General features: G+C 61.1%; 55 protein-coding genes and 2 tRNA genes (1 of these 57 cut by a window edge). 32 read left to right on the forward strand and 25 right to left on the reverse strand.

Annotated features, from left to right (window positions below):
• From BM151_RS07525 to BM151_RS07560, 8 genes are all read right to left on the reverse strand, one after another.
• Positions 1 to 252 carry the beginning of an ABC transporter ATP-binding protein gene (locus tag BM151_RS07525; protein WP_090059627.1) on the reverse strand. 1,557 nt of this gene lie to the left of the window's left edge, so only the first 252 of its 1,809 coding nucleotides appear in the window; it begins with the start codon at positions 250 to 252; the stop codon falls past the left edge of the window.
• Positions 249 to 1,208 (reverse strand): acetamidase/formamidase family protein, encoded by a 960-nt coding sequence (locus BM151_RS07530; RefSeq protein WP_090059629.1) that lies wholly within the window; start codon positions 1,206 to 1,208, stop codon positions 249 to 251. The genes BM151_RS07525 and BM151_RS07530 overlap by 4 nt, the downstream gene beginning before the upstream one ends.
• Before the next feature lie 28 nt (positions 1,209 to 1,236).
• On the reverse strand, positions 1,237 to 2,877 hold the full coding sequence (locus tag BM151_RS07535; RefSeq protein WP_090059631.1) for an ABC transporter substrate-binding protein: 1,641 nt from the start codon (positions 2,875 to 2,877) through the stop codon (positions 1,237 to 1,239).
• A 73-nt stretch (positions 2,878 to 2,950) separates the two neighbouring features.
• Complete coding sequence (locus BM151_RS07540) at positions 2,951 to 3,871, reverse strand: ABC transporter permease (RefSeq protein WP_090059633.1); 921 nt, start codon at positions 3,869 to 3,871, stop codon at positions 2,951 to 2,953.
• Complete coding sequence (locus BM151_RS07545) at positions 3,871 to 4,764, reverse strand: ABC transporter permease (protein ID WP_090059636.1); 894 nt, start codon at positions 4,762 to 4,764, stop codon at positions 3,871 to 3,873. The genes BM151_RS07540 and BM151_RS07545 overlap by 1 nt, the downstream gene beginning before the upstream one ends.
• Positions 4,757 to 5,371: an ANTAR domain-containing response regulator gene (locus tag BM151_RS07550; protein WP_090059638.1), complete on the reverse strand. Its 615-nt coding sequence runs from the start codon at positions 5,369 to 5,371 to the stop codon at positions 4,757 to 4,759. The genes BM151_RS07545 and BM151_RS07550 overlap by 8 nt, the downstream gene beginning before the upstream one ends.
• Complete coding sequence (locus BM151_RS07555; RefSeq protein ID WP_090059640.1) at positions 5,368 to 6,474, reverse strand: transporter substrate-binding protein; 1,107 nt, start codon at positions 6,472 to 6,474, stop codon at positions 5,368 to 5,370. Before BM151_RS07555 ends, BM151_RS07550 begins: the two co-directional genes overlap by 4 nt.
• Positions 6,475 to 6,908: 434 nt before the next feature.
• On the reverse strand, positions 6,909 to 7,775 hold the full coding sequence (locus tag BM151_RS07560; protein ID WP_177213061.1) for a plasmid recombination protein: 867 nt from the start codon (positions 7,773 to 7,775) through the stop codon (positions 6,909 to 6,911).
• A 317-nt stretch (positions 7,776 to 8,092) separates the two neighbouring features.
• Here BM151_RS07560 and BM151_RS21425 point away from each other — a divergent pair, with 317 nt between their 5' ends.
• The gene (locus tag BM151_RS21425; RefSeq protein ID WP_143093065.1) at positions 8,093 to 9,190 is read left to right on the forward strand and encodes a hypothetical protein; all 1,098 of its coding nucleotides are present in this window, start codon (positions 8,093 to 8,095) and stop codon (positions 9,188 to 9,190) included.
• 84 nt (positions 9,191 to 9,274) lie between these two features.
• Here BM151_RS21425 and BM151_RS07575 read toward each other — a convergent pair whose 3' ends face one another.
• Positions 9,275 to 9,616: a hypothetical protein gene (locus BM151_RS07575; protein WP_090059649.1), complete on the reverse strand. Its 342-nt coding sequence runs from the start codon at positions 9,614 to 9,616 to the stop codon at positions 9,275 to 9,277.
• On the reverse strand, positions 9,606 to 10,136 hold the full coding sequence (locus BM151_RS07580) for a replication/maintenance protein RepL (RefSeq protein WP_090059651.1): 531 nt from the start codon (positions 10,134 to 10,136) through the stop codon (positions 9,606 to 9,608). Before BM151_RS07580 ends, BM151_RS07575 begins: the two co-directional genes overlap by 11 nt.
• A 294-nt stretch (positions 10,137 to 10,430) precedes the next feature.
• Between BM151_RS07580 and BM151_RS07585 the strand changes: the two genes are divergently transcribed.
• Positions 10,431 to 11,765: a hypothetical protein gene (locus BM151_RS07585; protein WP_090059653.1), complete on the forward strand. Its 1,335-nt coding sequence runs from the start codon at positions 10,431 to 10,433 to the stop codon at positions 11,763 to 11,765.
• Here the strand turns inward: BM151_RS07585 and BM151_RS07590 are convergent.
• Positions 11,762 to 13,048, reverse strand: a complete 1,287-nt coding sequence (locus BM151_RS07590; RefSeq protein ID WP_090059656.1) for a phage integrase central domain-containing protein — start codon at positions 13,046 to 13,048, stop codon at positions 11,762 to 11,764. The two genes, BM151_RS07585 and BM151_RS07590, sit on opposite strands and share 4 nt — an antisense overlap.
• 124 nt (positions 13,049 to 13,172) lie before the next feature.
• Positions 13,173 to 13,262 (reverse strand) — tRNA-Ser (locus BM151_RS07595).
• A 287-nt stretch (positions 13,263 to 13,549) separates the two neighbouring features.
• Here BM151_RS07595 and BM151_RS07600 point away from each other — a divergent pair.
• The 10 genes from BM151_RS07600 to BM151_RS07645 all read left to right on the forward strand — a co-directional run bounded on the left by BM151_RS07600 (position 13,550) and on the right by BM151_RS07645 (position 25,620).
• Positions 13,550 to 14,476, forward strand: a complete 927-nt coding sequence (locus BM151_RS07600; protein WP_090059657.1) for an SPOR domain-containing protein — start codon at positions 13,550 to 13,552, stop codon at positions 14,474 to 14,476.
• A 105-nt stretch (positions 14,477 to 14,581) separates the two neighbouring features.
• Entirely contained in the window at positions 14,582 to 15,751 is a 1,170-nt protein-coding gene (locus BM151_RS07605) for a D-alanyl-D-alanine carboxypeptidase family protein (RefSeq protein ID WP_090059659.1), read from the forward strand.
• 54 nt (positions 15,752 to 15,805) lie between these two features.
• Positions 15,806 to 16,417 carry a dTMP kinase gene (gene tmk / locus BM151_RS07610; protein WP_090059661.1) on the forward strand — a complete coding sequence of 204 codons (612 nt, stop codon included), beginning with the start codon at positions 15,806 to 15,808 and terminating at the stop codon, positions 16,415 to 16,417.
• Positions 16,414 to 17,559, forward strand: a complete 1,146-nt coding sequence (locus tag BM151_RS07615; RefSeq protein WP_090059663.1) for a DNA polymerase III subunit delta' — start codon at positions 16,414 to 16,416, stop codon at positions 17,557 to 17,559. The genes tmk and BM151_RS07615 overlap by 4 nt, the downstream gene beginning before the upstream one ends.
• A 55-nt stretch (positions 17,560 to 17,614) precedes the next feature.
• Positions 17,615 to 18,418, forward strand: coding sequence for a TatD family hydrolase (locus BM151_RS07620; RefSeq protein ID WP_090059665.1), 804 nt, complete (start codon positions 17,615 to 17,617; stop codon positions 18,416 to 18,418).
• On the forward strand, positions 18,415 to 19,215 hold the full coding sequence (locus BM151_RS07625; protein WP_090059667.1) for an MBL fold metallo-hydrolase: 801 nt from the start codon (positions 18,415 to 18,417) through the stop codon (positions 19,213 to 19,215). Before BM151_RS07620 ends, BM151_RS07625 begins: the two co-directional genes overlap by 4 nt.
• The gene (locus BM151_RS07630; RefSeq protein ID WP_090059669.1) at positions 19,216 to 20,154 is read left to right on the forward strand and encodes an AEC family transporter; all 939 of its coding nucleotides are present in this window, start codon (positions 19,216 to 19,218) and stop codon (positions 20,152 to 20,154) included. It abuts the gene before it with no gap.
• A gap of 258 nt (positions 20,155 to 20,412) precedes the next feature.
• Positions 20,413 to 23,106, forward strand: coding sequence for a Hint domain-containing protein (locus BM151_RS21945; protein ID WP_090059670.1), 2,694 nt, complete (start codon positions 20,413 to 20,415; stop codon positions 23,104 to 23,106).
• A 136-nt stretch (positions 23,107 to 23,242) separates the two neighbouring features.
• Positions 23,243 to 23,731: a MarR family winged helix-turn-helix transcriptional regulator gene (locus tag BM151_RS07640; protein WP_090059673.1), complete on the forward strand. Its 489-nt coding sequence runs from the start codon at positions 23,243 to 23,245 to the stop codon at positions 23,729 to 23,731.
• Positions 23,728 to 25,620, forward strand: a complete 1,893-nt coding sequence (locus tag BM151_RS07645) for an FUSC family protein (RefSeq protein WP_090059675.1) — start codon at positions 23,728 to 23,730, stop codon at positions 25,618 to 25,620. The genes BM151_RS07640 and BM151_RS07645 overlap by 4 nt, the downstream gene beginning before the upstream one ends.
• Before the next feature lie 48 nt (positions 25,621 to 25,668).
• Here BM151_RS07645 and BM151_RS07650 read toward each other — a convergent pair whose 3' ends face one another.
• From BM151_RS07650 to BM151_RS07660, 3 genes are all read right to left on the reverse strand, one after another.
• Positions 25,669 to 26,058, reverse strand: a complete 390-nt coding sequence (locus BM151_RS07650; protein ID WP_218151344.1) for an acyl-CoA thioesterase — start codon at positions 26,056 to 26,058, stop codon at positions 25,669 to 25,671.
• A 189-nt stretch (positions 26,059 to 26,247) separates the two neighbouring features.
• Positions 26,248 to 26,334 (reverse strand) — tRNA-Leu (locus BM151_RS07655).
• Positions 26,335 to 26,516: 182 nt separating this feature from the next.
• Entirely contained in the window at positions 26,517 to 27,086 is a 570-nt protein-coding gene (locus BM151_RS07660) for an ester cyclase (protein ID WP_090059680.1), read from the reverse strand.
• A gap of 158 nt (positions 27,087 to 27,244) precedes the next feature.
• Here BM151_RS07660 and BM151_RS07665 point away from each other — a divergent pair, with 158 nt between their 5' ends.
• The 3 genes from BM151_RS07665 (at position 27,245) to BM151_RS07675 (ending at position 29,566) form a co-directional block, all read left to right on the forward strand.
• Positions 27,245 to 28,126, forward strand: coding sequence for a LysR family transcriptional regulator (locus BM151_RS07665; RefSeq protein WP_090059683.1), 882 nt, complete (start codon positions 27,245 to 27,247; stop codon positions 28,124 to 28,126).
• Positions 28,127 to 28,264: 138 nt separating this feature from the next.
• Positions 28,265 to 28,966: a lipoyl(octanoyl) transferase LipB gene (lipB, locus tag BM151_RS07670; protein ID WP_090059685.1), complete on the forward strand. Its 702-nt coding sequence runs from the start codon at positions 28,265 to 28,267 to the stop codon at positions 28,964 to 28,966.
• 120 nt (positions 28,967 to 29,086) lie between these two features.
• Positions 29,087 to 29,566 carry a c-type cytochrome gene (locus tag BM151_RS07675; protein ID WP_090059687.1) on the forward strand — a complete coding sequence of 160 codons (480 nt, stop codon included), beginning with the start codon at positions 29,087 to 29,089 and terminating at the stop codon, positions 29,564 to 29,566.
• A gap of 52 nt (positions 29,567 to 29,618) precedes the next feature.
• Here the strand turns inward: BM151_RS07675 and BM151_RS07680 are convergent, their stop codons facing one another.
• Entirely contained in the window at positions 29,619 to 30,230 is a 612-nt protein-coding gene (locus BM151_RS07680) for a TetR/AcrR family transcriptional regulator (protein WP_177213063.1), read from the reverse strand.
• 301 nt (positions 30,231 to 30,531) lie between these two features.
• On the opposite strand from BM151_RS07680, the gene BM151_RS07685 reads away from it, so the two are divergent.
• The 5 genes from BM151_RS07685 to BM151_RS07705 all read left to right on the forward strand — a co-directional run bounded on the left by BM151_RS07685 (position 30,532) and on the right by BM151_RS07705 (position 35,564).
• On the forward strand, positions 30,532 to 31,515 hold the full coding sequence (locus BM151_RS07685) for a TauD/TfdA family dioxygenase (RefSeq protein ID WP_090059692.1): 984 nt from the start codon (positions 30,532 to 30,534) through the stop codon (positions 31,513 to 31,515).
• Positions 31,516 to 31,785: 270 nt separating this feature from the next.
• The gene (locus BM151_RS07690) at positions 31,786 to 33,477 is read left to right on the forward strand and encodes a cytochrome c oxidase subunit I (RefSeq protein ID WP_090059695.1); all 1,692 of its coding nucleotides are present in this window, start codon (positions 31,786 to 31,788) and stop codon (positions 33,475 to 33,477) included.
• A gap of 239 nt (positions 33,478 to 33,716) precedes the next feature.
• Positions 33,717 to 34,127 (forward strand): hypothetical protein, encoded by a 411-nt coding sequence (locus BM151_RS07695; RefSeq protein WP_143093067.1) that lies wholly within the window; start codon positions 33,717 to 33,719, stop codon positions 34,125 to 34,127.
• A gap of 351 nt (positions 34,128 to 34,478) precedes the next feature.
• On the forward strand, positions 34,479 to 34,925 hold the full coding sequence (locus tag BM151_RS07700; protein WP_090059701.1) for a bleomycin resistance protein: 447 nt from the start codon (positions 34,479 to 34,481) through the stop codon (positions 34,923 to 34,925).
• A 69-nt stretch (positions 34,926 to 34,994) separates the two neighbouring features.
• Positions 34,995 to 35,564, forward strand: a complete 570-nt coding sequence (locus BM151_RS07705; protein ID WP_090059704.1) for a DUF2244 domain-containing protein — start codon at positions 34,995 to 34,997, stop codon at positions 35,562 to 35,564.
• A gap of 65 nt (positions 35,565 to 35,629) precedes the next feature.
• Here BM151_RS07705 and BM151_RS07710 read toward each other — a convergent pair whose 3' ends face one another.
• Positions 35,630 to 36,091, reverse strand: coding sequence for a GatB/YqeY domain-containing protein (locus tag BM151_RS07710; protein WP_090059706.1), 462 nt, complete (start codon positions 36,089 to 36,091; stop codon positions 35,630 to 35,632).
• 199 nt (positions 36,092 to 36,290) lie between these two features.
• Here BM151_RS07710 and carA point away from each other — a divergent pair, with 199 nt between their 5' ends.
• Both carA and BM151_RS07720 read left to right on the forward strand, forming a co-directional pair.
• Positions 36,291 to 37,463, forward strand: a complete 1,173-nt coding sequence (gene carA / locus BM151_RS07715; protein ID WP_090059708.1) for a glutamine-hydrolyzing carbamoyl-phosphate synthase small subunit — start codon at positions 36,291 to 36,293, stop codon at positions 37,461 to 37,463.
• Positions 37,464 to 37,701: 238 nt separating this feature from the next.
• Complete coding sequence (locus BM151_RS07720) at positions 37,702 to 40,344, forward strand: glycosyltransferase family 2 protein (protein ID WP_090059711.1); 2,643 nt, start codon at positions 37,702 to 37,704, stop codon at positions 40,342 to 40,344.
• Between the two features lie 6 nt (positions 40,345 to 40,350).
• Here the strand turns inward: BM151_RS07720 and BM151_RS07725 are convergent, their stop codons facing one another.
• The gene (locus BM151_RS07725) at positions 40,351 to 40,995 is read right to left on the reverse strand and encodes a GntR family transcriptional regulator (protein WP_090060115.1); all 645 of its coding nucleotides are present in this window, start codon (positions 40,993 to 40,995) and stop codon (positions 40,351 to 40,353) included.
• A 423-nt stretch (positions 40,996 to 41,418) separates the two neighbouring features.
• Between BM151_RS07725 and BM151_RS07730 the strand changes: the two genes are divergently transcribed.
• The 3 genes from BM151_RS07730 (at position 41,419) to BM151_RS07740 (ending at position 43,898) form a co-directional block, all read left to right on the forward strand.
• Positions 41,419 to 42,072, forward strand: a complete 654-nt coding sequence (locus tag BM151_RS07730) for a pyrimidine 5'-nucleotidase (protein WP_090059714.1) — start codon at positions 41,419 to 41,421, stop codon at positions 42,070 to 42,072.
• Between the two features lie 145 nt (positions 42,073 to 42,217).
• Positions 42,218 to 42,448 carry a hypothetical protein gene (locus BM151_RS07735; protein WP_090059716.1) on the forward strand — a complete coding sequence of 77 codons (231 nt, stop codon included), beginning with the start codon at positions 42,218 to 42,220 and terminating at the stop codon, positions 42,446 to 42,448.
• A gap of 196 nt (positions 42,449 to 42,644) precedes the next feature.
• Positions 42,645 to 43,898 (forward strand): FAD-dependent monooxygenase, encoded by a 1,254-nt coding sequence (locus BM151_RS07740; RefSeq protein WP_245781139.1) that lies wholly within the window; start codon positions 42,645 to 42,647, stop codon positions 43,896 to 43,898.
• Positions 43,899 to 43,971: 73 nt separating this feature from the next.
• On the opposite strand, the gene BM151_RS07745 is transcribed toward BM151_RS07740, so the two are convergent.
• Both BM151_RS07745 and BM151_RS07750 read right to left on the reverse strand, forming a co-directional pair.
• On the reverse strand, positions 43,972 to 45,105 hold the full coding sequence (locus BM151_RS07745; protein ID WP_090059718.1) for an aminotransferase class V-fold PLP-dependent enzyme: 1,134 nt from the start codon (positions 45,103 to 45,105) through the stop codon (positions 43,972 to 43,974).
• A 327-nt stretch (positions 45,106 to 45,432) separates the two neighbouring features.
• Positions 45,433 to 46,314, reverse strand: coding sequence for a transglycosylase SLT domain-containing protein (locus BM151_RS07750; protein WP_245781140.1), 882 nt, complete (start codon positions 46,312 to 46,314; stop codon positions 45,433 to 45,435).
• 163 nt (positions 46,315 to 46,477) lie between these two features.
• Here BM151_RS07750 and gatB point away from each other — a divergent pair, with 163 nt between their 5' ends.
• The 4 genes from gatB (at position 46,478) to BM151_RS07770 (ending at position 49,455) form a co-directional block, all read left to right on the forward strand.
• Entirely contained in the window at positions 46,478 to 47,995 is a 1,518-nt protein-coding gene (gene gatB / locus BM151_RS07755) for an Asp-tRNA(Asn)/Glu-tRNA(Gln) amidotransferase subunit GatB (RefSeq protein ID WP_090059720.1), read from the forward strand.
• 53 nt (positions 47,996 to 48,048) lie between these two features.
• Positions 48,049 to 48,534: a thioesterase family protein gene (locus BM151_RS07760; RefSeq protein ID WP_090059722.1), complete on the forward strand. Its 486-nt coding sequence runs from the start codon at positions 48,049 to 48,051 to the stop codon at positions 48,532 to 48,534.
• Positions 48,535 to 48,637: 103 nt separating this feature from the next.
• Positions 48,638 to 48,919, forward strand: coding sequence for a hypothetical protein (locus BM151_RS07765; RefSeq protein ID WP_090059724.1), 282 nt, complete (start codon positions 48,638 to 48,640; stop codon positions 48,917 to 48,919).
• Between the two features lie 155 nt (positions 48,920 to 49,074).
• The gene (locus tag BM151_RS07770; RefSeq protein WP_090059727.1) at positions 49,075 to 49,455 is read left to right on the forward strand and encodes a DUF4177 domain-containing protein; all 381 of its coding nucleotides are present in this window, start codon (positions 49,075 to 49,077) and stop codon (positions 49,453 to 49,455) included.
• A 255-nt stretch (positions 49,456 to 49,710) separates the two neighbouring features.
• Here the strand turns inward: BM151_RS07770 and BM151_RS07775 are convergent, their stop codons facing one another.
• On the reverse strand, positions 49,711 to 49,983 hold the full coding sequence (locus BM151_RS07775; protein ID WP_090060118.1) for a BolA family protein: 273 nt from the start codon (positions 49,981 to 49,983) through the stop codon (positions 49,711 to 49,713).
• 89 nt (positions 49,984 to 50,072) lie between these two features.
• On the opposite strand from BM151_RS07775, the gene BM151_RS07780 reads away from it, so the two are divergent.
• The 3 genes from BM151_RS07780 (at position 50,073) to BM151_RS07790 (ending at position 52,268) form a co-directional block, all read left to right on the forward strand.
• Complete coding sequence (locus BM151_RS07780) at positions 50,073 to 50,708, forward strand: J domain-containing protein (RefSeq protein WP_090059729.1); 636 nt, start codon at positions 50,073 to 50,075, stop codon at positions 50,706 to 50,708.
• A 181-nt stretch (positions 50,709 to 50,889) separates the two neighbouring features.
• Positions 50,890 to 51,480: a hypothetical protein gene (locus tag BM151_RS07785; RefSeq protein WP_143093068.1), complete on the forward strand. Its 591-nt coding sequence runs from the start codon at positions 50,890 to 50,892 to the stop codon at positions 51,478 to 51,480.
• Between the two features lie 278 nt (positions 51,481 to 51,758).
• Complete coding sequence (locus BM151_RS07790; protein ID WP_143093069.1) at positions 51,759 to 52,268, forward strand: hypothetical protein; 510 nt, start codon at positions 51,759 to 51,761, stop codon at positions 52,266 to 52,268.
• A 24-nt stretch (positions 52,269 to 52,292) separates the two neighbouring features.
• On the opposite strand, the gene BM151_RS07795 is transcribed toward BM151_RS07790, so the two are convergent.
• The 4 genes from BM151_RS07795 to BM151_RS07810 form a co-directional block, all read right to left on the reverse strand.
• Positions 52,293 to 53,285 (reverse strand): DUF808 domain-containing protein, encoded by a 993-nt coding sequence (locus BM151_RS07795; RefSeq protein ID WP_090059736.1) that lies wholly within the window; start codon positions 53,283 to 53,285, stop codon positions 52,293 to 52,295.
• Positions 53,286 to 53,481: 196 nt separating this feature from the next.
• Positions 53,482 to 54,033: a fasciclin domain-containing protein gene (locus BM151_RS07800; protein ID WP_090059738.1), complete on the reverse strand. Its 552-nt coding sequence runs from the start codon at positions 54,031 to 54,033 to the stop codon at positions 53,482 to 53,484.
• 696 nt (positions 54,034 to 54,729) lie between these two features.
• Entirely contained in the window at positions 54,730 to 55,437 is a 708-nt protein-coding gene (locus BM151_RS07805; RefSeq protein WP_090059740.1) for an anti-sigma factor, read from the reverse strand.
• Entirely contained in the window at positions 55,434 to 56,000 is a 567-nt protein-coding gene (locus BM151_RS07810; protein WP_090059742.1) for a sigma-70 family RNA polymerase sigma factor, read from the reverse strand. The genes BM151_RS07805 and BM151_RS07810 overlap by 4 nt, the downstream gene beginning before the upstream one ends.
• Positions 56,001 to 56,145 lie beyond the last annotated feature (145 nt).

Genomic DNA, 56,145 nt, shown 5'->3' on the forward strand with positions numbered 1-56,145 from the left:
ACCGGGCGCCAGAAGCCCCATGATCGCAAGCGAGGTCAAGGACTTGCCAGAGCCGCTTTCGCCCGCGAGCGCGAGCGTCTCGCCGCGGCCCAGGGCAAAACTCAGATTGTCGACCAGTACCGCCTCGCCACCGTCCTGGCGCACCGAGATGGTCAGCCCGTCGACCGTCAGGACCGGCGCGCCCGCTTCAGGGCCGGTCGCAATGCCCGGAGCCGCGACGGCTCCGGGTGTTGTCTGTGCCTGGGCGCTCATTCGAAGACCGACCGGGGGAAGTAGAAGCTCACCACCCAGTTCGGCGCATCGACGATCTCGGAAATCCGCAGATCGCCACAGGTCGAAACCAGCATATAGGCGTCTTCCGGGCTCAGGCCCTGGGTGGCGCAGAGCAGATCGACCATGCCAGCGACGGCATCCCTGGCACCGCTCATCAGATCCGGCCCGATCCCGGTGGTCACCTCGTACCCCTTGGTATCGAGATGGCGGGTGACCGGCCCCGGCGTGGTGAACCGCGGCATCTTGCGCGGCGTGTCCTTGATCAGATCGAAGCTCAGGATCGTGTCCATCGGGCTCTCGATTGCGGTGCCGCAGACCTCTCCATCGCCCTGCGCGGCATGGGTGTCACCGACGGAGAACAGCGCACCAGTCACTTCGACCGGCAGGTAGAGCGTGGTGCCCGCCGCCAGATCGCGGATATCGAGATTGCCGCCGACGCGCCTAGGCGGCACGATGGACTGCAGCCCCATTTCTGCCGGCGCGACGCCGATGGTGCCGCAGAAGGGTTTGAGCGGCACTTTCCCGTTCTTGCCCCAGAGCGCCCGATCGGGCGAGGCGGCATCGAATTTCCAGATCGTCAGCGCCGGATCGGTGAACTGATCCGCCAGAAGACCGAAACCCGGGATATTCGCGGTCCAACCCCAGGCGCTTCCTTCCGCTTCCCGCGGCAGGAAACTGTCAATGGTCACCTTGAGGATGTCCCCCGGCTCGGCACCGTCGATATAGATCGGGCCGGACACGGGGTTGATCTTGCCAAAATCGAGGCTGGCGACGTCCTCGACCGTGGAGGACGGGCCAAGCTGGCCCGCCGAAGAATCCAGACACGCGAACCGGATCGTCGATCCGGGAGCCACCGTCTCGACCGGGGCAATGGAATTGTCCCAGCCGAAATGATGCTGCGCGCCATGGATTGTATAGTCGCAATATTTGCACATGGTCTTTCTCAGTGTCTTGCTTGCTGTCTTATTCGGTCACGTAGACGTAATCGTAATTGACCGGGATCGAGACCGGATCGACATAGAGCGCGTCATCGCCGCCCATGCGTTCGGACTTCATGGTGTAGCGGCTCTCATTGAACACCGGCACCCAGGGCGCATCTTCCATGACTTTCATGTAGACGTCGGACCATTTCTGCAGACGGGCCTCGATCATCGCAGGATCGGTGATCGAATCCGCTTCGGCCGCCATGGCGTCGAGCTCCGGATTGCAATACCAGCTCCAGTTCCAGCCGCCTTCGATGGCGCCGGCACAGCCGAGGATCGGGCCGTAGAAGTTCGACGGATCCGGGAAATCGGCGATCCAAGCCATGCCGCCGGACCAGATCATCGGCGCGCCGCCTTCGGTGCCGCCGGCCTCGATGACATTGGCCTGAGCCAGCGATTTGATCGCCACATCGACGCCGATCGCCTTGAGATCCTGCTGGATCGCCTGAGCGATCCGCGGGTTCGGATCGGTGTTCATGACGTAGAGTTCGGTGGCAAACCCGTCACCCAAGCCCGCCTCGGCGAGCATCGCCTTGGCCGCTTCAGGATCGAAAGCATAGCCCTCGTAATCCGTGGTGTAGCCCGGCATCGACGGCGGCAGCGGCTGGGTCGCCGGTTCTGCGCGGCCGTTGATGATCTGGGTGATCCGCTCCTTGTTGATCGCCATGTTCACAGCGCGGCGCACCTCGACATTGTCGAACGGCGGCATGGTCACGTTGAGCGTGATGTAACCGGTGTGCAGCTGGCCGCCCACGACGACGCGCTCGGCCTGGGCCGGGTCAGACATGACCTCCTGGAATTTCGCCGGCGGGATGCCGTCACCGGGCACATCCACCTCACCCTGCTGCAGCCGCAGAAGCGCGACGATCGGCTCCTGACCGACTTCAAAGGTGATGCTGTCGAGATAGGGCACGCCGTCACGCCAGTAATCGGCATTCTTCTCGAACACGAGCTTCTGACCGATGGTCCAGTCGGCGAGTTTGAAAGCGCCCGTGCCGACCGGGTGTTTGCCGAAATCGGCGCCATATTCGTCGACCGCTTCCTTCGGCACCACAGAGGAGAAGTTCAGCGCCATGACGTGCAGGAAGGTCGCATCCGGGCGCGAGAGTTTGATCTCGACCGTATAGGGATCGATGACGGTGACACCCGACAGGCTGTCGGCAGAGCCGTCGGCCATGGCATCATAGCCGGCGATCATGCCAAAGAAGCCGGCGCCCGGCGACATGGTTTCCGGATTGGTCACACGATCGAGCGAGTATTTCACATCCTCGGCGGTCATCTCGCGACCGTTGTGGAATTTCACACCCTGACGCAGCTTGAAGGTGAAGGTCATGCCGTCTTCGGAGATCTCATAGCTCTCCGCCAGCCCCGGACGCAGATCGGTGGTGCCGGGGATGTAATCCATCAGACCGTCGAACAACGATTTGATCATCGACCAGTTCTGCCAGTCATAGCCAATCGCCGGATCGAGAGTGGCCACGTCATCCTTGTAGGTGACGATGATGCCACCGCCGTCGACCGCGTTCGGATCGGGGGTGTAGTCCTGGGCCGCCGCGAGCTGCGGGGCTACGAGGGAAAGCGAAAGCGCCAATGCGCTTGCCGTGAGCTTGTGATGGAACATGAGGAAGCACTCCGTCTGTTGGTTGTTCGAATGTCGGTTCGGTCCCGGTTTGGCCGGTCCTGTTCGTGTTGGATCAGCGCAGCTTGATGCGCGGATCGATGAAAGGGGTGATCAGATCGGCCAGCAGGTTGCCAAGCACGATGGCGGTGGCCGAGACCATGGTGACGCCCATGATGATCGGGATGTCGACACGCTGGATCGCCTGCCAGGCCAGTTGCCCGATGCCGGGCCAGCCAAAGACGCTTTCGACCACGACGATGCCGGACATGAACAGCCCGATGTCGATCCCGATCATCGCGATGATCGGCAGGATCGCATTGGGCAGCGCATGACGCCCCAGAACCCGCCAGCGTGTGAGCCCCTTGGCCCGCGCGGTGCGGATGAAATCGGCGCGCAGCACATCGACCATCGAGGAGCGCATCATCCGGCTGTACCAACCCGAGCCCATGATCCCGAGAGTGAGAGAGGGCAGGACGAGATGGGCGAATGTGCCGTAACCGCCGATCGGGAACCAGCCGAGCTTGACCGCGAAAATATAAAGCGCCAGCAGGCCGACCACGAATTGCGGTGCCGAGACCGCGGCAAAGGAAAAGACCATCAGCAGCTGATCGATCCATTTGCCGCGTTTGATCGCGGCGATGGAACCGAGTGTCAGCCCGATCAGCAATTCACAGAAGATCGCCCCGAGCATCAGCAACAGCGTCGCCGGCAGGCGCGAAGCGATGAGCGCGCCGACCTCGGTTTTCTGCAGATAACTGCGACCGAAATCGCCCTGCACGAGACCGGAGAAATAATTCGCGTATTGCACGATAAAGGGCTGATCGAGCCCGAGCTGATGGCGGATATTCTCCACTGTCTGCGCCGTGGCCGAACGCCCGGCGATCTGGCGCACCGGGTCGGCCGGCAGCACATAGAGCAACAGGAAGGTGACGAAGGACACGCCGACGAGGATCAATGCGGTCTGGACGAGACGGCGGATCAGATAGGCCAGCATCAGCGCATCCCCCTCTGGGTCGGGTCGAGGATATCGCGCAGCGCATCCCCCAGGAGGTTGAAGGACAGGGCCAGAAGCAGGATCATCGCACCGGGGATGAAGACCAGCCAGGGCGCGGCCTGGAAATAGGTCTGGTTCTCGAAGATGATATTGCCCCAGGACGGGGTCGGCGGCTGGACCCCGACACCGAGATAACTGAGCGTCGCCTCGAGCAGCACGGTGGTGGAAATCCCCAGCGTGCCCCAGACGATGATCATCGGCACCAGATGCGGCAGGATATGGCGAAACAGGATCCGCAGGGTCCCTGCCCCGAGCGTCTTTTCGGCGGCAATGAATTCGCGTTCCGCGAGCGCCGAGGTCTCGGTATAGACGACCCGTGCGGTCTGCACCCAGTTGACGAAGGCGATGACCATGGCAACGATCCAGAGCGAGGGCTGGAAAATCGCCGCCAGACAGATCGCCAGAAGCAGCACGGGGAATGCCATCATCAGATCGGTGAACCGCATCAGAACGGCGCCGATCCAGCCGCGAAAATATCCGGCGGTGACCCCGATCAGAGTACCGATCATCAGCGCCAGCCCATTGGCAACCACGCCGATGATCAGCGAGGTTCTTGCCCCGTAAAGCACCCGGGCGAACAGGTCGCGGCCTAAGAGATCGGTGCCGAAAAGGAATTGCCCGCCGGGGGCCATGGGCGCACCCTGAAGCGTCAGCCCTTCGAACAATTGCTCGTCGGGGGCAAATGGCGCGATCAGCGGGGCGAAGATGGCCCCGAGCGTGATCAGAACGATAAAGCCGAGCCCGAACATCGCCAGTTTGCGGCGAAACAGCTGGGCCCAGACCGTCGGGTCTGCCCGCGACACGGTCGTGGTCTTGATCGAAAGCTCAGTCATCCGTACCTCCACCCTGGCAGATATCCGGAGCGCCTGCGGCCCGGCTCACGACAATGCGTTCGGCGGCGACCTCGAGCGTCACCCGCCAAGCCATCGCCATCTGGCGCAACTGTTCATAGGCTTGTTTCTCGCTCTGACCGCGCGCCACCAGGAGGGTCACCGCCTGCACCACGGTCTGCCTTGCATTGAGCCGGGTGTTGAGATGGCTCACCTCCGCCAGAAGCGATTGCCGCGCGCCAAAGGTGGCCCGGGCGATCAGTAAGGCACTGTAGACTCCGCCATCACCGATCGGTTTGAGCAATTGCGCATCGGCGCCGGCCGAGAGCGCCCATTCGATCCGCCCCGGCGCCTCGCTGCCGATCAGCGCGATCAGCGGCATCGGGTTATGGCCGCGGTCCCAGGGGAATTGTTCGTCATATCCCATGTCGGCGTCGAAAAACACGAAATCCGCGGCAAGAATATCCGCCGTCGGCTCCGGCCAAGCGCTTTCGACCCGCAGGCCGATGGCACCGAGCTGACGGCTCAGGCTCTGCACCGTCGCATGCGGCCGGTGCAGGATCCAGGCGGTCGCGCCGCCGAGGTTGAGACTTTGCACCTGCCGGGTCATTTCACCACCTTCAGCCGCGCCGATTGCGGCTGTCCGACGTCGCGGCCATTGGCCAGATAGGGATCGCCGGCCCGCCGGGCATAGCGTGCCCGGGTCACGAACCGGTCGTTCTCGACCTGGGCAATCAGAGACGGAAGCGATTTGTGATGGTTGACCGGATCGATGCCGGTCTGCGCCGCAGCCGGGCCTTCGAGCAATTCGGCGAGGCTCATTTTCTCGCTGTCGTCGATGCCGTTGAGCAGGCGGGCAAGATTGTGCACCGCTGCCCAGGACGCCGCCTCATGGCTCGAGCCGAACTCCGTCACGGCCTTGGGCCAGCCGGTTTCACCGCGGAAATACGGCCCCGCCGCGACCAACCCCTCGGTGCAACCCGCCGGGATCGCCGGCAACTCGCATTCGGTCAGATTACAGGACAACACGGGACAGGTGGCGGCGGTGAAATGTGGATCTTCCCGCCCCAGCGCGGCATAGGCTTCGAGAAAGGCGTATTGCGACGGGCCGATCAAGGAATTGAGCACGAAATTCGGCCGCGTGACGCGAATCTCCTCGATCACCCGCTCGACGTCGACCCGACCCAGCGGCAAGTAACGCTCGCCCAGCACCTCGCCGCCACGAGCCAGGATGACCTCCCGCGCCAGCCGGTTCATTTCCCAGCCCCAGATGTAATTCGAGCCGGTGAGATAGCCGCGCTTGCCAACCTGGCCGAACACCCAATCCATCAGCGGCAGCAGATGCTGGTTCGGGCAGGCGTGACCGTAGACCACCCGATCCGACGCCTCGAACCCCTCATATGGCACCGAATACCATAGCGTGCCGCCGGTCTTCTCCAGAACCGGGATAACTTCCTTGCGGCTCCAGGAGGTCACGCAGCCAAAGACATGGCGTACATCGTCCTCCTGCAACAGCTCCTCGCAAAGCGCGCCATAAGCGTCGGCATTGCCGCCCGGGTCGCGCTCGATGGTACGAAAGCACATGTCATAATCCGGATCGGCATTGACCTCGGCGATCGCCTGCATCACGCCGATGCGACAGGCTTCGGTAATCAACGAATAGGTCCCTGTGCGGGAGTAAAGCAGACCAAGGGTGATGGTACGTTTCTTCATGGGGACCCCAAAACGAAAAGCCCCACAAGGTTTCCTGTAGAAAACCATTGCAGGGCGCGAATGCCGACAAAGCGATCAGATTTGCGATAGGTAAATGCCGCTCTCGGGAAAAGAGCAACTCCCGGCAGGGTAAAAGCAGACTAAAAACGAAACAACACGCCAATACTGCACATAATTTCATCACAAAAGGTGAAAAAAAGGACATCACCTGCAAGAAAGGGAGGGGGAGATGGCGGAGGAGGTGACTGACAAACTTTAACCTTAATATGTTGATAATACTTAATAATTTATTAATTTTAAAGAATTAAACCCACATTTCATCCCTCATTTAAAAACGAGCAGCAAGCACTTAGAGAACTACAAGTGGCAACAGTCGTGGATGTTCGCAAAACATTCAGCCATGACCCATCTGGGCTACGCCGCTTCCTATGAAGCTATCTCTCACCAAAATTTCTGCCACCCCGCATCGAGCGCACCGCCGTTCTATGCGGGGCAATCTTGGCCTTCATCTTCCGCGCGGCCTCCGCTCTTGCTTGCATGCCAACGCGATCCGCGATCTGCGCGGCCTGGTCTAACTCATCCGAAATTTGCACAACACGCTTCTCAATTTCTGACAGAATCCCCCGCGCCTTTTTCTTCGCTTGGGAAACGATGCCCTGAGCCTCTGTACGAGCCTTAGTGAGCATCGAGACGGCTTCGGCATCAGCCCTCACCCTGCTGGCCTCTGCGGCCTCATCCGCAAGCCTCTGCATCTCTGTGCGAGGCTTATTGCCAGGCTCACCATACTCGAAGCCCAAAGCATCCGCACAGCGCCGCCGAAGACGCTCATACGACCCCCTACCTTTCGTCGCAGGGTGCTGCTTATGTGATACCTTCCAGGCCTCCCGCTTCTTTGTCTTGGATTTGTAGAGGGGCACACACACTGCATGAATATGCGGTTTTTTTTCATCCACATGGACAACAGCATAGACGAAGCCAGGGCCATATTCATCTTGAAGCCACTGTCGCGTGTCCGTGAGCCACTTGCCAATAGCCACACTATTCGACCAGTCGAACCCATCCCCAGGATGCACGACAAAGCGTTCAAACGGCTTTTCATTGTCGGCACGGGGTGCCGCCTGAAACTTGCCCAGACACGCTTTTACATCTGCTTTCGGATCTCCTGTTCCGTGGAGGACCATGTTCTCCCCAGTCGCGCTCAAATCGACATGTGACAAGTCCCCGCCGATCCGCTTGTCGTGTCGTCTCTGGCCTTCCAACTTCGACCAACCCACTCGCTCGATATTGAAAACAAGTTTCACCATATCTCGCAGGTAGGCAGGTCGAACCGCTTTCCAAAAAACGGATTGCCCATAATCCTTTTTTGAGGGCTCTCAAAAAAGGTGGGCTCTACGAGGTTAAACGGCTTACCAGAAGTGTTGTAGCTTTTGGTATCGCCATCAACTCTACCAACCGGAGATGATGGTTAAAATCATTGATATTTACCGCTTCCACCATAGCTGGATGAGCACAAGGAAGACGAAGCCCCAGCAATGAAACTTGGCATCGCCGAGAGAACGATTTACGAAAGGGCTCTTTTTAACGAATAGATGAGTGCACTTTTTTAAGGAATTGAGACATGAACGATGAGCAAATCTCAACAACACCTTCGAATTTGTCGGCCAGCGCAAGCGGCTACGAACGCGAAGAAGATGCCCGGAGAATTGGTTCAAACGTGCTTGGCCTTATTCAGCTTTTCGGGAAATACATTAACCTCCAAACACTGGATGGTATCACACTCGCTTACAACTATGGAACTGCCTTGGCCGAATTGGATCGTGGGGTGGAATTAGGCACAAAGCTTGAAGCAAGCCAAGATTGGGCGATTGGTGTAGCTATGACCGCCCCAGTCATTCGAAATGAACAGGTCAAGTCGCACATTGTGGTCAATGCAGCAATAATGGAAGGACTTGATGAAGACCCTGATCATCTGCACTGCCAGGAAGCAGTTCATCTTCTGGCGCACGAGTGCGCCCATGTGGAAATCAATGCGGTCTTCGACCGCCAATTTCCCGATAGGGTGCTTCGGCACAAACATGAAACATGGTATGAGCACCTTCGCTGGGAGGTGATTTCCTGTTCATGGGATGAATACGCTGCATGTAGAATATCCGCCAGCTTTGGGCAGGATCCGTCCGAAAATTACTTGTCAGTCTTCAAAAATATTCTGAGTGAGGTGAGCGAAAATGTTCGGCAAGCCATAATGAAGTATCGACAAGATTCAGATCTCAACAGTTTGGTGGTGGAGGCCCAAAGAAATATTGGAAACCTTGCCAAATTTGCGTCGTATGTGTTGGGGACCGCTGATGGTTTCGAACGCAGCTTTGAGAAGGACATGCCCGAACTTTCAGCTGCACTCGATGACCATTGGTTTCGTCCATTTTTTTTCCGACTACGGGATGCTCTGCGGGAACTCTGGGCGAGATACGGCGAATGGCAAAGCCTTGATGAGTTCGGAAGTATTGCAGATATTTGGTTGGAGATGATGACGGACAGAGGCCTCGAAATAACTCCACAGAATGACGGTACTATGTATGTAAATGTTCCGTTTCGCCCCGAAACGGACCCTCTTCAAACAGTATTGTGGGGATTACAGCAACAGCTCAAAGGCCTTAATACGAGTAACTCAAAAGTAGATACCAACGAGACGAACTCAAATGACAAGGAACCTGAATAACATAAAATCATATGTAAGCCGAGAGGCCATTTAATCAGCCTCTCCGAAGATCAACACTTTTGGCAAGAGACGTGCCACGAGGTTTTAGCGCTCAATACCGCCACTGTTTTGTTTTGGCCTTTCGATGCTTCGCTTGCCCCCCTTTCGAAAGAGGATGAGCTTTCCACCATTCACTGCCGGATAGATGTTTAACGCCTTAGCAAAGGAAATTATTCCAGCATCTATCTCCGCCGCATTAGCACCAGGCAGTCGCGCGCGAGCCGCTTTATCAAAGGCCTCAATTGCCTCTCTGCAATCATCAATATGAGGCTCTTGCGCTGCGAGAACTTGGAGAGCCCACACCAAGTCATCTGACTGTTCGGATGCGGGCAAAAACAGATCTCGGGCAACGATTTTACCATTTTCTATTCGCTTCTTACTGCTCATTGTCGGCCTCCTTGCGGTCATTAACCATGAATTGGATGCGCCTTTGCACTCGCCCCGGCTGATCTGATTTCCTTGCGAGCGTCTTCGTTCGGAACGCAGATGCCTCTTTTGCGCTATCCCAAGACTTCCAAATCTCAGCCTCATTCAAAGCATAAGCATAGACCGATCCCCCGACGGTGAAGCGGATCAACGCTCCGGCTTCTTCGAGATATTTTGAAGCGCGCCAAAGCGTTGTCCGGCTTAATCCCGTTTCTTCCCCCAACACTTCCTGAGAGGCGACAAGAGCACCACAACTGGCATCCAGATGTTGTGCGAGATAAGAATACAAAATAGCAGCCGACCTATTTTGTGTAATCAAGCTCCTTAGCCGGACCCAACCCCGGTCATAAACTTGTGTAAAGCCCTCATTTTGCCGCTTCTTGTTATACTCCTTTTGAATTTTTTCCCGCTCTTCATTGATTAAATCACGCATTTGCATCCGTTCTTCCGGAGTTTTCAAAAGTGCGCTCTCTGGTTTCATTGATGTTCTCCTGTCTTTCATCAATGCAGGAGTTGGATCTTATTTGAAAACCACGAAGAAATTTTCAGAATTAGATTTATCTATTTAAAATCAATTGTTTAAAAATATAAACATCGTTGTTTCAATGGCGTGAAACCTCAGAACCTATTAACCCACTGACTTTCTGAAACATTTTTATCTTGGTATCTTGGTCTTGAAAGGGGACACCATTAGAGCTCCCAAGCAACAACCCCTATTGCCGCGTCCTTTCAACTTTGCGATGCTTCCAATAATTGAACTCCGCGAGACCTTGCTATGGCTACTGAAATTTATATCAAGCGCATTGATGACAAAAGCATTTTCAAGCTCTTTAAAGACGCAGTGAAAGCCGGCGAAGATGCATTGGAAACCGCACGAGATACCGGCAAAGCTTTCACGGGCCACTCGCCTGAAATTCGCTTCTCCTTTTCATCGGGTTTGCCTTGGGTGATATCCGAGGAAGATATTCTCGCCGCACCATCTACTCAATTCGTTATTTCAAGCGCCACGATCACATTCTTGAACTTCTTCAAACACGGAAATCAGGATCAGCAAGAGCAAGTTACATTCTCCTTTTCGCGGGGAAGCAATAACACACTCAACGATAGCTTCAAATTCGACCAGAGCCGGCCCCACAGGTCAATGCAAAGCGAAGGAGCACAATTTGTCCTCAAAACGCTCCATGAAGCACTTTCCCCCCTTCTGAGGCCCGTGGCACCCGAAGATGGTGGCCTTATTCCAACACTTTCAAATCTGGCGGAAGCATTCAGCACCACTTATCAGGAAATTGCGTCGGAACTTTCGGCCGCAGTTTCCGCAGTAAGTAAAGAACGGTCAGATCAACTTACAGAGTTCCAAGAAGAAAGAAAGCGCCTGAGAGAAGAAGTCGCGAATGAAAAAGCTGCGATGTACGAGGAGATACAGAAAGAGCTCGATGCCTCCCATCAGGAAATCGCGGATGAGCGCAAGAAACTTGAAGAAGAGAGGAGTAAACTCGAAGTCAGCTCTCACAAGGACGCTCGGAGAAAGCAGTTTTTGAAGCTCCAAGACGACTTGCGAGACGCACTGGCAGAACCTGTTGCTGACAAGGAGCTGCGCCGAACGCGTTGGGCAGTCTTTATTGCACTGGTTGCCGCAGCTGGGGTGGCTGGCTTCTTTGCTTACCAGACCATATCTGCTGCGCCAAACACCTCCGGGACAACCGCCTCCTGGCTACTCCCTGCCGTAAAAACTTCATTCCTGACATTCGCTTCACTTGCAGCATTCCTCGGAGCCGCAGCTTGGTTAAGATATTTCTATGTTCGAGACTTAAATGCCCAAGAGGAAATGCGTCGCTTTCGTAATGATATGGCCCGTGCTTCTTGGGTGATGGACGCAGCACTGGAAATCAGAAAAGAACATGATGAAATAATACCAGAAGAATGGCTTGCCGGGGTTACTCAGGGACTATTCTCCGCGCGCAAGAAGGAGACTCTTGAAGAGGGGGCTCAGGCCTTGGCTGCGCTGATGGGATTAAGCGCATCAACCTCTTTTGGACCAAATGGAACCACAGTCGAGATCGGTAAAAAAGGAGGGAAAGCTATCTCTGCCGCGATGCAAAGCACAGACTAAGTTTGTGCGAGAACCCCACCAAATAACCGATCATTGATTTCAGTTTCGATATCCATCCGATCATCGAACCACTCCCATTCCCCCATAACCCACATACCCCACATTTCCATCAACATATGGCGCTCATTCAAATAGTCGGTGCGAAGATAGGCCGCGACGGTTTTACTGCTCACAGTATGAGCCAACGCGGTTTCGGCCACTTCATGCCGAGCATTTACAGCTTCGGCAGCCCAGGTGCGAAACGATGCCCGCATACCATGAACTGTCGCGCCCGGATATTGGCTCTGCAACAGTTTACGCATGGTGTTTTCGGATAGCGGCTTGGCGGGGTTTTGGGGTGACGGGAAAATATAGCCCGCGCGTTTTCCGAACCTACTTCTCAAATCAAGCAATAAGTTACGAACCGGTATTGATGTGGGTATTTGGAATTCTTCCCGGCTCTTCATGTTGCCCCCAGGAATAGTCCATACAGTGAAATCCTCACTCACTTGCTCCCAAGTTGCGAGCCGGACAGGAGCAGAGCGCGCAGCAGTTAAGATCGCAAAACGCAACGCGTAGGATCCAATCGCGTCGTTTTCCTGCAACCAATACATCAACTTTGTTACATCGTGATAATTGAGTGCTTGGAAGTGTTCACTGGTTACCCTTTGCTCCCGCATCAACCCCCGCAACCCCCTTGCCGGATTTGAAGCACCCCGATACCCCTTGCCGCACGCGTGATCGAACACGGTTGAAACTCTTTGCAGAACTCGCCTCGCGGTCTCTGGCTTGCTATCCCAAATAGGATCAATGATCTGTTCTACATCGTCAGAATGAATCTCAGAAATCGAAAGGTCTCCGATTAGAGGGAACGCGTAGATTTCCAGCGTTCTAATCCATTGAGCGACATGTTTCCCGTTATGCTGGCCGCCTTTAAACTTTCGACTATGGACCTCGATCGCCATATCTCGAAAAGTGATGCCATGGCCTTCTTTTCGGCGTTCCGCCGCCCTTGGATTTCCACCTGCGCGAGCAATCGCCCTCATCTCCAATGCTTTCGCACGAGCCTGAGCAAGAGAGACATACTTTAACGACCCCAACCCAAGGTCGCGCCGCTTCCCCCGAACCACAAGACGGATATACCACCTTCGAGCACCCGAAGAATCGACTTGAAGATACAAACCTCCTCCATCTGCATGACGTCCGGGAGGTGCGGACTGCACCCACGCAGCGTTTAGGCGCTTTTCAACGCGTGAGTGTGATGCCTTCTTAACCTCAGCCCCTCGTTTCACTGTGCACCCCACATTCTACCCCACATTTACTCAGCACACACCTAAACAAAATACTGATCTAAATCCAGTTAAATAGCCAAAATATAGGGTAATTTTACCTCACACACCACACAAACGACACAGATATGAGGGTGGGTGGCGGAGGAGGTGGGATTCGAACCCACGGTACGCTTTCACGCACGCCGGTTTTCAAGACCGGTGCATTCAACCGCTCTGCCACTCCTCCTGAGCGCGTCATTCGCGGATTTGCAGAGAATTAGCCTCCCCGTATCGATTCTGAAACCCGTGATCTGCAGATCGTCGCCCGGCCCCGTGCCCGCGCGCCTCTTGCCATGCGTACCCCATGCGTGCCGTTTTTTGCCACCCGGGCGACGCGGGGCTTTCCTGCACGCGGGCAAACCGTTAGTGTATCGGCAAAGCGCAGGCGGTGTTGGGTCGCCAAGACGCGAAAGAGCAGAAAACAGATCACAGAAAAACCGCCCCGTCCAAGGGGCTGATGGATCAAGGGGCACGATGATCATGCGACTTCTGGGCAGGCAGCAGACGGGAACCGGGGTGCGCATCGCACTCCTTTTGAGCAGCGCACTGGCGCTCGGCGCCTGTCAGGACGGGCAGAGTTTTCTCGACAGTCTGAAATCACCGGCGAAATCCGCCGGAACCACCGCCTCCACCTCGACCAAGCTGGTCGAGCGCGATGTCGAGGCCCCGGATGTGTTCCAGGTCACCGACAAAGGTCTCTGGGACGGCCGTCCGTCACTTGGCGGCGTCTGGGTGGCGCATGCCGATGTCACCGACCCCGAACGTGTGCTGATCCGCAATGAGGCCAATGGCAAATTCGTCATCGGCGCGCTGTTCAAACGCGAAGCCACGGCGCCGGGCCCGGGCATTCAGGTCTCTTCTGACGCGGCCGAGGCGCTTGGCATGCTGGCTGGATCGCCGGCCGAGCTCAATGTCACCGCGCTGCGGCGCGAGGAAGTGCCGCAAGAGGTTGAAACGGTGGAGACCATCGCCGAGGGCGAGACCATCGAGGCGACGACGCTCGACGATCCGATCGCCGATGCCGCCGCCACTTTGGATGCGCTCGACGCCCCGGCGAAATCCACGGCCACCGCCCCGGTCACCGCGGGCACGACAACAACCGCAGCTTCCACCCCCGCCGCGATGGCCGCGCCGAAACCCGCCACACCGAAACCCGCCGCCTCCAGCCTGAGCAAACCTTTCCTGCAGATCGGGATTTTCTCGGTCGAGGCCAATGCCAAGCGCACCGTCGACATGCTCGGCTCGCAGGGCATCGTGGCGATGATCAAACCGGGCACTTCGAATGGCAAGGAGTTCTGGCGCGTCGTGGTCGGCCCGGCCACGAGTTCCGCCGAACGCAAATCGCTTCTCGAAAAAGTGAAAAAAGCGGGCTTCACGGATGCCTATGCGGTCACGCATTAAGGGCCTAAGCTCATGAGGCGAGCCACAGCTCCGTTGTGGCCCGCTACCGGTCTCCGGATCGGATTCGATATTCCTGCCGCCGTCCCGAAAGGATGACACCACTTCATGCCGCGCTCTCTTGCCTCTTTCCTCGCCCTTTGCCTGATGCTTCTCGGCTTTGCCCTGCCGGCCGCCGCGTTCGAGACCCGCGCCCGCGCGGCCTGGGTCTATGACCTGACCACCGGCACGGTGCTGATGGACAAGAATGCCGAAACGCCGCTGCCGCCGGCCTCGATGTCGAAGCTGATGACCCTCAACATGCTGTTCGAGGCGCTGCGCGACGGCCGGGTGACGCTGGACACGCGCTTCTCCGTCTCGACCCGGGCCAAGAACATGGGCGGCTCGACGATGTTTCTCAACGAGACCGACCGCCCGACCGTGGAAGAGCTCATTCAGGGCATCATCGTGCTCTCGGGCAATGACGCCTGTGTCGTGGTGGCCGAGGGGCTCGCCGGCACCGAGGACAATTTCGCGCGTCTGATGAACGATCGCGCCAAGGTGCTGGGGCTGGACAATTCCACCTTCGCCAATGCCTCCGGCTGGCCCAATCCCGGGCAACGCATGTCGGTGCATGATCTGGGCCGGCTGGCGGTGCGCTTCATCACCGAATTCCCCGAATACTACGGCTATTTCGGCCAGCACGAATTTCCTTATGACAACCGTGCACCGCAGAACCGCTACAACCGCAACCCGCTGTTGAAACTCGGCATCGGCGCCGACGGGCTCAAGACCGGCCATACCGAAGAGGCCGGTTACGGGCTTGTCGGCTCGGCCACCCAGGGCACCCGTCGTATCGTCTTTGTCATTTCCGGATTGGGCACGGATGCCGAGCGGGCGCAGGAAAGCGAACGCATCGTCAACTGGGCCTTCCGCCAGTTCGCTGAAAAACCCGTCGCCGAGAAGGGCCATGAATTTGCCCGGGCGCAGGTCTGGATGGGCGATCAGACCGAGGTCGGGCTGGTCGCTGCCGAGGATGTCTCCGTGCTCCTGCCCGGCAGTCAGCTCGAAGGCGTCACCGGCGAGGTGGTCTATACCGGCCCGTTCGAGGCACCGATCACCCAGGGCGACACATTGGCCGATCTGGTGATCAAGCGCGAAGGCCTTCCGGAGGCGCATATCCCGTTGGTCGCAGATCGCTCTGTCGCCCGCGGCGGGCTGGCTCCACGGTTGCGCACGGCCTTTCTGGTGCTTAAGGACAAGTTGGAGGGACAAACGGGTCTGGCCGTGTCCGAATGACTTGATCCAACAGTCGACCGCCCGCGAGGCTGGCCGACGCATGACGGGAGCGCCATGTTCATCAGTTTCGAGGGCATCGACGGGTCTGGCAAATCGACGCAAGCCCGGCTTCTGGCCGAGGCGCTGCGCGCGGCCGGCATCGATGTGATCCACACCCGCGAACCCGGCGGCTCGCCGGGCGCCGAGGAAATTCGCTCTCTCGTGCTCGAAGGCGATCCCGACCGCTGGTCGGCCGAAACCGAGATCCTGCTGTTCACCGCCGCCCGTCGCGACCATCTGGAAAAGACCATCCGGCCCGCGCTCAAGGCCGGCAAGGTGGTGATCTGCGACCGGTTCGCCGACAGCACCCGGGTATTTCAGGGCGTCACCCGCGGCGATTTGCAGGACAAGGTCAACCGCCTGCACGACGAGATGATCGGCATCGAGCCGGATCTCACGCTGCTGTTCGATATGGACCCCGAAATCGGGCTGAAACGCGCCAAGGGGCGGCAGACCGCCGAGGAGCGTTTCGAGGATTTCGGCCAGGATTTTCAGGAGAAATGCCGGGCGGCGTTTCTCGATCTGGCCCGCGCACACGCCCGCTTCACCGTGATCGATGCCGGCCGCGAAATCGATGTGGTCGCCCGTGAGGTTGCCACACTCGTCAAGTCCCGTCTCGACACATGAGCGGTCTCGGCGAAATGGACATGGCCCCCGAGGCCGATTGCGCGCCGGGCGCCCCGCACCCGCGCCAGACCTCGACCCTGTTCGGGCAGGCGCATGCGGAAGCCGATTTTCTCGACGCGTTCAACGCCAAACGCATGCATCACGCCTGGCTGATCACCGGCCCGCGCGGCGTCGGCAAGGCCACGCTGGCCTGGCGCATCGCGCGGTTTCTGCTGGCCCAGCCGGTCGGGGAAGAGGGTGGCGGGCTGTTTGGCGAGGCGCCCCCTGCCCCGGACACGCTGGAGATCGGCCATGAGCACCCGGTCTATCGCCGTTCGGCGCAATTGGCCGAGCCGCGTCTCTGCCTCATTCGCCGGGCATGGGATCAGAAGAAAGCCCGCTTCGGCTCGGTGATCACCGTCGAAGAGGTGCGCAAGCTCAATTCGTTCTTCCACATGTCGGCGGCGGATGGCGGCCGTCGGGTGGTGATCGTCGACAGCGCCGACGAGATGAATGTCTCGGCCGCCAACGCGCTTCTCAAGACCCTCGAAGAGCCCCCCAGAGATGCCATCCTGCTGCTCATTTCGCATCAGCCCTCACGGCTTTTGCCAACCATTCGCTCGCGCTGTCGCGAATTGCGGCTCGGGCCACTTTCCCCGGATGACCTCGCGCAGGCTCTTGACGCTGCCGGCTTCGATGCGGCAGAGCAGTCCGACGCTTTGGCCGAACTCTCGGCCGGTTCCGTTGGGGAGGCATTGCGGTTGACGAATTTGGATGGCGTGAATGCCTATCGCGATCTGGTGGCGCTATTTGCCACCCTGCCCCGGCTCGACCGTGGCCGGGCGCTGAAACTTGCCGAGGCCTGTGTCGGCGCGGCCAACACGGATCGTTATGATCTGACGCTCGGCCTCATCGACCGGTTCCTGACCCGGCTGGCGCGCACCGGTGCCGGTCGTCCGCCGATCGTCGAGGCCGCCCCGGGCGAGGCGGAGCTGATGACCCGGCTGGCGCCCGACGGCTATGCCGCGCGCGACTGGGCGGTGCTTCAGCAGCAATTGTCGGAACGCGCGGCGCATGCAAGGGCGGTCAACCTTGACCCCGCGGCGCTGATCCTCGATATGGTATTCAAGATCAACGAGACCGCGACCCGGATTGCGCGCTGAGCCTGAGAAGGCTCGGAACGGGCGGGCAGGTCTCAGAGCAGATGCCAAGGATTTCATGAGCCTTCCCCGTATTACAGACAGTCACTGCCACCTCGATTTTCCGGATTTTGCCGATGAACTGCCCGAGGTGATCAAACGGGCGACCGAAGCCGGCGTGCATCGCATGGTGTCGATCTGCACAAGGCTCAGACAGGTCGATCAGGTGAAGGCGATTGCCGAGGCCCACGCACCGGTGTTCTGGGCCGCCGGCACCCATCCGATGTCGGCCGCCGAAGAGCCTTTGGCCACGGTCGACGAGCTGATTGCCCTCTCAGAGCATCCGAAATTCGTCGGCATCGGCGAGACCGGCCTCGATTATCATTACACCGCCGAGAGCGCCGAGGTGCAAAAGCAAAGCCTGCGCATCCATATCGCGGCAGCGCGCGAGACACAGCTGCCGCTGATCATCCACGCGAGAGATGCGGATGAAGATGCGATGCAAATTCTGGGCGAGGAATACCGCAAGGGCGCCTACCCCTGCGTGCTGCATTGCTTCACCGCGTCGAAAGAGTTTGCCATGGCGGCGATGGACTGGGGCTTCTATATCTCGATGTCCGGCATTACGGCCTTCCCGCGTTCGGAAGATCTGCGGGAGATTTTCCGTGCCGTACCCCGCGATCGCGTCCTGGTCGAGACCGACAGCCCGTATCTGGCCCCGCCGCCCTATCGCGGCAAACGCAACGAACCCGCTTACACCGCCAACACCGCCCAGCGCGCCGCCGAGACCTTTGGCATGGAGTACGCCGAATTCGCCACCCTCACGGAGGCGAATTTCGAACGGCTCTTCAGCAAGGCCAAGCTGCCGGAGAGTGCCCTTTGAGCGCGCGTTTCACCATATTGGGCTGTGGCTCTTCGGGTGGCGTGCCGCGGATCGGCAATCTCTGGGGCGCCTGTGACCCGGAGAATCCAAAGAACCGCCGCATGCGCTGTTCGGCGCTGGTGGAGCGCGACGGGCCGGACGGCACCACCACGGTGCTGATCGATGCCGGGCCGGACATGCGGCAACAGCTGTTGAACGCAAATGTGTCCCGACTCGATGGGGTGATCTTCACCCATTCGCACGCCGATCACCTGCATGGCTTGGACGATCTGCGCCAGATCGTGTTCAACATGCGCGAACGCGTCAAGGTCTGGGCCGACAGCGAGACAGAGAACGATCTGATCTCGCGGTTCGGCTATGCATTCGTGCAGCCCGAAGGCTCGAATTACCCGCCCATTCTCGATCTGCACGCCATTCGCGGACCGGTGACGGTGGATGGCCCCGGCGGGCCGATCACATTTGCGCCCCTGCAGGTCAACCACGGCCAGATCGAGGCGAAAGGCTTTCGCATCGGTGATCTCGCCTATATCCCGGATGTCCTGGACATCCACGAGGCGACCTGGGCGCAGATGGAGGGGCTCGACACATTCGTGATCGACGCGCTGCGTTACAAGCCGCATCCAAGCCACGCGCATCTCGAGCTGGCGCTCGAATGGATCGCCCGCGCCGCACCGCGACACGCCGTGCTGACCAATATGCATATCGATATCGACTATGAGACCGTGGATGAGGAGACCCCGGATCACGTCACCCCCGCCTATGACGGGATGGTGATCGAGATCGCAGGAGAGGTGTAGATGCAGGCCCTGATCGACGTCATTCTGCCGGTGTTTCTGGTCATCGGCTATGGCTATATCGCCCGGCTCAGGGGCTGGGTCAGCGATGAACTCGTCGATCATGTGATGAAATTCGCCCAGAATTTCGCGGTGCCGCTTCTCTTGTTCGCGGGCATTGCCCGGATGGATCTGGGCGCGAATTTCCACCCGCCGATCCTGATTTCCTTTTACGCCGGGGCCTTTTCCGGCGGGCTGATGGGATTCTTAGGCGCGCGCTACCTGTTCAAACGCGAGCTGACGGATTCGGTCGCCATCGGGTTCATCGGATTGTTTTCCAATTCGCTGCTCTTGGGCATCCCGATCACAGAACGTGCCTATGGCGAAGCGGCTCTGGCCGGCAATTTCGCGATTATCTCGATCCATTCGCCGATGCTTTACGGCATCGGCATCGCCGCGATGGAAATCGCGCGCAGCCGCGGGCTCGGCCTCTCGGGCTTCGGGCTTTTGCGCCAGATCGCCCGCTCCGTGCTCAGAAACCCGCTGGTGCTCGGCATTGCCGCCGGCTGGACGGTGAATATCAGCGGGCTTGCTCTGCCTACCCCGGTCTGGGACGCGGTGACATTGATGAACCGGGCGGCCATCCCCGCGGCGCTGTTTGGCCTCGGCGGGGTGCTGTTGCGCTACAAACCTGAGGGCGACATGCGGATCATCGCCTGGGCGGTCTTCGCCTCGCTGATCCTGCATCCGATGATCGCCTATGGGCTCGGGCATTTCGGCTTTGGCCTCGACATCGCCTCGCTGCGCTCCGCCACGATCACCGCCGCCATGGCACCCGGCGTCAATGCCTATCTCTTTGCCAATATGTACGGGGTGGCGAAACGGGTGGCGGCCTCCTCGGTGCTCATCGGTACCGGACTTTCCGTGCTCACGATCTGGTGCTGGCTGGCGATTCTGCCGTAAACCACTGCACTTCCTTGTGAAACCCGCCTGCTCCAGCATCTGAAACGCCGGGATCAACCCTGGCGCGAGAAGAGTGATCATGCGCTCCCTTCTCGGGATGTGCCGCTGTCATTCTCCGCTCTGATGTCACAGCAAATTCCCAAGCCTGCCGCAATCACGCCCCAAAAGGTTATCAAATCGTTAACCAAGACACCCGGCGTCCGATTTTGCGACATGACATGCTGATATGACGCCTACAAAAAAGAAGACCCATCGCAAATGGCCGTTTACGATCTCGAACTTTACGATTTTGACCCCCAGACCCTGTTGGGCACCAGCACCGGGACCACGGTCACCTATACGGGCGGCAGCCCGACCGGCACCGCAACAGTCACCGACAACAACGGCACACTGACCGATGACAATGCGGGCGGGGCGAATACCGAATATGCAACCGCGGATGTCACCATCGGCGGAGTCAGTTCCTATGGCGCCAATGTCGATGCCGAGGCGGTCTGGACCGTCACCGATCTGAGCACCGGCGACACGTTCCAGATTGTCCAGTTCCAGGTCGAGAGCGGCAATGCGACGGGCTATTATACCCTGTCGGAATATCCGCTGCTCGACGGTCACCAATACCAGGTCACCTATTACAACTCGAACCCGGGGTCTTCCACCGCCAGCGGCACGTCCGAATCCTTCACCTATGCCGATTATACCGCCACCGCCGATCTCTCCGACGGGATCGTTTCCGGCACGGCGGGCAATGACACGATCGACGCCAGCTATAGCGACAGTGACGGCGACGCGGTCGACAGTGAAAGCTACAGCTCCGGCACCCTGCATTGGGACGATCTGGCCGATGGCCAGAATTACCTGAATGGCTCCGGCACGCTCTCGGATGCGGGCGTCACCATGACTTTCTCGGTCACCGATGATGGCGCCGGGGTCGAAGCCTATGACCCGACCGGCACCGCATACGATTCCACGGTCTATGTCGATACGGCCGCGGGGGAGACTTTCGATCCGGGCAGCGCCTTCTTCCTGTTTGGCGACAATGACGCCAACAATGACGGCATCGTGGATCAAGGCGCGGATGCCATGACCATGGTGATGGATTTCGCCGCCACCGACAGCGCCAGTGGCGTGAGCGACGAAGTCTATAACGTCTCTTTCCGGATCAACGATATCGATGTTGCGACCGGCGGGTTCGTCGATGTGATCACCATCACCGCCTATGATGCCGACGGCAATCCGGTCGAGATCCTGCTGTCTTCGGATGGCACGATGCTGATCGAGGGCAACACCGTGACCGGCACCGAGACCGGGCTTGCCGCCAGCGATGCCAATGGTTCGCTGCTCGTGGAAATTCCCGGCCCGGTGTCGCGCATCGAGATCGATTACAACAACGAGGGCGTGAACACCCAGGGGATCTGGTTCTCCGACGTAGAGTTCGACGCGCTCACCACCGATTACGACGACACGGTCGCGGCCGGCGATGGCGACGACACCATCGCCTCGGGCCTGGGCGACGATCTGGTCTATGCCGGGACCGGCAATGACACGGTGGATGCGGGTGCAGGCAATGACACGGTCTATGGCGAAGACGGCAATGACACGCTCGACGGCGGCATCGGCGATGACCTACTCGACGGCGGTGCCGGCGACGACCTGTTCATCGGCGGCGCGGGCGCCGACACGATGTATGGCGGCACCGGTCAGGACAATGTCGACTATTCCGCCTCCGGTGCGGCGGTCACGGTCGATCTGAGCAACGGTACCTTCTCCGGCGGCGACGCGACAGGCGACTCGGGATCGGGGCTCGACGGGGTGATCGGCTCGGATTACGACGATACGCTCATCGGTTTCGACGGCATGAGCACGGACGGGGCCAATGCCTATACCAACGAATTCTGGGGCGGCGCCGGCAATGATTATATTGACGGCGCGGGCGGCGATGACTTCCTCTATGGCGGCACCGGCGATGACACCATCCTGGGTGGCGCGGGCGCCGATTATATCGAGGGCGGCGATGGCGCGGATGTGATCGACGGCGGCGACGGGGCCGACACGATCTATGGCGGCAACGGCAATGACACGATCTCTGGTGGCGCGGGCGCGGATTACATCGAAGGTGGCGCCGGCGATGACACGATCTATGCCGGCGGCGGCGACACGATCTATGGTGGCGATGGCAATGACACGTTCATCATCGATCCCTCGCAGCTCGACGGCAATGCGATCAATATCATCGGCGACGAGACCGGCGACGCCACCGGCGACGTGCTCGACCTGTCTCTGCTCGGTTCGAATTTCATTCCCGGCTCGATCATCTATGACGAAAATGACCCGGAAAGCGGCGCGCTGACGCTGGCGGATGGCACGGTCATCACCTTTTCCAACATCGAAAACGTGATCTGTTTCGGCGCGGGAACGCGGATCGCCACGCCCCATGGTGCGCGCCGGGTCGAGGATCTGAAACCCGGGGATCTGGTGCTGACCATGGACAACGGTGTGCAGCCGCTGCGCTGGATCGGCGCGCGCAGCGTGCCCGCTCAGGGCCGTTTCGCTCCGATCGAGATCCGCGCCGGCGCGCTCGGCAATGAGGCGGATCTGATCGTCTCGCCACAACACCGGATGCTGTTGCAGGGCTGGCGGTCCGAGCTGGCCTTCAACACTTCCGAAGTCTTCGCCGCCGCCAAACATCTGCTGAACGGCCACAGCATTCGCCAGAAGGTTGGCGGCATCGTGACCTATTATCACCTGATGTTCGATCGCCATGAGGTGATCTTTGCCGAAGGCGCCGCAACCGAAAGCTTCCATGTCTCGGACCACTCGCTCAGCGGTGTGGCGGATCAGGCGCGCGAGGAACTGTTCGCGCTCTTCCCGGATCTGCGCGCCCTGCCCGCAGGCCATGGCGACACCGCGCGCAAATGCCTGCGCGCGCATGAGGCCCGGCTGCTGGTGGCCTGAGGGGCGCCCCTGTCCCGAAATCCTGCCCCGAAAACCGGTGTAAAACATCGCCTTGCCACGAGGGTTGCACCCCCGTCAAAGCGGCTTTGCCTGCAAATAGTTTGCATCCCAAACTATTTAGTGAACATGTAAATTCATGTCAGATATTCCCACTCCCGTTTCCGAAGGCAATCCCGGCACCGGCTCTGCCAAGAGCCTGTTCGGCTTTCGTTTCGTCATGCTGTCGCGGCGCTGGCGCAAGGTGATCCATGCCGAGCTCGCCGCCGCAGGCCTCACCGATGCCACCTGGGCGCCCCTGGTGCATCTCGACGAGGGCGGCGACGGCATCAGCCAGACCGAGCTGGCCGAGCGCCTCGCGCTCGACACCTCCACCCTCGTGCGCCTGCTCGACATTCTGTCCGAGCGCGGGTTCATCGAGCGCCGGGTCGATCCGAAAGACCGGCGCGCCCGGCAGATCGTCCTGACGGGGCCCGGCGAGACCGAGGTGGCCCGTATCAAAAGCCATCTCAGCGAACTTGAAGCCGGCCTGTTGTCCGGGCTGAGCGAGGCCGAGGTGGCGGCCATGCTGAGCGGGTTCGAAAAGATCTCCGAAACCGTCGAAACCCGTCTGGAGGACCGCGCATGAGCGCTCAACTGCTCCGCACCCTCCCGTTCTGGCTCTCTGCGCATGGGTTCGATCCGGCGCGCATGGGCTTTGCCGGTCGCACCGCCGTTGCCGCCTGTATCGCTTTCGTCCTGTCTTGGATGATCGGCCTCGAGCATCCGCAATGGGCGGCGATGACGGTCTGGGCCGCCTCGCAGCCCACACGCGGCCAGCTCTGGGAAAAATCCGCCTTCCGCGTGCTCGGCTCGATCTCCGGCACGGCCATCGGCATCGGGCTCGTCCTGGCGATGCAGATCCACCCGGCGCTGCTGGTGATCGGGCTCGCCATCTGGGTCAGTGCCTGTACCTATATCGGCAATCTGCAACGCGGTTTCACCGCCTATGGCACGGTGCTCGCGGGGTATACGGCGGCGATGGTGTCGCTGCTGGATGCTGCCCATCCCGAACATGTGATGGCGCTCGGCGCCGACCGTCTCGCCACGGTCCTGAGCGGCGTCGTCGTCGCCACGCTTATTGGCTCACTGTTCTCGCCCAAGGCCGTCCCCGGCCAGCTGCGCCAGAAGGTGATCGATCTTTTGATCGAGATGTTCGATCTCGCCGCCACGGCAGAGCCGCAAGCCGGCAAGCAGCGCGCCCTGCTCTCCGATCTCGCGGCCATCGAGGAAGGTCTCGACCCACATGGCGCCGGGTCGCTCCGAAGCCGGCAGTCGATCCGCATCACCCGAGCGCTGTTGATCGCCGCCACGCCGCTGATCCTGTGGAAACATGGCGACCGCCAGCCCGCGGCCTTCCGCGCCGAGCTGACACAGGTGGCCAAGGCACTGAAATCTGGCGATTTCGCGGCCGCCCGCGCGGCCCTCATCCGCGCCACCCGCATCAAAGGCGTCTCGCCGCGGTTTTCGGAAACCCTGCACGGGCTGGACCAGGCGCTCTTGCGCTGGCAGGATCAGCCCTCCGAGCCACGCCGGGTCACCGCCGCGCCGCTGCGCCTGCACCGCGACTGGGTCGGCGCGCGCGAGGCCGGGCTCCGGGCCCTGGGCGCGCTTCTGCTGTTTGGCGGCATCTGGCTCGCCACCGGCTGGGCAGTCGGCGCCTTCATGCTGCTGGGGCTTTCGGTGATGATCTCGCTGTTCTCGACCTTCGAGAACCCGGCGCAAATGATGCGCTCGGTGTTTTTCGGTCAGCTCCTCGGCGTCACCGGCGCGATCCTTCTGCGCTGGCTGGTCTGGCCCCTGGCCGAGAGCGAATTGCAGATGATCCTCCTCACCCTGCCCTTCATCCTGATCGGCCCGCTGTTCGTCGGCCATAACAAGACGGTGGCGATGAGTTTCGACTATAACATGGTGCTGATGCTGATGTCGCAGCCGCATTGGCCCCTGACCGGCAGCTTCGGTGGCTCCGTCGCGGCCGGGCTGGCGGTGATCTCCGCGCCTCTGGCGGCGCTGATCGCCTATCTCACCGTCTATCCGGTATCGCTGAAACGTCGCGTCGACACGGTATTGCAGGCGATGCTGCATGATCTGCGTGATCTCGCCTCCGACCCGAAAGCGCTCGAGGCGCGTCCGCATTGGCGGGCCCGGCTTTACCATCGCACGCTGCGGCTGGTGCGGCTCTCCGAGCGCGCCGGACGCGCCCAGGAGGAGGCTTTGGAAGCCGGGCTCGCGGTGCTGAACCTTGGTCAGGTGGCGATGTGGTGTCACCGGATCGCCCAGGACACAGAGCAAAGCGCGTCGGATCGTCGGGCCGCACGGACAGCACTCCTGCGCATCTCGCAGATCGAGATGAAACCCGCCCGCGCCCGCAGTTCACTTGCTGGTTTGAGCCGGCGCCGAACAGGCCCGGAAGCCGCGCTGTTTCTCGATGCCGTCGCCGGGATCGACGCGCTCGCCCCGAGCCTGAAGAAGGGCTGAACCGGAAGATCAGGCCATAAGATCGGGCCGGAAAATCAGGCCGGAAAATCAGACGGGCCTGTCCACCGGCCGTGGATTGCCGTCCTCGTCGACCGCAACCATGGTGAACAGCGCTTCGGTGACCTGGTCGCGCTGTGCGGTATAGGCGCGGCGGGCCCAGACTTCGATGCGGATGACGATGGAGCTGCGCCCGACCTTGTCGACCGCGGTATAAACGCAGAGCGTGTCGCCGACCTTCACCGGTTTGCGAAACACGATCTCATTGGCGGCGATGGTGACGGTTCGGCCATTGCAGCGCTCATTGGCGCGGATCGCGGCGGCCAAATCCATCTGGCTCATCACCCAGCCGCCGAAAATGTCGCCCGCCGCATTGGTATCGGCCGGCATCGCGAGCGTGCGCAGGGTAAGGTCCATTCCTTCGGGGGTGTGCTTGGGCATCGGGAGCTCCGTCTTTGTTGCGCCTCAGTCCCCTCAATAGAGGCCACCAGCGCAGGTGGTTCAATCCCAAGCCTCTGATTTATAACGCAAAGCCGCTCCGCGCCCAGCGCAACCCTCAGATGTTCCGAACAAAGAAAAACCCCCGCCAAATGGCAGGGGCTTTTTCTTGCTCTCCCTTTCGAGGGAGAATGGTGCGGTCGAGAAGACTCGAACTTCCACGGGAGTTACCCCACAGCGACCTCAACGCTGCGCGTCTACCAATTCCGCCACGACCGCACTGTCTTGGCTTGGTGAGGGGCTATCTAACGAAGCGCGTCGGGGAAGGAAAGAGGAAATTATCGCAAATGGCGTTTTTTTTCGCCTCCCCGTTTCGAGGCCTGACAGGGCGGTAAAAAAGCCCCCGCCAGACAGCGGGAGCTTTCGGGTCGCAACAGAGGAATTGACAGCCGCGGCAGGGCTTATTCCATCAGCCCGAGCTGTTTCATGAAGGAGAGATTGTCCCAGAACAGGTATTCCTCATCCATCACACCTTCGCCGGTCCAATGGCCGACGGTGGCCATGGTCAGCTTGTAGGCTTTGCCGGTGGGCTGGATGAACTGACCGTCACCGATCGGCATCGGTTCGGTAAAGGTGCCCTCGATCACGCCGACCACGCCGGTCCATTCGCCCTGACCGATGCGGATCGGGTGCTGTTCGATACGGGTGTCCGGCGCGTAGACGAACATCCCGGCGAGATCGGCGATATGCACGTCGAGCCCGGTGGTGGTGTGCCCGTCCGGCCAATGCACGAGAATGTCCTCGGCATGGCTTTCGTGCAGGCGGTCCCATTTCTGGCCGGTGAAGACCTCGAAATCGAGCGTGTCGAATTTGGCAAGATTGTCGGCGATCCGGGCATCTTCGGCCTGGTGTTGTGCCAGTTCTGCCAATGCGGCGGCGGACATGGTTTCGTCTGCACGCGCCGAGAGCGGCGCCAGCGCCAGAGCGCTCAGGGAAGCGGCAAGGAAGAAGGTTTTGTCGAGATATTTCATAGCGGTACTCCAGTTCGATAGAAGTGTTGGTCTGTGGCGTCCTGCGCCGATGACCTCAAAATATACGCAAGAATGATTTGAAAAATGGCGCTTAATCGAAGATATTATTGCATGTAGAACACGAATAAATCACCCACCCGAACAACGAGAGGCTGCATATGGATATGTTCCGGGCCATGGCCCTGTTTCGTGCGGTGGCCGAGGCCGGTAGTTTCGTCAGTGCCGCCGAGCGCGAGGGGCTGTCCTCTCCCGCCCTGTCACGTCAGATCGCCGGGCTCGAGGATCGGCTCGGGGCGCGGCTGTTCAACCGCACCACGCGGCGCCTGTCGCTGACCGAGGCGGGACAGCGGTTTCTGGCCCGGACAGAGAGCATTCTCTCGGAGCTCGATGAGGCCGAGAGCGAAGCGGGCGAAGGCCGGCTGTCACCGCGCGGGATCTTGAAGATCAGCGCCCCGATCACCTATTCGCTGGCCCGGCTCGGCCCGGTGCTGGCCTCGTTTCGCGCGGCCTATCCCGATCTGGACCTGTCGATCGATCTGAGCGACCGTGCCGTCGATCTGGTGCATGAGGCGGTGGATGTGGCGCTGCGGGTCTCAGCCACGCCGGCGCCCAATCTGATCGCCCGCAAACTGGCCGATGAGAAGCTGATCGCCTGCGCCGCCCCCGCCTATCTCGCTCGGCATGGCACGCCGGAATGCCCCGAGGATCTGCAAACGCATGAGTTCCTGCTCTACAGCTACTTGGCTGCGGGGCGGGATTACCGGTTTTCCAAAGACGGTGCCGAGCGGGTGGTGCGGCTTTCCGGCCATGTCGAGGCGACAAATGGCGATATCCTGCGTGACATGGCGATCGCCGGGCACGGCATGGTGATCCAGCCGGGCTTCGTCGTCGAGCGCGCCCTCGAAGCCGGCCAACTGGTGCGTGTCCTGCCCGACTGGCAATCCGAGAGTTTCGGGGTCTATGCGGTCTATTCCAGCCGCCGGCACCTGCCGCTCAAGACCCGGGTGTTCATCGATCATCTGGTCGGTTCGCTCGGCTGATCCGGGGAACGCCGCCAAGCCGGCACCGCGAGATGTCGATCGAATTTTCGATGCTCCTTCGCCATGCTCACCAGACCTTCGTGAGACCTTCGCGCATTTTCACCCCCGCCCCTTTCCGTCCTCCGGTTGCCGCGTTAGATGGAACACAGAGACGCGCATAGAGGACGGAGCGACCAGATGGTGGAATGGCGGATCACGGAAGGGCTGACCGATTACGATGAGGCCGTGACCTTTATGGAGGCGCGAGCCGAGGCCATCGCCAAGGGCGAAGCCGAGGAATTGATCTGGCTCGTGGAACACCCGCCGCTCTACACCGCGGGAACCTCGGCAAAGCGCGAAGACCTCGTCGATCCGGATCGTTTCCCGGTCTATGAAAGCAAGCGCGGCGGGCAATATACCTATCACGGCCCGGGGCAGCGGGTGGCCTATGCCATGCTCGATCTCGGCAAGCGCGACAAGGATGTGCGCAAATTCGTGCAGGACATGGAGGCCTGGGTGATCGCAGCGCTCGAGGAGTTTGGCGTCAAGGGCGAGATCCGCGAGGGACGTGTCGGCGTCTGGGTGGTGCGCGATGACAAGCCGCTCAACGCTCTGGGCCAGAGCCCGGAGGACAAGGTCGCCGCGATCGGGCTCAGGATTCGCAAATGGGTGTCGTTCCACGGGTTGTCGATCAATGTCGATCCGGATCTGACGCATTTCGAAGGCATCGTGCCCTGTGGCATCACCGAACACGGGGTCACCTCGCTCGTGGATCTCGGCCTGCCGGTGACGATGGAAGACGTGGACATCGCCCTGAAACAGGCATTTGATCGGGTCTTCGGCGAGATTGCGCGCAATTGATCCGGCCTTTGGCCGCCGGGCGCGGGTCTCCCCGCCCCTGCGACAATAGTAGACTGGCATGATGTCGCAGAGTCGTTATGGTGAGCGACGGACACATGAATCACCGGGAGAGAGACCTCTATGACCAAGTTTTTTGCCATCACAGCCGCCGCCCTGCTGGCAACATCGACCGCTGCGCTCGCCGACGGGCATGGTGCTGGCGATGCCGAGAAAGGTGCGAAAGAATTCAACAAGTGCAAAGCTTGCCACATGATCGCATCGGCTGACGAAACCATCGTCAAAGGCGGCAAAACCGGCCCGAACCTCTACGGCGTCGTCGGTCGTCCGGTCGCTTCCGTCGAAGATTTCAAATATGGTGACGGCATCATCGCCGTTGGCGAAACCGGTATGGTTTGGACTCCGGAGCTGATCACCGAATATGCCATGGACCCGACCAAGTTCATCGACACCCATGGCGGTTCCGGCCGTTCGAAAATGACCTTCAAGATCAAGGACGCTTCGAACATCGTCGCCTATCTCGCTTCGGTCGGCCCGGCGATGGAAGAAACCATGGACGAGGGTGACGAAGCCGGCGAAGGCGAAGCGGCCGCTTCCGAATAAGCCCACCCCATCGCGACAAGATCACAACGCCGCTCCGACCGGGGCGGCGTTTTTACATCCGCCCGTCCGGCGACAGCAACATGTCGAGTGCCGAGCGAAGCCGCCGGCGCAACGCCTCCGGGCTTTCCCCGGTGATCATGTAGCCGCAGCTCAACGTATAGGAATAGACCGAGATCGCGCGCATCCGCGCCGCCTCGGCCGAGAAGCCGCAGGCCTCGAACTGGCGCGTGAAAAAGCCCAGCCGTTCCTCATCGACCTTGGTCAGACCTGCCCGCACCATGTCGTCGCTCTGCCCCCATTGCCGCATCGCCACTTCGGAGGCGACATCGTAAGTGCCCAGGGTCACGAACTCGACCACATGCCAGATGCGGTCTTCCGGGACCTCGTAATGCCCCTCCACATAGGCGATGAGCCCGCTGGTCTCGCGCGCGCGCCAGAAGTCGAACAGGCTGTCGAGAAACTCCCGACGGTCCTGAAAGTGCCAGTAGAAACTGCCCTTGGTGACCTTCATCGCCTTGCAGACCTGATCGACGCGAATGCCCCCCGGCCCGGATTGTCCCAACAGCCGCAGCCCGGCGTCGAACCAATCTTCCCTGGCCAGCCGATCCTCTTTCTTGCGACCGACCCCGGTCACGGCGGAACCTGTCTGTTTCTTCTGCGTCATGTCCTGCGCCATTCCATCCCTGCCCCCTGTCGGCTGATGCCCGACAGTATCTGATGATGCCTGAGCTGGCGCTCACGACAAGCCCTTGTTGCCAGAGCCGCCACATCCGGAGCTTTTGCCCGTTTTCTACTCATTTGCCCGCTGGGACACCAGTCATTCGGGCCGAACGCCGCCGACATCCGCCTCAATTCATCTCAATCCGCTTGACGGCCTCTCCCCGCACACCAAAGTCTATACCATATAGTATGGAGATTCGCCGAACCGCGATCTCAGAAACAAAACACCGCACACAGGAGACAAGATGAGTATTGTTTTGACCGAGCCCCTGACCTCGCCCGCCGCCTGGGTCGCCTCCGATTTCGACGGCGACGACAGCTGGATTCACCCTCTGACGCCGGAAAACATCGCGGCCATCGATGCGGCTCTGGCCGGGCTGGAGAGCAAGGGGCTGAAATTTCCGCATTTCACGGCCAGAGATTTCCCGCTCGGCGCGCTCGAAACCGAACTGGCGGCCTGTTCCGAGGAATTGGAAAACGGTCGTGGATTTTGCCTGCTGCGCGGCTTGCCCGTCGAAAATTACAGCGACGCCGAGATCGACACGATCTATTACGGCATCGGGCTGCATCTCGGGCAACCGGTGGGCCAGAACCCGCGCGGCGACCTGATCGGCAAGGTGATGGCGGTGGGCGATGCCGCGAAAAAGGAAACCCGGGTCTACGAGACCAACAGCTACCTGCCCTATCACTCCGACCCGTCCGATGTCGTCGGGCTTCTGTCGGTGCGCAAGGCGAAACGGGGCGGGTTGAGCAGCCTGATCAGCGTCGCGGCGATCTACAATGAGATTCTCGCGCACCATCCGGCCTTTCTCGGCCTTTATTTCCGGCCATGGTATTTCTCGCACCTGTGCGAGGACAGGCCCAGCCTGTCGCCGATCTTCAGCGTCCATGAGGGCAAGCTAAGCTGCCGCTACCTGCGGCAATATCTCGAACTGGGTCATGAGATCATGCAGGCGCCGCTCTCGACGGTGGAAATCGAGGCGCTCGACCTGTTTGACACCCTCATCGCCCGGGATGATTTGCGGCTCGACATGATGTTGGAGCCGGGCGATCTGCAATTTGCCAACAATTACGCGGTCCTGCATTCGCGCAACGCCTTCGAGGATCACGAGGACAAGAGCAAGATGCGCAAATTGCTGCGTCTCTGGCTGAAAATGCCGAATGCGCGGGTGCTGGCACCGGAATTCCCCGGGCGCAACGGCTTCCCGATTCCGGAAGGCGCCTATTGAGCGAGATCCCCGCTCCGACCGGCGCAACGGCCGGCCGGAGCGGGAAACCGACCCCGGCCATGGCCGCGTTCTGATCGAAATCCGAAAATTCAAGCCCTCCCGCTGCATTTTTCTTGCGACAAAATGCGCAAAAAAATTGCTCTCGGGTTCGTGAAGATTTAGAACGGATGGTAATTCCGCAATATGACTCCCGGTCAAGGGGGCGGGCGGAGCGACGCATACAAACACTCAACGTAGGTTTTCTGACCACGCACAAATCGGGAGGACCGCATGGCAGACGCAGCCATTCACGGCCACGAACATGAGGACAATCGCGGGTTCTTCACCCGTTGGTTCCTTTCCACCAACCATAAAGACATCGGGATTCTGTACCTGTTCACGGCCGCCGTGGTCGGGTTCATCTCGGTCTGTTTCACCGTCTACATGCGCCTCGAGCTCATGGAACCGGGGGTTCAGTTCATGTGCCTCAACGAGGCCGGCGAATCTGCTGCCCGTCTGATCTCGGGCTTCGGCGCCGAGAATTGTGACCCGAACGGTCACCTGTGGAACGTGATGATCACCTATCACGGCGTGCTGATGATGTTCTTCGTCGTCATCCCGGCGCTGTTCGGCGGTTTCGGCAACTATTTCATGCCGTTGCAGATCGGCGCCCCGGACATGGCCTTTCCGCGCCTGAACAACCTGTCCTACTGGCTCTATGTCTGCGGTGTGTGCCTCGGCATCGCCTCGCTCCTGGCCCCCGGCGGCAACAACCAGGCCGGCTCCGGCGTCGGCTGGGTGCTCTACCCGCCGCTGTCGACCTCCGAGGCCGGCTATTCCATGGATCTGGCGATCTTCGCGGTGCACGTCTCCGGCGCCTCCTCGATTCTCGGCGCGATCAACATGATCACCACCATGCTGAACATGCGCGCCCCGGGCATGACGCTGTTCAAAGTGCCGCTGTTTGCCTGGTCGATCTTCGTCACCTCCTGGCTGATCCTCTTGTCCTTGCCGGTTCTGGCGGGCGCGATCACCATGCTCCTGACCGACCGCAATTTCGGCACCTCGTTCTTCCAGCCGGGCGGCGGCGGTGACCCGATCCTGTATCAGCACATCCTGTGGTTCTTCGGCCACCCGGAAGTGTATATCGTGATCCTGCCGGGCTTCGGTCTGGTGTCCCACATCATCGCCACCTTCTCCAAGAAACCGGTCTTCGGCTACCTGCCGATGGTCTGGGCGCTGATCGCCATCGGGGTTCTGGGCTTCGTCGTCTGGGCGCACCACATGTACACCGTGGGCCTGTCGCTCACCCAGCAGAGCTACTTCATGATCGCCACCATGGTGATCGCGGTGCCGACCGGGGTGAAGATCTTCTCCTGGATCGCCACCATGTGGGGCGGCTCCATCGAGTTCAAGACGCCGATGCTCTTTGCCTTCGGCTTCCTGATCCTCTTCACCATCGGCGGTGTGACCGGCATCGTGCTGTCGCAGGCCGGCATCGACCGTGCCTATCACGACACCTACTATGTCGTGGCGCATTTCCACTACACCATGTCCATGGGGGCAGCCTTTACCATCTTTGCCGGGATCTATTTCTACATCGGCAAGATGTCAGGCCGTCAGTACCCGGAATGGGCCGGCAAGCTGCATTTCTGGATGTTCTTCATCGGCGTCAACCTGACCTTCTTCCCGCAGCACTTCCTGGGTCGTCAGGGCATGCCGCGCCGGTACATCGACTATCCGGAGGCCTTCGCCTATTGGAACAAGATCTCGTCCTATGGCGCGCTCCTGTCCTTTGCCTCTTTCGTGTTCTTCATCGGCATCGTGTTCTACACCCTGTTCGCAGGCCGCCGCGTGACCGAAAACAACTACTGGAACGAATATGCCGATACGCTGGAATGGACCCTGCCGTCCCCGCCGCCGGAACATACGTTCGAGACCCTGCCGAAGCGGGAAGACTGGGATCACCAGCATTCGCACTAAGCGCTTCGCAAAGATGACATGAGCAAGGCCCCGCCGTTCTGGCGGGGCCTTTTCTTTGGCGTCAGACCCGGGGGGGGGCATCAAGATTTCGTTTACCATTAAGACATTGGGCAGCCATCGCCCTGCCCCTGTCATTCTTTGCCCCCAATCCCAAGCTAGCCTGTTGGCATGCACGAAAGCTTCAGGGACATGCACCGGCGATGATGGCCTTCTTTTTCAATTTGCGGGACAATGGCGAAATGCCTGTCGCGTCGGCGGTTACCGACCGTTGGCACGTGCCGCAATTCTCGAAGATCTACGATGAACGTGTGCGCCAGACCCGTGTGGCGATGCTGATTTCCAGCCCGGAACCGCTTTACGACAAGGACGGACCAAGCGTCGAACGCTTGGCGGTGCTGGCAAAGGAAATCGACCGATTCGCAAAATCGAAATGGGCCAGCACCGAAGCCAAAGGCGCCGTCGACTTCTTCGGCATGGAGGCAATCGAGAGCTTTGTGGCGATTCTCGAATTCGCCTCTTCGGGCGCCTATGCGACCCCGACGCAACGGCTGAAAGCCTATTACGAATTCGACGGTGAAAAGATCGGCGCGCTGGTGCCGCGTGGCGGTCAGATCGACGACAATCCGCGGGACTATTGCGTGACGGTCTGAGACGCGGAATTTGCCGCTTTGAGCCGTTAGGCGACATTGGGAACGCCGCGCAACCGCCCGGAACAGCAACGCAGTTGCCCGGGCGTGCGGTCATGCTGAAAGCATGCCTCCGGCATGACCCGTCCCGGCGGTCAGGCGCATTTGTCATCCCCGTGCAACGGACTGATCTTTATCGGATTTGGCTGACATAAAGCGCGGACCACCGAGAGCAGATGCGCCAGCCCACAGTCCGGCGCACGCCCTCATGTCGGTCAAATCGTCGATGGCTGCTCCGTCCCGCGAAACCGTCATTCAAAATTCACACGCCCCCGCCAAGCTGTCGAAACCACTCTCCCAGACACAGAGCGCCCGATGGAACCGCCCCTGATCCCCGAGCTCGCGGTCCGCGACACCGAGATCTCTCTCGCCTTTTATTGCAACATGCTCGGGTTCCGGCTCGATTACGCCCGCCCCGAGGAAGGTTTCGCCATGCTGGCGCTCGGGGAGGCGCGGCTGATGCTCGACCAGATCGGTCAGGGACGCGATTTCGACGGGGGACACCTGCCCTCTGCCCCGCCCTTTGGCATGGGGCTCAATCTGCAACTGCGGGTGCCGGCGCTCACACCGATCCTGGAGCGTCTCGCGCGCGCGCACCACCCGCTCTTGATCCCGGAAGAGACCCGCTGGTATCGCAATGGCGAGACCGAGTTGGGCCAGCGGCAATGCGTGGTGGCCGATCCCGATGGCTATCTCATTCGTCCTGTCGAAGAGATCGGCACGCGCCCCGCCCGACCTGCGGTCCCCGGCGAAGCCCCCTGATCGCATTCACCGCATAGACGCAGCGCGCGTGAGCCCCTAGACTGGCCGGAAACGCACAAAGTCACACCTATGCCCTATCTCTGGACCCCGTCTGCCGACAGCTTTCTTGGCCCCGCCGGCACGCGACATGACAGTTCCCCGCCTCCGACGGAGCCCGAGGACGGGGCACCGTTGCTGCGGCTTGAGCTCTGGCCGCATCGCTCGCTCAAGGGCAAAGGGTTTTCCGCCGCGATCTGGCTGATGTTCCTGGGCGGGCTGATCCCGATCGTGCCTTTCATTGGCACGATTGCCTTCTGGGTCTTGCTGATCTTCATGATGACCGCACTCACAGCCCTCTGGACCGCGCTCCGGCGATCGGATCGAGACCGGCTGCGCGAGGAGCTGCTGATCTGGCACGACCGGGTCACGCTGTCGCATTGGCCCGAGAAAGGCGCGCGGCTCGACTGGCAGGCCAACCCCTATTGGCTCCGCCTCTCCCTGCACCCGTCGAATGGCAAGGTCGAACAATATCTCACATTGAAGGGCGGCGGGCCCGAACATACGCGTGAGGTAGAACTTGGCGCGTTCCTCAGCCCTGAGGAGCGCGAACGCCTCTATGACGAGCTCAGCCGGGTGGTCGGACGACTGAAGACCGGCTGAGCCGGTCGGTTCAAACGAAAAAGGCGACCCGAAGGCCGCCCTTTACCAGTTTCTGCAAAGCCACCTCAGCAGCCGAGCTTTTCCTTCACCATCGGACCGGCGGCGCCGAAATCCATCTGGCCGGTGAATTTGGACTTCAGAGCCCCCATCACCTTGCCCATGTCGCGGATGCTTTCCGCGCCGGTTTCGGAAATCGCCGTCTCGATGGCTTTCGCCACCTCATCGGCATTGAGCTGACGCGGCAGAAACTCCTCGATCACGGTGATCTCGGAACGTTCCTTTTCCGCCAGCTCCAACCGTGCGCCCTCTTCAAAGGCTTTCGCGCTTTCCTGACGCTGCTTGACCATCTTGCCGAGAATGCCCAGCACATCGTCATCGGAAACGACCACGTCCTCGCCTTCGCCACGGTTCGCGATCTCGCGATCCTTGATGGCGGCATTGATCAGGCGCAGGGTGGCCAGCCTCTCGCTGTCCTTTTCCTTCATCGCCGTTTTCAGTGCGGCATTGAGCCGGCTTCGCATATCCATATGGGCCTCATCCCCTGGTTATCTTGCAAGTGGCCACCATAGACAAAGCCGACGGGCTTCTCAACCTTAGATGGGAGCGATAACAGATCGAAATTGCCGCAGCGCGGAAATGACCGGAAAAACGCTTCCCCCGCGCTTGACCTCGCCGGTCCCTTTCCTTAGGTTCCGGCCAATTTTGCCCTTATAGGAGAGTCGCGCCATGGCATCTGGTCTGCAGTCCGGAAAACCAACCGCTTGTCTGGCTTTGGCCGATGGAACCATCTTCTACGGCAAGGGGTTCGGCGCCACCGGCACCACCACCGCCGAGCTGTGTTTCAACACCGCGATGACCGGCTATCAGGAGATCATGACGGACCCGTCCTATGCCGGACAGATCGTCACCTTCACCTTCCCGCATATCGGCAATGTCGGTGTGAACACCGAGGATGACGAGACCGCCAATCCGGTAGCCGCCGGCATGGTGGTGAAATGGGACCCGACCGATCCCTCGAACTGGCGCGCCCAGGACGAGCTCGGCCCCTGGCTCGAGAAACGCGGTCGCATCGGCATGGGCGGCATCGACACCCGCCGGCTCACCCGCGCCATCCGTCAGCAGGGCGCACCGCATGTCGCGATCCAGCACGATCCCGAAGGCAATTTCGACATCGAGGCGCTGGTGAAACAAGCCCGCGAATTTTCCGGTCTTGTCGGATTGGATCTGGCCAAGGATGTCACCTGCGCCCAGAGCTACCAATGGGATGAAATGCGGTGGGCCTGGCCCGACGGTTTCCCGAAACGGACCGGCAAGGGGTTCAAAGTCGTGGCCGTGGACTTTGGCGCCAAACGCAACATCCTGCGCTGTCTCGCCTCCGCGGGCTGCGATGTGACCGTGTTGCCGGCGACAGCCACAGCGGAAGAGGTGCTGGCGCATCACCCCGATGGCGTGTTCCTGTCCAATGGCCCCGGCGATCCGGCGGCAACCGGCGAATATGCCGTGCCGATGATCAAGGGCGTGTTGGAGCAAGACTTGCCGGTCTTCGGCATCTGTCTCGGTCACCAGATGCTCGCGCTCGCGCTTGGCGCCAAGACGATCAAGATGAACCACGGCCATCACGGCGCCAACCACCCGGTCAAGGACCTCGACACCGGCAAGGTGGAAATCACCTCGATGAACCACGGCTTCACCGTCGATGCGCAAAGCCTGCCGAAAGGCGTGAAAGAGACCCATGTCTCGCTGTTCGATGGGTCGAACTGCGGCATTGCGGTCGAGGGCAAGCCGATCTTCTCGGTGCAATACCACCCGGAAGCCTCGCCCGGTCCGATGGACAGCTACTACCTGTTCGAGCGCTTCGCCACCGCCATGGCCGCGCGCGAGGCCGCTGCGGCCAGCTGACGCACGCATCTGCTGACATTCGGGACAAAGGCGGCTTTCGAGCCGCCTTTTTTCATGCGTCGCGCTCCCCCGTTCACGTGCAAAGCCTCGCGCAACCATACCGGATTAACGCGTTATTAACCAGAATCACTCACCCTTAAGTTGAGAATCGAGGTGCAAACTCGCCCAAAACATCGAGCAGCCAAACAAGTAATCAAGGCCTGGACACATCCGGGGCCATGACGGGGTATGTGCTGCGATGTCCGGTGATCGACATCTTCATGACGTGATATTGAACCGGGTCGCGCTCTCACCGCTCGTGCGATCCGTCACGCCGCCGAAACCCGCCAAACGGCTCAATTCGAATCTGCTCCGCCCCCAGCCCGTTCCTTCGGGCAAAGGCAAACCGATCGGGCAGGTCCTTGTCGACATGGGGGCGCTGACGCCGGACAATCTCTTGCGCGCCAGCGCCATGCGTCAACGCGAAGACACACGGATCGGCGATATTTTCCTGGCCCATGGCATGGTCACGGAAGATGAGCTTCATCAGGCACTTGGGGCACAATACCATGCCGAGATCGCAAACCTGTCGGACATCCGGCCTGATGTCCGGCTGATCGACCGGATCGGTGCGGATGAATGCCTCCGGCGCGGCATCCTACCCTGGCGACAGGCCGGCGGCACGGTGATCATCGCCTCTTGCCGCCCCGAAGAGTTCGAGGCGGCGCTACCGGAGCTTTCCGCCCGGTTCGGACCGGTTCGCATGGCGCTGACCTCGGAAACCGCGCTCCATGAGGCGCTGCTCCATACCCGGCAACGCCGCCTCGCCGCCGCCGCCGAAACCCGGGTCGCCGCCCATGAGAGCTGTCGCGAAATGGATTTGCACAGGCTGACCCAGATGTTTTCTGCGCTCGGGGTGGCCGGGATCGTTCTGGCGCTGCTGTCACCCCTGGCCGCCGCCGTGCTGCTCATCGCATGGGCGGTTCTGACGCTTGCGGTCGCGACCGGGCTCAAGCTCGCCGCCGGCTTTGCCCAGGCCCGCACGGCCCATGACCGCAAGACCATATTCGAGGTCAAGCGCGGGATCACCCGCCTGCCGACCGTCTCGGTCATGGTGCCGCTGTTCAAGGAACGCGAGATCGCCACACGGCTGATCAAACGCCTGTCCCGGCTGAATTATCCGCGCGAGCTGTTGGACATCTGCCTCGTCGTCGAAGAAGACGATCAGGTCACCCAGGACGCCATTGCCCACACGGATATGCCGCGCTGGATGCGCCAGATCATCGTGCCGCGCGGCAGGGTAAAGACCAAGCCACGGGCGCTGAATTTCGCGCTGGATTTCTGTCGCGGATCGATCGTCGGCATTTATGACGCCGAGGATGCCCCGGAACCGGAGCAGATCCACAAGGTGGTCGCGCATTTCGCCCAGACCGGTCCCGAAGTGGCCTGTGTGCAAGGCGTTCTGGATTTCTACAACGCCCGCACCAATTGGCTGTCGCGCTGTTTCACCGTCGAATATGCGAGCTGGTTTCGAGTGATCCTGCCCGGCTATGAGCGGATGGGGCTGACCGTGCCTCTGGGCGGCACAACCCTGTTTTTTCGCCGCGACGCGATCGAGGAGCTGGGCGGTTGGGACGCGCATAATGTCACCGAAGATGCCGATCTCGGCATTCGTCTGGCGCGTCATGGCTATCGCACCGAGCTTTTGAGCACGGTGACCGAGGAAGAGGCCAATTGCCGGCTCTGGCCCTGGGTCAAACAGCGGTCGCGCTGGCTCAAAGGCTATGCCATGACCTATGCCGTGCATATGCGCCAGCCGCAAAAGCTTTGGCGCGATCTCGGACCCTGGCGCTTCTTTGGCGTTCAGGCGCTGTTTCTCGGCACGCTGAGCCAATTCATCCTCGCGCCCTTCCTCTGGTCCTTCTGGATGTTCCCCCTGGGCCTGCCGCATCCGATGCGGGCGGTGTTGCCGCATGATCTTCTGGTGGTGCTGGGCGGGATCTTCCTGTTTTCCGAAGCTGTCACCGTGGCCACCGGCATGGTCGCCACCTCGACGCGGAACCACAGATGGCTCTGGCCCTGGGTGCCGACGCTACATCTCTATTACCCGCTGGCAACGCTGGCGGCGCTGAAAGCGCTCTGGGAAATGGTGTCAAAGCCCTACTATTGGGACAAGACCACACATGGGGTGGACGATTTTGGGGTGGACGATTTCGAGTTTGCTGATGAGATACAGATCGAGGCGGCGGGGACCTTTTCCGACGGCGAGAACAGCCTCAGCCCCCTACTCACGCCCAGCTCCATCCCCGGCCCCGCCAGCCCCGGCCCGGTTCATCCCGGTCGCGATGGCGCCCCGGCACCCAGCGCGACGGAAACGACGCAGGACGGGCAGCCCCCCACGGCTCTGCCAGCCCTGTCGTTATGGTCCGAAGGGTCGGCCAGCGATGTGTTTCAGCACTTGGAAAAACGCGCCGGAGACAGGTTGCCGGAGGCGCCACGGCGTCTCACCTTCGGTCTCGACCTGGGCGGCGCACACCCCCACCCGGGGGCGCCATCTCGGCTGAGAGCGCAGCGTGATCCGGCCCCAGCCGCACAGGGCATGGAGATGACCTCCGGTGATCCATTGCCGGAACCGGAGCTCGCCCCCGCCCGGTCGCACCCCGCACCGCACGCCGCCGCAGCCATGGCGCAGAACCACCTGTCTTCTCTCGGAAAATTTTCCGGCACCCCTCTCAGCCCATATCTGCGCAAAGGCGCAAGACAGGGCACGGGACCGGACCAGCCCCAGGTCACCGCTTTTGCCGATGCGCCCGCACTGTGCCGGATCAGAGAGAGACCCGAGGAAGACCCCGCCGCTCTGCCGTTTTTGCTCGGCGCAGCGCAGCGGATCAAGCCACGTTGAGCGGGCTCAGCGGATCTTTTCGGCGTCGATCTTGAGCCGTGTGACGAAGGCCTTGGAAATATGATCCGAGAGGGCCTTATGCGCGGCATCGCCATCGCGGGCCTCGATCGCGCTGACGATCTGGTCATGTTCCTTGATCGCCTCTTCGCCGCGCCCCTCGGCGGCCAAGGAGGTGGTGGCCAGAAGCGCCATGGAGCGATGCACCAGATCGAGCTGTTGCACGAGGTATTTGTTATGCGAGGCAAGATGGATCTGTTTGTGGAAACGGCGGTTGGCGCGCGACATTTCCTCAGGATGGCCGATGAGCGCGCGGTCCTCCTCGACCATATCGCGCAGCACCCGGACCTCTTCGGGGGTGGCATGGCGCGCCGCCAAACGCGCGGCCAGCCCCTCAAGCTCGGTGCGGACCACGTAGAGATCGGCCATCTGGTTGTGATCCAGCGAGGCAACGATCAGGGACCGCCCGTCGCGGGTCAGCATGGACTGGGTCTCGAGCCGCTGCAACGCCTCGCGGATCGGCGTGCGCGAGACGCCGAACCGATCCGCCAGCTCGCTTTCGACCAGCCGGTCGCCCGGACGATAGGTCCCGGTATCGATCGCCTCGAGGATCAACTCATAGGCGTCTTTCTGGCTGACACGCGGGTCTTTCATCTCAAGGCTCTCTTTCGCTTCATCGCTTCCCGGACAGGGCAGAACCATAGACAGGCCAATGCCTTGCAATCAAGCGCTAACATCGTCGCAGACCGGGGGAAAGAGAGAGCGCAGCGAGGTTTGAGTCCATGTCGGACATTGGTCACGAGGGCGTGCGCCGGACCGTGGGCTGGCGCATCTGACATTTGAACGAAACGCTTTATCTCAGCCAACTCCGGAAAAGATCAGATCGTTGAGCAAGAATGGCAATGCGCCAGACCGGTCGTGCTGAAAGCACGCCCCCGGCGTGACACGGTCCGGCGCACGCCCGGGCAACTGCGTTGCTATTCCGGGCGGTTGCGCGAAGTTCGAACATCCCCTCCGCCTCGCAACGCCCCGCGTTCTCCCCTTGCTCCTCCCCACGCACTCACGTACCAAGCCCGCATGGTAGCCGATCAATTCTCTCACGTGAAAACCTGGGTCTTCGACCTCGACAATACACTGTACCCGCCCGAGGCGGCTTTGTTCGCACAGATCGAAGTCAAGATGACCGATTGGGTGTCGCGCGAGCTCAATGTCACGGCCTCCGAGGCCAACAGGCTGCGCGATGACTATTGGCGTCAATATGGCACCACCCTGTCGGGGATGATGGCCGAACATGGCACCGATCCCCTACCCTATCTCACCTATGTGCATGATATCGACTTTTCCGGCCTGACCCGCGATGCGGAGCTTCACGCCGCGCTCACGGCGCTGCCGGGGCGCAAGATCGTCTACACCAACGGCTCCGCCCCCTATGCCGAACGCGTTCTCGAAGCGCGCGGGCTGACCGGGATTTTCAACGCGGTCTATGGCATCGAACACGCGGATTTTCACCCCAAGCCAGAGGCGGAAGCCTTTGACACCGTCTTGGGCAAGGATGGCGTCGCGCCGCGGGCTGCCGCGATGTTCGAGGATGATCCGCGCAATCTCGAAGTGCCGCACAAGCTCGGCATGAAGACCGTGCATGTCGCGCCGTCGCCGCTGGACCCGCCGGCGCCGCATATTCAGCATCACACCAATGATCTGGCCGCTTTCCTGCGCGCGCTGATGGCGTAAGCCCCACGGGGCGCGGGTGCGCGGCGTTTTGCCCTGCGTCAAACTGTCTAGGTGACCACCTGAGCCGCGGTTTCGTATCAAGGCCGGAACCAAAACCCGCGCCGCAAAAACGCGCGAAAACCGCATAACGCCACGGAGCACGCACATGACTGACGCCACCTTTGCATCGACCGCAGCCGTAGAGTCCCACGACCACCACGAAGACGGCATTGCCACCCCGCGCGGCGTGGCCCTGTTCCTGCTCTTCGTTGTCGCCGCACTTTCCGCCGTGGCCTACGGCGTGTTCACCATCGGGCCGTGGGTGCTCGGCCTGACCGCCCTGGCTTTCGTGCCGGTGATCTACCTCACGCTGATCCTGCTGACCACCGGTCGCTGAGACAGCCTAAGGGGAAAGAGCTGATCTCAGCTGCGCTGAGACAGCCTAAGGGCGAATAGCTGATCTCAGCTGCGCTGAGACAGCCTAAGGGCGAATAGCTGATCTCAGCTGCGCTGAGACAGCCTGTCCCTTTTACAAACCTCTCTTTTGCGCCTATCTCTTGCGAAGCACCGCAGCTGGCGCAAAGGAGATGCACATGGCCGACCGCAATTCCCCGACGAGCCCCATCAAGGGGACAGATGTCGAGATGCAGAATGTCGATGTGCTCGTCTCCGGTGGCGGCATTGCAGGATTGATTGCGGCGGCGGCCTTTGGCGCATCCGGCTTCAAGACCCTGATGGTCGACCCAAGCCAGCCGATCATCACCGGTGACGAGGCCGGGTCGGATCTTCGCTCCACTGCCTTTCTGCGCCCGGCGCGCGATCTGTTCAAACGCATCGGCATCTGGGAGGCTCTGGAGCCTCATGCCACACCTCTGGACTCCTTGAAGATTGTCGACACGGTGACCGGCGATGCCGGCCAGCCGGAGATCCGCACCGAGCGGCAATTCGACGGCCGTGAGACCGGCGACGAGCCTTTCGGCTGGAATTTCCTCAATTGGGTGATCCGTCGCGAACTGGCCCGCGCCGTGCCGGAGATCAAAAATGTCACGCTGCGCTACGGGGTCGGCTTCAAGAACCTCCTGACCCGCACCGATGAGGCGCTGGTGACGCTCTCGGATGGCAGCCGCATCCGTGCCAAATTGGTGATTGCCGCCGACGGCCGCAACAGCCCGGTGCGCGAGGCCGCCGGCATCGGCGTCAAGACCACCCGCTACGGCCAGAAATCCCTGGCGTTTACCGCCACGCATGAGTTGCCGCATCACAATATCTCGACCGAGATCTACCGCGAGGGCGGGCCGTTCACCATGGTGCCGCTGCCGGATGTCGACGGCAAACCGGCCTCGGCCATCGTCTGGATGAACCCGGGCGCCTATGCGACCGAGCTTCTGCACATGGACGAAGAGGCGTTCAACGCCACCATGACCGCGCGCTCCGCCGGGCTGTTCGGCAAGCTGGAGCTGGCCTCGGGGCGCGGCATCTTCCCGATCATCACGCGTTTGGCGGAAAGCCTGTCGTCCGAACGCGTGGCGGTGATCGCCGAAGCCGCGCATGTGCTGCCGCCGATCGGGGCGCAGGGGCTCAACACCTCCTTGAACGATCTGGCGGAACTTCTGGAACTCTCGGAGGCGCATCGCGGTGAGCTCGGGTGCCGGACCATGCTCGACAGTTACGCCCGCACCCGCCATCGCGACATCGCCACCCGCGCGCGCGTTGTCGACGTGTTCAACCGTGTGGTGCGCTCTGAAGACGAGGTGCTCCGCGCCGTGCGGCTTCTGGGGCTCAAGGCGGTGCACGACCTGAAACCGGTGCGTCGCAAGGTGATGGAAGCGGGTCTCGGGCCGATCTGACCCGAAGCCCCCCGCGAAAACAGAAAACGGCGCGAAACATGCTCGCGCCGTTTCTTTTTTTGAGCGGGGCGGTTTAGCTCGCCAACACCTCGTCCAGTGCCGCTTCGAGCCGCGCCACGGTGGCATCCACGTCATAGAGCTTGTCCAACCCGAACAGCCCAAGACGGAAGGTCGAGAAGCCTTCGCCCTCGTCGCATTGCAACGGCACGCCGGCGGCGATCTGTACGCCATGGGCGGCAAAGGCGGCGCCGGTCTTGATCGCGGGATCATCTGTGTAGCTCACCACCACGCCCGGCGCTTCGACGCCTTCGGCGGCGACGGATTTGAAGCCCCGCTCGGCCAGGAGATGCCGGACCCGGCGGCCCAGCTCCCATTGCGCCTCGGAGAGCTTGTGGAAACCAAACTCTTTCGCCTCCAGCATGGCGTCGCGCATGGCGCGCAGCGCGTCCGTCGGCATGGTGGCGTGATAGGCGTGACCGCCGCCGGTATAGGCCTCCATGATCGTCAGCCATTTGCCGAGATCCACCGCGAAAGACGAGCTTTGCCGCGATTTGACCAGGTCGAGCCCCTTCTCGGAGAGCATCACCAGACCGGCAGAGGGCTGGGCCGACCAGCCCTTTTGCGGTGCGGAAATCAAGATATCGACACCGGTAGCTTTCATATCCACCCAGGCACAGCCGGAGGCGATACAATCGAGGACCATCACGCCACCTTCGGCGTGAACCGCTTCCGCGAGCGCATGGATATAGGCATCGGGCAGGATCATGCCCGAGGCGGTCTCGACATGCGGCGCAAAGACGGCGGCGGGTTTCAGCTCGTGGATCTTTGCCACGGCTTCCTCAAGGGGCGCCGGCAGGAAACCGGCATTGGGTTCATTGCCGGTCCGGCGGGCCTTCATCACGGTCTGCGAGGCCGGAATGTTCCCCGCCTCGAAAATCTGCGACCAGCGGAAGGAGAAGAAGCCGTTGCGGATCACCATCACGTCTTCGCCACCGGCGATCTGACGCGCCACGGCCTCCATCGCGTAGGTGCCGCCGCCGGGAACCACCACCGCGCTGTCGGCGTGATAGACCTCACAAAGCGTGTCGTGAATGTCGTTCATCACGCCCTGGAAGGCTTTCGACATGTGATTGAGCGAACGGTCGGTGAACACGACGGAAAATTCGAGCAGACCATCGGGGTCGATATCGGTGCGAAGTGCGGGCATGAGGTCCTCCTCCTCTCTGGGAACATCTCTGACAAACGCTGCGGGAACAGCCATATTCACACGCACGAAGACGTACAAGTCTCAGAAAAATATGAACAAGGCGCAATTGCAACGGGACACTCGGCCGCAAGCATCAGCCGTGTACCGCGCCAGAAGACCATCGGAGCAGGCAAAACACAAGCGGCCAAACTCAGTGCAAAGGACTTGTGCGGAGGGAGGGTCTTAAACAGGCGCGACCGACACTGTCAGGCCGGGACAGCCAAAGCGACGAAACCGCTGCCCCCACAGGACCCCAGACAGAGGATTGAGACCGGACCCGAAAGGCGATCAGAAAGGCCGGCTAAGCGGTATTTCGGGCGCCTCGAGCCGCGGATCGGCAAAGGCTTCGATCACCGGAAGCACCGGGATTTCTGGCATTGGTGGTGCCATGCTGCCCGGGCGCGCCACCGGAATGGGCGAAGACGTCAACATCGGACGACAGAACGGCTGCGCCGCCAGCCAGCGCCGCATATCTTCGCGTTTGCGTTCGGAATGGAACGGCCCCCAATCGGCGGCGACGCCGCGCATGCCCCGGCTGACCACCTGATCGCGCGCCACCGTGCGATTCATGATCCGCACGGCGCAGGACAGGTTCATTTCGCCATTCTTGAGCGCCTCACCCGTGCCCGCCTGGCATTTGTAGAGCCGTGCCGTGGGCGGCGCGATCTGCACCAGCCCGTACCAAAGCCCGCCGCCGCCGACGGCCGTTTCGCGCCAGGTGCTTTCGTGGTAGGACAGCGTCGAGAGAAGCCCGGACCAGAACGCCGCCCGGCCATTGGCATCCTGGCTCCGGTAGCCCGGGCACCAGCTGTCGATATCCTGCGGCACGGTTCTCACCAGTGCCTGACCATGGCTCGCCACCGCCTTCATGGCGCTGCGGGTCCAGGCCGGGCCTTTGCTCTGGCTCTTCCAGCGCAGCTTCGGCATCTTGATTTCATAGGGACGCGGCAATGGCCGCGGGCTCGCGAGCACCGGATGGGTAAAGGCCGGCGCGGTCATGGTCGACAGCACGGAGGGGGCGGGCTTTGATACGGTCTCGGATGTCGTCTGAACCGGGGTCGTCTCATCCGCGGCCAGAGCCGGGAGCGCCACGAGGCTCACCCCGCTTGCGGCCAGTGTCGCACAAAGCGCAATGGCAAGCTTGTCCGCTCGTTTGAAAGAAACCCGCATCACACCGCCCATCACCACAGCACCCCAGATGGGCCACCCCGGCCCAATCTCCAAATCCCGCCTATAATGCCCGCTGGGCGCCGCTTTGCAAAGTCGCCCTCTTGCCCCTCGGCAAGAGAGCGCCTAGAACGCCAGAAAGCCAGACCAGATCAGGACAATGCGCATGCTCGACCATCTCGAATATTCCGCACCGAAAGTGAAAGTGATTTCCGGGGCGAAAGAAGACTGGGAACTCGTCATCGGGATGGAGATCCACGCGCAGGTTTCCTCCGAAGCCAAGCTGTTCTCCGGCGCCTCGACCCAATTCGGCAATGAGCCGAACTCGAACGTCTCCTTCGTCGATGCCGCCATGCCGGGCATGCTGCCGGTGATCAACGAATATTGCGTCGAACAGGCGGTGCGCACGGGGCTCGGGCTCAAGGCCGATATCAACCTGTTCTCGGCCTTTGACCGCAAGAACTATTTCTACCCCGACCTGCCGCAGGGCTATCAGATTTCGCAGCTCTACCACCCGATCGTCGGCGAGGGCGAGGTGGTCGTCGACATGGAGCCGGGCGTGGCCCGCAAGGTCCGCATCGAGCGCATCCACCTGGAGCAGGACGCCGGCAAATCGATCCATGACATGGACCCGACCATGTCCTTTGTCGATTTGAACCGCACCGGTGTGGCGCTGATGGAAATCGTCTCGCGCCCGGACATTCGTGGCCCGGAAGAGGCCGCCGCCTATGTGCTGAAACTGCGTCAGATCCTGCGCTATCTGGGCACCTGCGATGGCAATATGCAGAACGGCAACCTGCGCGCCGACGTGAACGTCTCGGTCTGCCGTCCGGGCCAATACGAGAAATACCAGGAAACCCAGGATTTCTCGCATCTGGGCACCCGCTGCGAGATCAAGAACATGAACTCGACCCGTTTCATCCAGCAGGCGATCGATTACGAGGCGCGTCGCCAGATCGCCATTCTCGAGGATGGCGGCTCGATCGATCAGGAAACCCGTCTCTATGACGCGGTGAAGGGCGAGACACGGTCGATGCGCTCGAAAGAAGAAGCGCATGACTATCGCTATTTCCCCTGCCCCGATCTCCTGCCGCTGGAGATCGAACAGACCTGGGTGGACGATATCGCCAAGACCCTGCCGGAGCTGCCGGACGAGAAGAAAGCCCGTTTCGTCAAGGGCTTCGGCCTTTCGGAATATGACGCGGGCGTGCTGACCGCCGAGACCGAAAACGCCGATTTCTTCGAGAAAGTCGTGGTGACCGGCGAGGATGGCAAGCTCTCCGCCAATTGGGTGATCAACGAGCTGTTCGGCCGCCTGAAGAAGGAAGGCCATGAGATCACCGAGAGCCCGGTCAGCCCGGCGCAGCTCGGTCAGATCGTCAAACTGATCAAATCCGACACGATCTCCGGCAAGATCGCCAAGGACGTGTTCGAGATCTGTTACACCACCGGCCGCGATCCGGAAGAGATCGTCGAAACCGAGGGCATGAAACAGGTCACCGATACCGGCGCCATCGAGGCCGCCGTCGATGCGGTGATCGCCGCCAACCCGGATCAGGTCGAGAAGGCGAAACAGAACCCGAAACTGGCGGGCTGGTTCGTCGGTCAGGTGATGAAAGCCTCAAAAGGCAAGGCCAACCCGAAAGCGGTGGACGAGCTGGTCAAGGCCAAGCTCGGGCTCTGAGACCCAAAGCCGACCCCAGCGGGTCGGCTTTTTTCATTTCCGGAGGCTTTAACATGCCCCTCCCCGCCCCGCATATCTCCTCGGTGATTGAGGTCCGTCCCGAATGGGTGGACTATAACGGCCATATCAACATGGCCTATTACGCGGTGATCATGGATCAGGGCGGCGACCAGATGTACCCGCTTCTGGGGCTGGGCGAGACCTATGCCAAGGCCAAGCGCCACACCACCTACACCGCCGAGGTGCATATCTGTTACAAGCGCGAGCTGAAACTGGGCGATGAGGTGCGGGTGCGCACGCAGATGCTGGATTTCGACGCCAAGCGCATGGTGCTGTTTCACGAGATCCGACACGAGGACGGCTGGATCGCCGCCACCGCCGAGGAGCTCTTGCTGCATATCGACATGTCCGGACCGCGCGTCGTGCCCTTTCCGGAAGAGATCCGGGAAAAGCTCGCCGCGATGAAACAGGCGCATGAGGTCCTGCCACGCCCGTCCCAGGCCGGGCGGTCGATCTCGCTCAAGAATTCGGCGGCCTGAGACGGTCAACCCTCTGTCGAGGCGCAGTTTTCCACTCTGCAAAAGCGTCAATCCTCCATTAACGCGCCCGCCGATATGATGGTCCCAGTCAAAGGAGGCCCTCATGTCCCATTACGAGTATAAAGCCATCCCGGCCCCGCATGATGGCGAGGCCACCTATTCCGCCCAGACGCCCGAGGCGCGGCTGGCCGAAGCCCTGACCGTGCGGCTCAACGCCATGGCGGCGGATGGCTGGACCTACCTGCGCAGCGACGCCTTTCATCTGCATGGCGCCAAGGGCAAACAGGATGTGCTGATCTTCCGTCGGGAAACCGATTACGGGATATTCCATGGCGACAGGCCGGATTATGGCAAGTTCGACCCCGAGGAAGCCACCGGCACCTGAGGAAAAAGACCCAGGGCGTCAGCTGAGCAGGAAACCGCGTCCCGGGAGATCGCGCCCCCCGCACCGGCCGCCATGGCTTGACCCGCCGGTCTCATCCGCTAAACCTCTGCCAAAGATCACAAGGCCGCGCGTCGCGGCTGGCAAAGGAGTGGCCGATGCCCCGCTACGAATATCTCACCGTCCCCGCACCGCGCAAAGGCGAGAAGGCCAAAGGCGTGAAAAGCGCCGAAGCCCGGATCGCCCAGGCGATGCAAAGCGTGCTGAATGAAAAGGGCGCAGAGGGCTGGGACTATCTGCGGGCCGACCTTCTGCCGATGGAGGAACGCGCCGGGATCACCTCGAAAACGGTGAATTACCACACGGTTCTGGTGTTCCGCCGCGAGCTGGCCGTCGAGACCGAGGGGCGTGTTTTCGGCGCCTATCCGGATCTTGAAGAACCGCAGGAAGAGGGGACAGAGACCGAAGAGGCCGGGGAAGAGGCGACAGCCCCTGCCCGACCGGTGCTGCGCGCCGAGAAGACCCTGCCGGAGGAGTAAGACCGAAGGGCGGGAAAGAGGCCAAGGCGGACGTTCGAGCGATGAGCGCCTGCGCAGGCCCGTGGGTGAGCGCCGAGCCTTCAGAGGACATCACTTTATACTTGCCAAATCCGTGAAACTTCAATGCGTTGTGCGCGGCTGGCAATGCGCTTGCCCGCCGGGACGGGCCAGCGCAGGCGCGGTGGCTTCGCCTTGTTCCGCGCCAGATGTATTCCGTTCGAACGTCCGCTCCGCCCGCAAAGCGGACTTCAACACTCACCCATCCAGATCGAGCGCCAGCGCGTGGATGCGAGGCACCAGATCGCCCAGCGCCTTGTGCACCATGCGGTGACGCGCCACGCGGCTTTGACCGGCAAAGGCATCCGCGCGGATCAGCACGTTGAAATGGGTCTCGCCAGAGGCCCCCGCCTTGCCCATTTCCCGGACCCCCGCATGGCCGGCGTGCCGCCCACTGTCATCCTCGATGATCAGCTCGCGCGGCGCGAAAGCCTCGCGCAAACGTATCTCCATTTGATCGGCGATTTTCATCTCATTGCACATTTCCGGCCCCCCGGCCCTTTTCCATTTTCCCGATATCATCTAAAGTCTTGCGTCCGAGTCGAAAAGGTTGAGGCAGCATGGATAAGAAAGATCCTTTCGGTTTTGATATGTCGGTGTCTTCCGCGAAGAAAAACAAACGCGGCGGTCGCAGAGGCATGTCTGGAGCGTTCGAAACCTCCAAGCGAAAATGCGAATGGGACGGCTGTAGCGAGGCCGGACAATATCGCGCACCGCGCTCTCCGGATCATCTGGACGAGTACAAATGGTTCTGCAAAGACCATGTGCGTGAATATAATCTGAAGTGGAATTTCTTCACCAACGCCAGTGAAGAGGAAATGGACGCGGCCTATAAATCGTCGCAGACCGGAGATCGTCCGACCAAACCCTTTGGCCGCAAATCGGTGGAGCAACGCGCCTGGGAGCGCCTCGGCATCGACGATGCCCATGAGGTTCTGGGCGAGAATGCCACGCGCAATCCGGGCAAGTCGGACCCCTCCGCACCGACCCGCAAATTGCCGCCGGTGGAGCGTCAGGCGATCGAGATCCTCGAAGCCAAGGATCATTGGACCAAGGCCGAGATCAAGAAACAGTATCGCGCGCTGATCAAGGTGCTGCACCCGGATGTGAACGGCGGCGACCGCTCGCAGGAAGAACAGCTGCAGCAGGTGGTCTGGGCCTGGGATCAGCTCAAGGAGAGCCGCTGGTTCAAATGAGCCGGCGCCTCGGGCACAACTCAGTGCCCGTATCGCATCGCGTCACATCCCAGCATCGCGACACATCAAAGCGACCCCGGCATCTCGCGGTGCAGGGGTCAATTTTTTGGTAAGGTTCCCGCGCTATCAATCCTGTCCGGGGCAGCGCAGGTGACAGCCCCGCAAAGGGTAGTGGGGTCACATGTTCACAGCACAGGCACAAGCCAGATTATGGGAAACCATGATGCGTCTGTCGGTCAGCGCCAATGCGCTGATCTGTGGCTATGTCACCTCCTATGACGGGCTGTCCAAGGAACTCGGCCCCGGCCAGGCGATCATCCTGTTGTTGTTGGCGGCCACAACGGGGGCGCTCATCGCGCCGATGTTCAAACGCAGCTGGGCCGCCAATCTCTGGCATCTGCTCTGGGCCTCGATCATCACCACGATCCTCGCCGCAGCGATGACACTCGGGCTGCATCTTCTGTTCACCTCCTTGTTTTTCGGCCAGGAAATCGTGGCGCTGAAGACACTTCCGGCGACCATGCTCTCGGGCGCGATCCTCGCCCCTCTGGCCATCATCGGACATCTGCAAGGGTTGATGATCTGGTTCGGCTTCACCGCGCTTGGTGGCTGGCTGGCGCGCAAATCGGAGACCAAGGCCACGGAGGCTGCGACCGAGGGGGCGGAAAGGCGCCTGTCCGATCAGGACTATCGCGATCTTCCGGTCTCGCTGCGCGAGGCCCCGCCACGCCGCTCCCGCAAACGCGCGAAATCAACATTCGAACGCGGCTGAGCGGAGCGCATCTCGGCGATTATACGCGCTCCGCTCTCCCGATCTCCCCCAATGGCAGCCCTTCGGCTCCGCCCCGGGCAACATTCTGGTAAGAAAACCTGCTTAATCTAGGTCGACGCTGCGGCACTCAGAAAACGCGCGTCGGGGAGCGGTCGCTTCGATCACCGGATGATCTCGGAGGCGAGGTTGTCGGAGGATCATGAAAAGCCGTCTCCTGTTGGTTTGGGAAAGTCTTGGTCATGGAAAGTCACATGTGGCGCGTGTTCGGAAGACACGAGATGCCGCAAAACAGTCGAAAGGCAGAGACGCCCTCCCCCGGATGGCTGTGGCAAATCGCTTATATTTTTTCCTTCATCGCCACCAGCAGCCTGTGCCTGCTCACGGCCGTTTATGGCACGTTTGCCCGCACCATCGGTCACGACGCGGCGACATTGCTGACCGTGACGGCGGTCATCGCAACCACCTTGATCGGCCCGAAATTTCGGCATTTCTGGGCCTCCGGCCCCGTCCATGTGATCTGGGCCGGGTTGATCACCTCGTTTCTCGCCTCGGGCACCGCACTTTGCGTCACGCAACTGGCCCAGGTGTTCTTTGAAGGCGACCCGGCACTGGGGCTCGTGTCCCTGCCGGTGACCTTCGCCTCGGCGGCGTTTCTGGTGCCGATCTCGCTCTATTCGAACCCGCCGACCATTCTGATCTGGCTGGGGGGCAGCTTCGTCACCTCTTATTGCGCCCGCCGGATCACCCGGCTCGAACGGCTCAGAGAGGAGCATGGCAACAAGGGTTGAGCCCCGCGCCGCAGCCGCGCCACCTCAATGCGCGGTGTCCGCCTTGGCCTTGCCACTGAGCACCCGGATCAGCGGATTGATCAGCCGGGCCACGATCGGGATCAGGATCAGCCCGTAGATCAGCCCGAACACCCCGTCGAAAAACGCGGTCACCGCCCAGGCGACAGCGCCCGCAGCGCCTTCGAACGCCGTCTCGACACTGTGCGCGGCGGCCTCGGCGATGTCATGGATTCCCTCATAGGGTTGCGCCATGCCAAGCGTGTGCAGCCCGTGGATCACGATGGAGCCACCGACCCAGATCATCGCCGCCGTGCCGACGATCATCAAAAGCTTCATCAGGACCGGCATGAACCGCACCAGACCACGGCCCAGCGCCCGGGTGGCCGCAAGCCGCCCGACACGCGCCAGCCAGAGCCCGAAATCGTCGGCTTTGACGATCAGGGCGACAGAGCCGTAGACCACCACGGTGATGATGATGCCGGCGAGCGCCAGGGCACCGGCCTGAAACCAGATCGGCTGATCGGCATCGAGCGCCGCAAGGATGATGGTCATGATCTCGGCCGAGAGGATGAAATCGGTCTTCACCGCCCCCGCCACCTTTTGCTCTTCGAGATGGCCGGGATCGCCCTCGTCCTCCCTGTGCCCGTCGGCATGGGGCGCATGGGGCTTGAACAGGTGATAGACCTTCTCCGCCCCTTCGAAACAGAGATACGATCCGCCAAGCATCAGCAAGGGCGTGATCAGCCACGGCGCAAAGCTCGCGAGAATGAGCGCCAGTGGCAGCAGGATCAAAAGCTTGTTGCGGATCGAGCCCAGCGCGATCTTGCCAACGATGGGCAATTCGCGCGCCGGCGAGAACCCGTGCAGGTATTTCGGTGTGACGGCGGCATCGTCGATCACCGCCCCCGCCGCCTTGGTCGAGGCCTTGACCGCCTGCCCCGCCACATCATCCACCGAGGCGGCCGCGATCTTTGCGATCCCCGCCACATCATCCAAGAGTGCCAAAAGGCCGCTCATCGCCGATCCCTTTCTGTCCGTTTCCCCGCACAGTACGGGGCTTCGCCGGTCAGGCAAAGGGGCGAAAACGGGGAATATTGCCGCGCGCCGATCAGATCACCTCTCCCGGAGCGATCGGCCCGCAAAAAAGGGGGCGCAACCGCCCCCTTTCGCTCCGGCATGACACAGGCCTGTCGGAGATCTGCCGTCGCTGGCTTTACATCGCCGGCAAAAGCACCTTGTCGATGACATGGATGACGCCGTTGGACTGTTCCACATCCGCGATGGTCACATGGGCGACATTGCCATTCTCGTCTTCGATCATGATCTTGTCGCCGTCATAGGTGGCCTGAAGCATACAGCCGCCGACCGTCGGCACGGGATGTTTGCCGCCATCATCGTCAATCATGCCCTTGATCGCGTTCGACATCGCATCGGCGGCCACCACGTGACAGGTGAGGATCTTGGTGAGCTGATCCTTGCTTTCCGGCTTCAGCAGGGTGTCGACCGTGCCGGCGGGCAGCGCATCAAAGGCGGCATTGGTCGGCGCGAAGACGGTAAACGGCCCCTCGCCCGACAGGGTTTCGACCAGACCCGCGGCTTTCACCGCCGCAACCAGCGTCGTGTGATCGGCGGAGTTCACGGCATTTTCGACAATGGTCTTGTCGGCATACATCGGCGCGCCCCCGACCGTCGGGTTGGCGGCAAAAGCGGTGCCCGCGAAGAAGGCAGCGGCGGTCAGAGTCGTGGCGAAATGTGCGATTTTCATTTTGGTCTCTCCATTGGTTTCACTGCACCGGGGCGTTTGCCCTGGTTGCAGGGAGTCACGGAGAGGCGACGGCAGGAGTTTCAAAAAATCTGCACACATTGCCATCACAGGCGCGTGAAGATTTTCAACACCATGTTTCCAAATGGAAAATATACGATCCCTGCGGTCGAACATCGTGCATCTTTGAGACTACGCTGCGGATTTTTGAGCCTTGTCAGGCGGCCGCGTCAGGCAATCTGGCCCCACCCCTCAAGCATTTGCGACCCAAACCGGATCTTCGACGGGGGAGGCACGCGAGGGTCCGTAGCGCAGGACTTTTCTGCTGTTCGAACGAAGTTCTATCAGGCGCGGAACAAGGCGAAGCCGCCGCGCCTGCGCTGGCCCGTCCCGGCGGGCGAGCGCATTTTCATCCGCGTACAACGGATTGAAGTTTCTCGGATTTGGCAGGCATAAAGTGCAGACCACTCAGCTTATGGCACTCCCCCACGGGCCAGCGCACGCCCTCGTGCCCAACGTCCGCCTTGGACTCACAGCCGACCTTCGCCGCACGAAGCACAAACGGCAGCTTCCCCTTACCATATGCGACCATATACGCTCTGGGTCAGGGTCCTGACCGGTAAGCCAGCTTCGTCAGACAGACAACATCCACAGCAGAAAGACGATCATGAAGCCCGAGGTGCCGGCTGAGCTCTGCTATCAGATCGCCTCAAGCGGCCCGGCGGCACGCAGATCGCCCGTCGGCACGCCACCTGGCGCGCCCCCCGGCGGCTCGTCGGTGATGGCAAACAGCGCCCCCGCCATCCGTTCGGCATAGGCGGTGGACACCACCATAGGTCCGCTCTCCGGCATCACACCGAGAGAAATCGGCGCTTCGCCATCGAAAATCAGCCAAAGCTCGAGCACCCGACCGCTCGGGGTCGCCCCGGCTTCGCGATCGAGCGAGACGGTGCCATCTTGATGATAGGTGGCACGGATGCGCAGGTCGAACCCTTCGGTCGCCGCCATCTCGACAGTATAGAGCGCCGGGTTCTCCACCTGCCGGGGCGCCCCGACGCCAAGCCAAACCGCCAAGACCAAGGCCGCCGCAACCAGACCGCCGCCCAGAGCAAGCCCCGGAGCGATCCGAGAACGCAGCCGGGCCCAGAGACCTAGGCGCGCCTGATCCGAGGCCTCGAACAGCGCCGCCTCGATCGCAAGCTTGAGCCGCGCGGGGGGATCTTCGGGCGTGATGTCTTCTGCAAGGCTGGCGAAATGCGCTTCCCAGACGCGCAGACGCGCAACCAAAGCGGGCTCCGAGGCAAGGCGGGCTTCGAAAGCGGATTTCTCCGCACCCTCGAGCAGCCCGAGCGCGTATTCCGCAGCCAGGCTCTCGTCAGGGGGCATTTCGTCATGCACATCGCTCATTGGCTCAGGCAGTCCTTCAGTTTCATCAGGCTGCGACGCAGCCAGGTTCGCATCGTATTCATCGGCACATCAAACCGCTCGGCAAGCTCGGCATAGGTCTGACCGTCGAGATAGGCCCCGCGCACGGCGGCGGCCCGGTCGGCCTCCAGCTCGTCGAGGCAAAGCGCGATGGCCCGTGCCTCGCCTTTTGCCGCCACCTGTGCCTCAGGGCCGGGGTCGGGAGAGGCCATGCGTTCGAGCACGCCGTCCTCGCCCGCCCCTCCCTCGGCCCCTCTGCGCACCCCGCTCTGGCGGGCACGCAGCCGGTCGATGGCGCGATTGCGGGCAATGGTGATCAGCCAGGTCATCGGGCTCAACCCGTTGGACCGGTAGCGCCCGGCGCCGCGCCAGATCCGGATATAGACCTCTTGCAGAACGTCTTCTGCTTCGGCCCGGTCTTTCAAGACACGCAGGCAGGTGCCGAAAAGTTTCGCAGAGGTCGCATCGTAGAGTGCAGAAAAGGCCGCGCGATCACCGAGCGCAATCCGCGATATCCAGTTTTCGATGTCGATTCGGTCCGGCATCAGTCCCCCGCCATTTGCCAGAGGGTGACACGCCTGCCCCGGACTTGACCACCCCTGAGCAAACATGAACAGGCCTGCGACAGGCCGGGGCCTTGCACCCGCGACAGATATGGGGCACGAAGTCAGGTGAGAAACGAAACCCTTT

Origin of the sequence: Celeribacter neptunius, from assembly GCF_900113955.1 — a bacterium.
GTDB lineage: Bacteria > Pseudomonadota > Alphaproteobacteria > Rhodobacterales > Rhodobacteraceae > Celeribacter > Celeribacter neptunius.

Excerpts from the sequence above, each read along its gene's own strand:
- BM151_RS07585 (WP_090059653.1), top strand. The coding sequence starts at position 10,431 with ATGGCTACTGAAATTTATATCAAGCGCATTGATGACAAAAGCATTTTC.
- BM151_RS07695 (WP_143093067.1), top strand. The coding sequence starts at position 33,717 with ATGCCTGTCGCGTCGGCGGTTACCGACCGTTGGCACGTGCCGCAATTC.
- BM151_RS07665 (WP_090059683.1), top strand. The coding sequence starts at position 27,245 with ATGGATATGTTCCGGGCCATGGCCCTGTTTCGTGCGGTGGCCGAGGCC.
- BM151_RS07745 (WP_090059718.1), bottom strand. The coding sequence starts at position 45,105 with ATGCCCGCACTTCGCACCGATATCGACCCCGATGGTCTGCTCGAATTT.
- BM151_RS07705 (WP_090059704.1), top strand. The coding sequence starts at position 34,995 with ATGCCCTATCTCTGGACCCCGTCTGCCGACAGCTTTCTTGGCCCCGCC.
- BM151_RS07540 (WP_090059633.1), bottom strand. The coding sequence starts at position 3,871 with ATGCTGGCCTATCTGATCCGCCGTCTCGTCCAGACCGCATTGATCCTC.
- gatB (WP_090059720.1), top strand. The coding sequence starts at position 46,478 with ATGCTCGACCATCTCGAATATTCCGCACCGAAAGTGAAAGTGATTTCC.
- tmk (WP_090059661.1), top strand. The coding sequence starts at position 15,806 with ATGTTCATCAGTTTCGAGGGCATCGACGGGTCTGGCAAATCGACGCAA.
- BM151_RS07600 (WP_090059657.1), top strand. The coding sequence starts at position 13,550 with ATGATCATGCGACTTCTGGGCAGGCAGCAGACGGGAACCGGGGTGCGC.
- BM151_RS07700 (WP_090059701.1), top strand. The coding sequence starts at position 34,479 with ATGGAACCGCCCCTGATCCCCGAGCTCGCGGTCCGCGACACCGAGATC.
- BM151_RS07555 (WP_090059640.1), bottom strand. The coding sequence starts at position 6,474 with ATGAAGAAACGTACCATCACCCTTGGTCTGCTTTACTCCCGCACAGGG.
- BM151_RS07770 (WP_090059727.1), top strand. The coding sequence starts at position 49,075 with ATGCCCCGCTACGAATATCTCACCGTCCCCGCACCGCGCAAAGGCGAG.
- BM151_RS07795 (WP_090059736.1), bottom strand. The coding sequence starts at position 53,285 with ATGAGCGGCCTTTTGGCACTCTTGGATGATGTGGCGGGGATCGCAAAG.
- BM151_RS07645 (WP_090059675.1), top strand. The coding sequence starts at position 23,728 with ATGAGCGCTCAACTGCTCCGCACCCTCCCGTTCTGGCTCTCTGCGCAT.
- BM151_RS07765 (WP_090059724.1), top strand. The coding sequence starts at position 48,638 with ATGTCCCATTACGAGTATAAAGCCATCCCGGCCCCGCATGATGGCGAG.
- BM151_RS21425 (WP_143093065.1), top strand. The coding sequence starts at position 8,093 with ATGAACGATGAGCAAATCTCAACAACACCTTCGAATTTGTCGGCCAGC.
- BM151_RS07790 (WP_143093069.1), top strand. The coding sequence starts at position 51,759 with ATGCCGCAAAACAGTCGAAAGGCAGAGACGCCCTCCCCCGGATGGCTG.
- BM151_RS07550 (WP_090059638.1), bottom strand. The coding sequence starts at position 5,371 with ATGACCCGGCAGGTGCAAAGTCTCAACCTCGGCGGCGCGACCGCCTGG.
- BM151_RS07640 (WP_090059673.1), top strand. The coding sequence starts at position 23,243 with ATGTCAGATATTCCCACTCCCGTTTCCGAAGGCAATCCCGGCACCGGC.
- BM151_RS07690 (WP_090059695.1), top strand. The coding sequence starts at position 31,786 with ATGGCAGACGCAGCCATTCACGGCCACGAACATGAGGACAATCGCGGG.
- BM151_RS07720 (WP_090059711.1), top strand. The coding sequence starts at position 37,702 with ATGTCCGGTGATCGACATCTTCATGACGTGATATTGAACCGGGTCGCG.
- BM151_RS21945 (WP_090059670.1), top strand. The coding sequence starts at position 20,413 with ATGGCCGTTTACGATCTCGAACTTTACGATTTTGACCCCCAGACCCTG.
- lipB (WP_090059685.1), top strand. The coding sequence starts at position 28,265 with ATGGAACACAGAGACGCGCATAGAGGACGGAGCGACCAGATGGTGGAA.
- BM151_RS07530 (WP_090059629.1), bottom strand. The coding sequence starts at position 1,208 with ATGTGCAAATATTGCGACTATACAATCCATGGCGCGCAGCATCATTTC.
- BM151_RS07750 (WP_245781140.1), bottom strand. The coding sequence starts at position 46,314 with ATGCGGGTTTCTTTCAAACGAGCGGACAAGCTTGCCATTGCGCTTTGT.
- BM151_RS07810 (WP_090059742.1), bottom strand. The coding sequence starts at position 56,000 with ATGCCGGACCGAATCGACATCGAAAACTGGATATCGCGGATTGCGCTC.
- BM151_RS07805 (WP_090059740.1), bottom strand. The coding sequence starts at position 55,437 with ATGAGCGATGTGCATGACGAAATGCCCCCTGACGAGAGCCTGGCTGCG.
- BM151_RS07650 (WP_218151344.1), bottom strand. The coding sequence starts at position 26,058 with ATGCCCAAGCACACCCCCGAAGGAATGGACCTTACCCTGCGCACGCTC.
- BM151_RS07780 (WP_090059729.1), top strand. The coding sequence starts at position 50,073 with ATGGATAAGAAAGATCCTTTCGGTTTTGATATGTCGGTGTCTTCCGCG.
- BM151_RS07630 (WP_090059669.1), top strand. The coding sequence starts at position 19,216 with ATGCAGGCCCTGATCGACGTCATTCTGCCGGTGTTTCTGGTCATCGGC.
- BM151_RS07775 (WP_090060118.1), bottom strand. The coding sequence starts at position 49,983 with ATGAAAATCGCCGATCAAATGGAGATACGTTTGCGCGAGGCTTTCGCG.
- BM151_RS07575 (WP_090059649.1), bottom strand. The coding sequence starts at position 9,616 with ATGAGCAGTAAGAAGCGAATAGAAAATGGTAAAATCGTTGCCCGAGAT.
- BM151_RS07580 (WP_090059651.1), bottom strand. The coding sequence starts at position 10,136 with ATGAAACCAGAGAGCGCACTTTTGAAAACTCCGGAAGAACGGATGCAA.
- BM151_RS07545 (WP_090059636.1), bottom strand. The coding sequence starts at position 4,764 with ATGACTGAGCTTTCGATCAAGACCACGACCGTGTCGCGGGCAGACCCG.
- BM151_RS07725 (WP_090060115.1), bottom strand. The coding sequence starts at position 40,995 with ATGAAAGACCCGCGTGTCAGCCAGAAAGACGCCTATGAGTTGATCCTC.
- BM151_RS07785 (WP_143093068.1), top strand. The coding sequence starts at position 50,890 with ATGTTCACAGCACAGGCACAAGCCAGATTATGGGAAACCATGATGCGT.
- BM151_RS07800 (WP_090059738.1), bottom strand. The coding sequence starts at position 54,033 with ATGAAAATCGCACATTTCGCCACGACTCTGACCGCCGCTGCCTTCTTC.
- BM151_RS07620 (WP_090059665.1), top strand. The coding sequence starts at position 17,615 with ATGAGCCTTCCCCGTATTACAGACAGTCACTGCCACCTCGATTTTCCG.
- carA (WP_090059708.1), top strand. The coding sequence starts at position 36,291 with ATGGCATCTGGTCTGCAGTCCGGAAAACCAACCGCTTGTCTGGCTTTG.
- BM151_RS07710 (WP_090059706.1), bottom strand. The coding sequence starts at position 36,091 with ATGGATATGCGAAGCCGGCTCAATGCCGCACTGAAAACGGCGATGAAG.
- BM151_RS07730 (WP_090059714.1), top strand. The coding sequence starts at position 41,419 with ATGGTAGCCGATCAATTCTCTCACGTGAAAACCTGGGTCTTCGACCTC.
- BM151_RS07740 (WP_245781139.1), top strand. The coding sequence starts at position 42,645 with ATGGCCGACCGCAATTCCCCGACGAGCCCCATCAAGGGGACAGATGTC.
- BM151_RS07685 (WP_090059692.1), top strand. The coding sequence starts at position 30,532 with ATGAGTATTGTTTTGACCGAGCCCCTGACCTCGCCCGCCGCCTGGGTC.
- BM151_RS07615 (WP_090059663.1), top strand. The coding sequence starts at position 16,414 with ATGAGCGGTCTCGGCGAAATGGACATGGCCCCCGAGGCCGATTGCGCG.
- BM151_RS07735 (WP_090059716.1), top strand. The coding sequence starts at position 42,218 with ATGACTGACGCCACCTTTGCATCGACCGCAGCCGTAGAGTCCCACGAC.
- BM151_RS07535 (WP_090059631.1), bottom strand. The coding sequence starts at position 2,877 with ATGTTCCATCACAAGCTCACGGCAAGCGCATTGGCGCTTTCGCTTTCC.
- BM151_RS07680 (WP_177213063.1), bottom strand. The coding sequence starts at position 30,230 with ATGACGCAGAAGAAACAGACAGGTTCCGCCGTGACCGGGGTCGGTCGC.
- BM151_RS07605 (WP_090059659.1), top strand. The coding sequence starts at position 14,582 with ATGCCGCGCTCTCTTGCCTCTTTCCTCGCCCTTTGCCTGATGCTTCTC.
- BM151_RS07675 (WP_090059687.1), top strand. The coding sequence starts at position 29,087 with ATGACCAAGTTTTTTGCCATCACAGCCGCCGCCCTGCTGGCAACATCG.
- BM151_RS07760 (WP_090059722.1), top strand. The coding sequence starts at position 48,049 with ATGCCCCTCCCCGCCCCGCATATCTCCTCGGTGATTGAGGTCCGTCCC.
- BM151_RS07660 (WP_090059680.1), bottom strand. The coding sequence starts at position 27,086 with ATGAAATATCTCGACAAAACCTTCTTCCTTGCCGCTTCCCTGAGCGCT.